The organism is Arachnia propionica (genome assembly GCF_003859805.1).
Taxonomy (GTDB): domain Bacteria; phylum Actinomycetota; class Actinomycetes; order Propionibacteriales; family Propionibacteriaceae; genus Arachnia; species Arachnia propionica_C.
The window spans coordinates 1-56,796 of sequence record NZ_RQZG01000009.1; the positions used below are offsets into that span (position 1 = coordinate 1).

Below are 56,796 nucleotides of genomic sequence, written 5' to 3' on the forward strand. Positions count from 1 at the left end.
CCCGCATCGCAACCGCAAGATCCACCACCAACATCTCCGCACCACCGGTGCCCAACCCGTTGATCAGATGCAGAACACGCATCACAGCCCCTTCGCCGAAGTTCCTGACCGCCCAACGCTACCGCATCGGCCCTCGTGAGGGCCCACCTCATCCTGCGGGGGCACCGGGCCTCGTATCATGGCCGCATGATCCGTCGACGCATCGTCCTGCTGACCGCGAAGTACCCGTGGGGTCCCGGTGAGGAGTTCATCACCCCTGAGCTGCCGCACTGGGTCCGTGACGACGTGGACCTGACGATCATGCCGTGGGAGAGCACCGACTGGCAGCGTGAGGTGCCCGACGGCATCCGTGTCGACGGCCGACTGGACCGGCTGCGTCGCACCCAGTGGCGCAAGGCACTCGCCGTGCAGGCCTTCCGGGGCGGCACCTGGCGTGAGCTGCTCGCCACCGTCGGCACCGGTCACCTCCACCCGAAGGCCTGGTGGCGCACCCTGGTGCCCGCCGCCGCCGCCGAGCTGACCCGCGCCGCACTGGAGTCGCTGGCCCGCGACCACGGGACCATCGACGTCGCCTACTCCTACTGGTTCGACCACCAGACCCTCGGTGCCCTCCAGGCCAGGGCGACGGGGAATGTCCGTGCCGTCGTCAGCCGCGCCCACCGCTACGACATCCAGGAACCGATCTCCCCCGACGGCCGGCTGCCGTTCCGTCGCTGGATGGCCCCCCGCATCGACCTGCTGGCCCCCATCAGCGACGGCGGACTCACCCTGGCCCGCGACCTGTTCGGTGCGCTTCCCGGCAATTCCCGCACCTTCCGGCTGGGCGTCCCGATCGGGGAGCACACCGCCCCTACCCCCGAGGACCCGAACGTGATCCACCTGCTGTCGGTGTCCACCTTCACCCCGGTGAAACGGGTGCCCCAGCTGGTGCACACCGTCAAGGAACTGGCCGCGCGCTGCCCCGGCAGCCGCATCGTGTGGTGCCATGCGGGCAGTGGTCCACTGGAGGCCGAGACCCACCGGCTGGCGCTCGACCTGGGGGTGGAGGTCGAGTGGCTCGGACAGCTGGACCGCGAAGCCCTGGCCGAGGTCTACCGATCCCGACCCTGGAACTTCATCGTCAACGTCTCCAGCTCCGAGGGGGTGCCGGTGTCGCTGATGGAGGCGATGGAGCGGGCCATCCCCGTCGCCGCCACCGCCGTCGGCTCCACCGACGAGCTGGTCGCCCCACCCGGTGGGATCCTCCTGGAGCCCGACGGCACCCCCAGCCAGTGGGCCGAGGCGATCCAGGGTGGGCTGGGACGCAGCGCCGACCCGGCCTGGCGGCAGGGGTTCCGCGACGAGGTGACGGCCCACTGGAATGAGGAACGCAACCAGCGCGCCTTCGTCGACGCCCTGGTGGAGCTGGCTCAGCGGTGACGCAGCCCTGACAGGTCGCGGATCACCTGCGCCGCCCGGGCCTGCCAGGTGTGCTCCCCCCGTGAGGCGAACACCCGCCGTCGGGCCTCGTCCACGGCTGCCCGGTCCCCCACCAGACGGGTGAACAACTCCCGCATCGCCGAGGTGGTGTGGTCCACCCGCCACCCGAGATCGAACTCCTCGACGAGGTTCGCCGCGTGGGTGCCGTTGGAGGCGACCACCGGGATGCCCATGCCCACGCCGTCGAACAGCTTCACCGGGGCGGCGAAGGAGCGGTACAGGTTGGGCTGCACGCACACCGTCGAGATGTGGGTGCGGCGCATGCGCTCGGTCAGGGCCTCACCGGACAGGTGCACGACATCGGTGTTGGCGCCGATCAGGGGCTCGTACTCGTCGCGGACGGCCTCCCACTCCTCGGCACGCGTGCACACCGTCAGGTGCAGACCGTCCACCTGGGCGAGGGCCTCGACGAAGCGACGGATGTCGTACATCTCGCTGACCCCACCGACGTAGAGCACCTCCAGCGGACCATCGGCGGCCGGGGTGGCCTCCTCACGCAGCACCGTGCCGGGTGGCAGCGCCTTGGCCGTCACGCTGCGGCTGATCGGCACGTGCTCCAGCATCGGCAGGCTGGGCAGGTACAGCACGTCGACGACGCCCCGGTACCAGGCGAGGTCGTAGTGGAAGGCGGCCTTCGCGGCCAGACGACGCAGCCTCGACTGCTTCTCCGCGAATCCGGGGAACCGCCAGTAGACGTCCCGGTAGAACAATCCGACCGGCACACCGTGACGACGGCAGGCACGCAGGAACACCGGGTCGAGGAACGGGGCGCGGGGGATGCGGTCGTCGTCGGTGAGCGGGGTGGGAAGGGTGGCGGCCTCCGCGTAGACCAGGTCGAACCGGACCCCGTCCTTCATCGCCTCGGTGATCCTGCGGATGTCCCGGGCGCGCTGCCGGGAGTCCCCCGTGACGGTCCACACCTCGGCCTGCTCCTCCAGCGCCTCCAGCATCCTGATGGGGCGAAGGCCACTGCCGGATGCGGCATCGCGGTCCAGGGGCAACGGATGATGGAAAACGGCGCGAGTCATGGCATCAAACTCTACGCTGCGACACACACCGGTTAGCATGTCACCGTGACGGCACACGAAGAAACCCCCATCCTGGACCTCACCACCTACGTCAAGCGGCTGTTCCAGCAGTTCCTGTCGGCCCTGATCCCGGCCGTGCTGGTGCTGGTGGCCGGAGCCGTGTGGACGCTGACCGCCCCCTCCAGCTGGGAGGCACGTTCCGCCGTGGTCGCGAAGATCCCGACGGCCAGCACCGAGGCGGACGCGACGCAGCAGGGCGCGATGCTGGCCCCGATGGTCGCCTCCGACCTGCTGGTGGCCGAGAACAGTTTCGACGTGGCCTCGCGGGTCATCGCGAAACACCCCGAGATCCAGCCCACACAGCTGAAGTCGATGGTGAAGGTGCGTTCCGCCGGGCTGGGGCTGCAGTTCAACGCGACGGCGGGTGATGCGGCCTCCGCCGCCGCACTGGCCAACGACTACGCCGTCGCCTTCACCGAGGTGCTGAACGAGCAGCACGCCACCAGCCAGGAGGCGTTGCGCTTCACCTACCGGCAGTCCGTGGTCGCGGACCCGAAGCTGGCCGCGGTGCAGTCCGGCAAGCTGCCGCGTGTGGTGATCACCGTCGGGCTGGCCGGGCTGACGTGGGTGGCGGCCGCCGTGCTGCTGGACCTCAGGGCGCAGCGGAGGAGCCGTCGCCAGTCGTCCTGAGCAGGACCAGTGAGGCGATGAGCAGGTACTGCGGGTACAGGTAGTGCAGGATGACGCTGGGGGTCACCCCCAGCACCGGCATCACCAGGGTCACGGTGACGGCGGCGAGCGCCGACCAGTTGGTCGGGATCCGGTTCCGCAGCGCCGCCACGAGGACCACACCCCACACCAGCAGGTAGCCGACGAGCGCCGGGACCCCACCCCAGAGCAGGTTCTCCGCGAGCAGGTTGTGCGGGTTGATCAGTGCCCCGTCGGTGAGGTGGTCGGAGAGGTTCTGCAGGTGATCGGGGGAACCGAACCCGATCAGCGCCCGCACCGGCTCCCGGCTGATGAACGCCCAGATCCGCAGCAGGATCTCGCCCCGCGCGGAGGTGTCCTCGTCCTGCACGTAGCTGCTCATGGCGACCACCAGCACCCCGGCCAGCACGACGCAACCGGCGAGGGTGAGCAGCCACGGCGGGATGGAGGTGCGGTCCCGCATCCGCTGGCTGAACAGCACCAGCAGGCCCACCCCGGCGACCATGCCGAGCAGCGCACCACGTGACCCCATCGCCAGCACCCACACCGCGAGGACGAACACCGTCCCCAGGCACAGCACCTTCGTCGCGGCCCCGGTGCGCCCCAGGAAGGCCCGCGCGGTGAGGAAGAGCCCGAGGATCACCAGGGCGACGGAGAAGTCGTTGTAGTTGGGGTACATCGCCGTGGTGAACCACTCGTAGTCCTGCACCCAGGACGTCACGGCCGCGTCGGGGTAGCGGATGTAGAGCAGCTTGAACCCGGTGAGGACCTCGAGCACCCCGATCACCGCCATCGCCACCAGTGCCCAGAACACCCCCTTGATCAGTGCGTACGCCCCCTTCACCGGGTCCTGGCCACGAAACACCGCGAGGGCGGTCAGTGTGGCGGCCAGCGTCACGATGAAGTAGCTGCGGGAGCCGAACTGGTCGTAGGCCACGCCCGCGATGAAGGCGGGCAGCAGTGAGAGCGCCAACCACGCGGACACGCTCCAGCCACCGGGGGAGGAACGACCGACCCGGATGCCACCCCACAGCAGGGCCAGCGGTGGCAGCAGCAGCGACAGCAGGGTGTTGCCAGGCACCTGGAACACCACTGCGAAGGCGGCCAGAGCGATGAAGAACTCCCCGCCACGCCTGACTGGCCGGGTTGTCGGTAGCACCTCGGTCATGGGTACATCCTTGCACCTGCTGCGATAGGCTGACCGCATCCCACCCCTTTGAGAGGTCACCTTGCGCGTCGTCAGCATCGTCGGAGCCCGTCCCCAGTTCGTCAAGCTCGCCCCTGTGGCCAAGGCGTTCCAGGCCGCCGGCGTGGATCACCGGATCATCCACACCGGGCAGCACTACGACGTCAACATGTCGGAGTCGTTCTTCGTGGAGCTCGGCATCCCGGACCCGGATCTCCACCTCGGCGTCGGCGGCGGCACCCACGGTGTGATGACGGGGCGGATGCTGGAGGCCCTCGACCCGGTGCTGATGGACCTGGAGCCGGACTGGGTGCTGGTCTACGGCGACACCAACTCCACCATCGCGGGCACCCTGTCGGCGGTGAAGCTGCACCTGCGGGTCGCGCACCTGGAGGCCGGGCTCAGGTCGTTCAACCGTCGGATGCCGGAGGAGCACAACCGGGTGATGACCGACCACGCGGCGGATCTGTGCCTGGCCCCGACGAAGGTGGCGATGCAGCACCTGGCCGACGAGGGGCTTGCCGAGCGCTCGGTGCTGGTCGGTGACGTCATGACCGACGTGTGCCTGCTGGTGCGGGACTCGGTGCGGGCCAGTGGACGAACCGCCCCGGGAATCCCGGCGGACGAGCGCTACGTGCTGGCCACCGTCCACCGGGCGGAGAACACCGACGACCCAGCGCGGCTGAGCGCCATCCTCGACGCCCTGGGGGCGCTGGAGGTACCGGTGCACCTGCCGGTCCACCCTCGTCTCAAGGCCCGCTGCGAGGCCGACGGGGTGCGGATCGAGCGCGGGAACCTGAGGGTCATCGACCCGCTGGCCTACCCGGACATGGTGGCCGCCGTCATGGGGGCCGACGGGGTGGTCACCGACTCCGGCGGGCTGCAGAAGGAGGCCTTCCTGCTCGGGACCGTCTGCACCACCATCCGGACCGAGACCGAGTGGGTGGAGACCGTCGCGAATGGCTGGAACGTGCTGGACCCGGACCTGACCGGGCTGGCCACCGCCGCGACCCGTCCGGCCCCACCGGTCGACCCGACCTTCCCCTACGGTGAGGGCCGCGCGGCCGAGGAGGTCGCACGGGTGCTGAGCTCGTCCTGACGGGCTTCCTGCCGGTGGGCGACGATATCGTGTCCTTCATGACCGAACGCATCTTCCTCTCCTCGCCCGACATGACCGCCGCTGAGCAGGAGGCACTGTCGCGTGCCTTCGCGGGTGGTTGGATCGCGCCGCTGGGGCCGGAGGTGGATGCCTTCGAGGCGGAGCTGGCCACCTACTGCGGCCGCGAGCACGCCGTCGTGCTGAGCTCCGGGACGGCGGCCCTCCACCTGGCCGGTCTGGTGCTCGGATGGGGACCGGGCGACGTGGTGGTGACCGCGTCGATGACCTTCGCCGCCACCACGAATGCCATCTGCTACACGGGGGCGACCCCGGTGCTGGTGGACAGCACCCCGGAGGGTGACATCGACGTGGAGTTGACCCGCCGGGCCGTCAGGGAGCAGCTGGACCGGGGGCGTCGCGTGGTGGGTCTGGTGCCGGTGGACCTGCTGGGACACATCGTCGACCACGACGGGCTGCGTCAGATCGCCGACGAGTTCGGTCTGGCGGTGCTGAGCGACGCCGCGGAGTCGCTGGGTGCGGTGCGGGGCGGGCGCCCGGCGGCGGCCTTCGGGGACATCGCGGCAGTGAGCTTCAACGGCAACAAGGTGATGACCACCTCGGGTGGTGGGGCCCTGCTCACCGACGACGGCGACCAGGCGGCCCGGGTGCGTTACCTGGCCACCCAGGCCCGGCAGCCGGTGCTGCACTACGAGCACACCGACATCGGCTACAACTACCGCATGTCCAACCTGCTGGCCGCGCTGGGGCGGGCCCAGCTGGCGCGGCTGCCGGAGATGCTGGAGCGTCGTCGTCAGCACCGGCTGGGGTATCGGGAGCTGTTCGACGGTGTCGCGGGGGTGACGTTCTTCGGGCAGCCCGACGGGTCCGAGCACCCGATCGGGTCCGGCGCCGACCACGACAACTTCTGGCTCACCTCCGTGGTCATCGATCCCGAACGGGCCGGGTTCTCCCGCGACGACCTGATCCAGGCCCTGGCCGCCGACGACATCGAGGCCAGGCCGTTGTGGAAGCCGATGCATGCCCAGCCGGTGTTCCAGCACCTCGACGCCTACGTCAACGGCAACTCGGACCGGCTGTTCGCCCAGGGCCTCTCCCTGCCGAGCGGATCGGCCCTGCGCGATGACCAGGTCGCCAGGGTCCACGCCTCGATCCGGAAGGTGATCGGGCGATGAGGGGCCGCCCCTACGACCTGCTGAAACGCCTCATCGACATCGTCCTGGCGGGACTCGCGCTGGTGCTGCTGTTCCCGGTGCTGCTGGTGGTGGCCCTCCTGGTGCGGCTGAACCTGGGATCGCCGGTGCTGTTCACCCAGGAACGTCCAGGGCGTGGCGGACGGATCTTCCGGATGTACAAGTTCCGCACCATGAAGGACCCGACGCCGGACCTGGTGAGCGACGCCGACCGCATCACCCCGTTCGGTGCGAAACTGCGTTCCACCAGCCTGGACGAGCTGCCGGAGCTGTTCAACGTGCTGAGGGGTGACATGTCGGTGGTCGGGCCGCGACCGCTGTTGCCGGAGTACCTGCCGCTGTACACGAACCGGCAGGCCCGCCGCCACGAGGTGCGGCCGGGGATCACGGGCCTGGCCCAGGTCAAGGGGCGCAACGCGATGCCGTGGGGCGAGCGGCTGGCCTGGGACGTCCACTACGTGGATCACCGTTCGTTGGCCCTGGACGCCCGGATCATCCGGGACACCGTCGCCGTGGTGCTGAAACGGGAGGGCATCACCGAGGAGGGCGAGGTCGCGATGACCGATTTCGAGGGTGCCCCCGACGTCGAGGTCTGACGGCCGGACCGGACATCCGGACCCGACCGGCGTTCTCACCACGCGGGACGTCACCCGCGGGGTCGTCCCGGAGCGGCTAGCCTGCCCCAAGAAATTCTGAGGGGAGCACCATGGGCAGACCGAAGCAGGAGATCTTCAACTCCCGCAACTTCTTCATCCTGGCCGCCATCGGCTCGGCGGTGGGGCTCGGCAACATCTGGCGGTTCCCCTACGTCGCGTTCGAGAACGGGGGCGGGGCGTTCATCCTGCCGTACCTGGTGGCGCTGCTGGCGATCGGCATCCCACTGCTGTTCTTCGACTACGCCATCGGACACCGGTACCGTGGCTCGGCCCCGCTGGCGCTGCGTCGCCTGGGTCGATGGACCGAGACGCTCGGCTGGTGGCAGGTGATGGTCTGCTTCATGATCGCGATCTACTACGCCGCGATCGTCGCCTGGGCCGGCATGTACACCCTGTTCAGCGTCACCAAGGCCTGGGGCGACGACCCGGGCACCTTCCTGGTCAACGACTTCCTGCACCGGGCGGATGCGCCAGGGGTCGGTTTCGACCTCGTGCCGTCGTTGCTGGTCCCGATGCTGCTGGTGTGGGCGGTCACGCTCGGCACCATCGCCCTCGGCGTCAACAAGGGACTCGCCCTGGCCAACCTGGTGTTCATGCCGCTGCTGGTGGTGATGTTCCTCTTCCTGGTGGGGCAGGCCCTGTTCCTGCCGGGTGCCGGTGCGGGGCTGGATGCCCTGTTCACCCCGAACTGGGCCGCGCTCGGGGACCCCGGGGTGTGGGCGGCCGCTGCCAGCCAGGTGTTCTTCTCCCTGTCGGTGGGCTTCGGGATCATGGTCACCTACGCCTCGTACCTGAAGCGCCGCACCGATCTCACCGGCTCCGGTCTGGTGGTCGGTTTCGCCAACTCCGGCTTCGAGCTGCTGGCCGGCATCGGGGTGTTCGCCGCGCTCGGTTTCATGGCCGCTCAGGCGGGCAAGGGGGTCGGTGAGGTCGCGGAGGACGGTCTCACCCTCGCCTTCGTCGCCTTCCCGACGATCATCTCCCAGGCCCCGCTGGGGGCCCTCATGGGGGTGTTGTTCTTCGGGTCGTTGACGGTGGCGGGGATCACGTCGCTGCTCAGCATCGTCGAGGTGATCGTCGCGGCGGTGCGCGACAAGATGGGCATCTCCAAGGTGCAGGCGACGATGGCGGTGGGCATCCCGATGGCCCTCATCTCCATCTGCCTGCTGGCCACCACCACCGGGGTGTACTTCCTGGACATCACCGACCAGTTCGTCAGCAAGTTCGGCATCCTGGCCGGGGCCTTCGCCTGCGTGGTCACGGTGGCGTGGGTCGTGGGCAAGCTGCCGACCCTGCGTCGTCACCTGGACCGGTTCTCCAGCTTCCCGACGGGGCGGATCTGGCTGATCGCGGTGGGGGGTCTCGCCCCGGTGGCACTGGGGTACATCCTCATCGCCGATGTCATCTCCAAGATCCAGGAACCCTACGGGGGTTATCCGTTGGGGCTGCTGGGTGTCCACGGCTGGGGCATGGCCGTTTCACTGGTGGTGATCGCCGTCGTGCTGGCCCGGCTCCCGTGGCGACGCGGCGCCACCATTGAGTTCGACGAGACCGACAACGAGCACGAGGTGTCCGCATGACCATGTCCGCCGTCGTCATGATGATCATCGCCATCGCGACCCTGTGGGGTGGGCTGGTGGCGGCTGCCGTCAACCTGTTTCGACGCCCCGACCTGTCGGCGGCCGACGACGGGGAGCCCCCGACCGTTCCCTGAACCGTCCGGCAGGAGTGCTCAGGAGGTCAGTTCCCAGCGGGCGCTTCTGAAGAGAAGTGGGTCCTCGTCACCAGGCTGAGTCCTGTCAGCAGGGGAGGAGGCGATGGCGTGGCTGGTTCGGGTGAACCCGTCAAGGCGTTGGTGCGCAGTCATGCCAGTGGGGATGATGACGCCTTCTACTCGGTGGCGCTGCAGGTTGCGGCACAGGCTGCCAGGCAGGGGCATCGTCGGCTCGCTGATGGCCTGAGGAAGACCGTCGAGGCCTCACGGACGGATCGTTCCGCGCGGGTGGTGTCCATCGCACAGCCACGGGGTGGGCTCGCTTCGAACCCGGATTCGCAGACCGACCCCTACCCCCCGATCCAGACCCTTCAGGCAACTCCGGTTGCCGTACCGGTGCAGGGGGCAGGAGGGCAGGCGCTGCTCACCCCATGAAGTCGTCGTGGACCCAGTGGTGGAGCACCGCCGGAGATGCATCAGTGGGGAGGCCGTCTCGTGGAGCTCCAAGAAGGAGTTGATGACATCGACCAGCGTCGGGGCCTCCAGCCAGGGACGGTGCCACGTGCTCGACTCCAGGAACAGTTCTTCCTCCTCGGATTCCCACATCAGGAACGTGGCGGTTTCCAAGCCGTCGAGGGAGTCGACGTCATCGCTGGCCACGGTGTGGAGGAAACCGAGGTCCGGCAGCTCGTCGTGGGCATCCAGCAGCGCCGTGAGACCGTGGAACGTCCGCACCGGTCGCCTTTCATCGTCCGGCGGCGAGAGTGGGATTCGAACCCACGGAGGTTTCCCTCGGCCGCTTTCAAGGCGGCTGCACTAGTCCACTATGCGATCTCGCCGTGCGGGAACACCCGCCTGGCTCATCTTACAATGCATCGGATGCCTCCTCGTTCCCCACTCCCACCCCGCCACGGCCTCCAGGCCGCGTGGGTGCGTACCCGGGATCGTGGGGCCCCGGCCCCGTGGGCGACGATGCGCGACTTCCTGCTGGACAGGCTCGGCCCCGGCCGCGACAGCGTCGACCCGATGCTGGCCCGGGGCGAGTTCGTCGACGAGCACGGTCGTCCCATTGCAGGCGACGAACCGTACCGGCCCAACTTCTTCATCTTCTTCCACCGGGAGCTGCGACCCGAGGCCGAGGTGCCTGGCACCCTGGAGGTGCTGCACCGCGACGACCGAATCGTCGTGTTCGACAAACCCCACTTCCTGTCCACCATCCCACGCGGTCGGCACGTGCTGCAGAGCGCCGTCGTCAAGGGCCGCGAGGCGACGGGCCTGTCGGAGCTCTCCGCCGCCCACCGGCTGGACCGGGGCACCGCCGGGGTGTTGCTCATGACCACTGGGCGTGAGTGGCGCCGCGTCTACCAGGACGTCTTCGCCCGTCGTGAGGTGACGAAGGTCTACGAGGCCATCGCGCCGTACCGCCCGGGGCTGGAGTTCCCCCGGGTGGTGCGCTCGCACCTCACGAAACGGGTCGGGGTGCTGCAGGCCGAGACCTTGGACCTGCCACCGAACGCGACGACCCACATCGACCTGGTGGAGGTACGGGGGGACTGGGCCCGCTACGTCGTGCGCCCGGTCACGGGCCGCACCCACCAGATCCGGGTGCACTTCACCCAGCTGGGGCTGCCGTTGCTGGGGGATCCGCTGTACCCGGAGGTCCGCGACGTCGACATCGACGACTTCAGCACCCCGCTGCGGCTCCTGGCACGCGAGCTGTCCTTCACCGACCCCGTCGACGGCACACCACGCACCTTCACCTCTCGTCGAGATCTGGACTGGCCGATCAGCTGACCTCGGTGTCGGCGGGTTTCGGGGTGTGCATAGACTTCCACCATGCGAGCTGTCATCGTCGAAGAGCCCGGGGACATCGAAGCCCTCGAGATCAAGGAGGTCGCCACGCCGACCCCACAACCCGGTGAGGTGCTGGTGCGTACCGTCGCCGCCGGGGTCAACCGCGCGGACATCCTCCAGCGTCGCGGTTTCTACCCGCCGCCGAAGGGGATCACCGACATCATCGGCCTGGAGGCCTCGGGTGTCGTCGAGGCCGTCGGCGACGGTGTGACGCGTTGGGGACCGGGCGACGAGGTGGTCGCGCTCCTGGCCGGGGGCGGCTACGCGGAGTACTTCGTGGTGCCCGAGGGTCAGCTGTGCCCGCCACCCCCCGGGGTGGACCTGGTCACCGCGGCCGGGCTGCTGGAGGTGGCGGCCACCGTCGTGTCCAACATGGACGTCGCGGGCCTGAAGGCCGGGGAGACCCTGCTGGTCCACGGTGGCGCGGGCGGGGTGGGGACCTTCGCCATCCAGTACGCGAAGGCGATCGGGGCCCGGGTCGTCGCGACGGCGGGCAGCGAGTCGAAGGTGAAGCACTGCCTGGACCACGGGGCCGACGCCGCACTGGACTACCACGGCGACTGGGTGGAGGGGGTCAGACAGGCGACGGGAGGTCGCGGTGCGGATGTGATCCTCGACATCATGGGTGCGAAGTACCTGGAGATGAACGTCAAGGCGATGGCCCGGCGGGGCCGCATGGTGGTGATCGGGCTGCAGGGAGGCACGAAGGGCACCTTGAACCTGGGGCTGCTGCTGCAGAAGAACGGCGCCATCACCGCCACGTCGCTGAGGTTCCGTCCGGTGACGGAGAAGGCGGAGATCTGTGCCCGCGTGTCGGAGACGGTGTGGCCGAGGATCGCCGACGGCTCCATCCGTCCGGCCCCGGAGACCCGGGTCCCGTTCGAGGAGGTTCGCCGGGCCCACGAGATCCTCGACTCGGGCGACAACGTCGGCAAGCTGGTCCTGGAGGTCCATCAGGGCTGAGTTCCGCTGCAGATGTGCGGAGCGTTGGGTGTGGCAGCGCTGCCAACAGCAACGCTCCGCACATTTGCAGCGCTCGTTCACCAAGAGGGCGGGCGATCACGTGCGCTCAACGCACACCCCCACCCCATCCCCATGGGCACGAATCGCCGTTCTACTTGCTCGAGACCCCCGGTGAAACGTTCCAAAATCAAGCAGAACGGCGATTCGTGCTGACGTGAATGGGACCCTGCTCGGGGACCACCAGAGCGATGAGTGTGCTCGCGTCAAGGAGGTGGGTCATTCCTCCGCCGCCAGTTCCGCAGCCTCTGCCATGGTGATGACGCGCCGACGCTGACGACGGGCAGTCCTGTGCGCGGACTGGTGGGACAGCCGCCGAGAGCAGTGTCGGCCAGGCCACGCGCGGTCAGCTCAGCGATCACCGACGACACCGATCCGCCCTCGTCACAGGCGATCTCCTTGACCCGTTGGTAGGTTCGCTCAGGAAGCGTCACTGTCACCCTCATGCCTGCATCAGCGGTGATGCCACTGCCAGAACTCGATCATCGACGCGACGTTCGGCCCCTCGACCACCGGGTTGCCGGGGATCGCCCCTGCCGAGAGCAGCCCGATCAGCAGCAACCGATCCACCCCCGCGACCTCGGCGACGGCCCGGCTGGCCTCCTCCTCGGTGAGTCCGAGGAGGTCGCGCACCGCCTCGGGCACCACACCATCGACCCGGCCCGCCAGGATCAGGGCTGCGACCTCACGCGACAGCCCCGTCGCCGTGGCCAGCTCCTCGACCGGTGAAGGCTGCCACGACGGCGGACCCTCGGCGAGCAGTCGCCGGAACCCGGCCACCACCTGGTGCGGATCGTCGACACGCGTCCGGCGCCACTCGGCGACGGGGCGCCCGGCCACCCGGTCAGGGCGTTCCCCGTCCCGGGCGAGCACGAGGGCCTGCTCCTCACCGTCGACCTGCCAGGTGCCGACGCAGAGCCCACCGGCGACACGGTCCCCCTTCCAGGCCACGGGCGGCTCGTTGGGGAAGGTCCAGGCGCAGGCCCGCGATGTCAGCAGCCCCGCGTCGAGACAGGCCTCGACGAGGGCGGCCGCGCCCTGGATCTCGGCGACGTCCCGGCCCGGCCCCGCCGCGACGGCCAGCAGCACCTCAGGGCAGACCGAGGCGAGGGTGAGCGAGGGCTCCCACCAGTCGAGTTCAGGGAGCCGCCCGCTGGCCAAGGCCTCCCCCGCCGCCAGCACCCGCTCCCGGGTGTTGGGGCGGGCCGTCGGGTGACGGGGCGGAAACGCCCAGACCGCGAGGTCGCTGCGGACCGCCACCCCGAGGCCCGGCGACCCCGTCAGTCCGTCGAGCTGGGCGCGACCATCGACCACCAGCCGGTTGATCCGGGCCGCCATCTCGACGGCATCGGCAGCCCGCTCCCGTCCGACGACGGCCGCGGCGACGTCGAGGGCCTCGGGTGAGGCGTCGATCCGCTGGTCCTCCTCCAGGAACCAGGACGTGGTGGGGCTGAGCTCCAGCAGCCGCGCCGCATCCTCGAGGCCGACCTGCCCGACGCACCTGACCCCCGGCATGCCCTGGGCCAGGGCCCTCACGAGCAGCGCCGGGCCGTCGAGGTGGTCCGCGAGCCGCCCCACCTCCTCGCCGACGACGACGCCACCGGCCCGGGTGCTGAGCGGCTGCAACCGGGACAGCTCCCAGTACAGCTCGCGCGGATGCGGCTTCTCCCGGAGCTGCGGCTCGGCCCAGCGTCTGAGCAGCCGCCTGGCACCGTCGTGGGCGACGATGACCGGCCAGCAGTCCTCGATCTCCTCATCGCTGAAGTCCTGCTGCCAGTTCGAGGCCGCCAGGTGGTCCAGCGGGCGCCGGGGTTCGCGGGCGGCCCAGTCGGCGACGGCGTGCCGCCCGGTCAGCCCCATGGAACTGAACGGTGCCCGGGCGGCCGCGAGCGCGTCGAGGACGTCGAGGTCGAGGTGCCAGGCGTCCGCCACGAGACGGAGGTGGCCCGGGAACTCGAGCCCGGAGAGGAACTCGGCGAAGCGGTGCTGACTGCCGTGGGGACGGGAGAACAGCCGCTCCAGGAGCGGGGTCACCCATGTCGTGGCATCAATGCGGCCGGAACGCAGGTCGTCGGCGACCCCGCTGGCCTCGAGGACCTCCAGCCACTCCTCGGGGGTGAACTGCGTCGGCACGATCCCTGCGATCATCTCCCGCACCACCTCGTCGCGGCCGAGAATGCGCAGGTCGTCGAGGTGTCGGCGCCAGAAGTTGATCGAGGCCTCCCCGATCCCGGGCAGCCCCAGGACCTCCCGCAGCAGGACCTGGACCGCTGCCTCCCCGTCACGCCCGGCCGATGCCGCGAGTCGTCGCAGCACATCGCCCAGCTCGGCCTGCGGGGCGAGCCCCGCCGCCACCCGTGCCCTCGTGGCCTCGACGAACACCTCGACCACCTCGTCGGGCGGCAGTTCCCGGGAGAGCTGCGCGATGTGTCGTCGTAGCCCGCTGGTCGTCATCAGGTGTGTCACACGCCTGGAGCGTATCCGATGCACCACGGAGCGATGGCAACGTTCACATCGTCGGGCTGCGACGCCCATGTCAGACCGGGGGTCGCCGAAAGTGAACCCGATGTCAGCATTTCGGCCAATCCATGGCAGTCTAGGGAGAGTTGAAGCGGAGACTTGGCACGGGAGACCCGAATGCAGCAGAAGACACACCGATGGTTCACCAGATCACTGGTCGGCCTCGCGTCGGTGGCCCTGTCGATGACCATGGTGGTCGCGGACAGCTCCATCGCACGCGCCGACGAACCGTCCCCCACCGACCCGACGACCCGGCCCGTGGTCGAGGAGTCGCCGACCCCCGATTCCTCGGAGACCCCGGGCACGGCGACCCCGACGCAGTCCCCGTCCGGGTCCCCCACCGCCGAGCCGACCTCGGCCCAGCCGAGCCCCGACGAGGCCTCCGCCGAGGCGGAGCCCGCCGGCGTGCTGGAGAACTCGCTCAAGGACACCAGCCCCTCCCCGCTGTTCGCGGGCGAGAACGGCGAGTTGACGGCCCGTTTCGGTGAGAACCAGCCCGGCGTCGAGGTCTGGGGTGAGGTCTGGCTGCCGTGGGCGAACCGGTGGTCGAGGACCGCCTCCGTGCGCACCGACCGGACCGGCCAGGCGAAGGTCGCCCTCACCTGGAACCCGATCGCCGGCACGCAGCGTTGGCGGGCGACCGCACGTCTGATCGACGGCAGCCTCCGCAGCACCCCCGAGGTCACCATCAGGCGGGCCGCCGCCATCGCGCAGCAGCCGAAGGGGGCCGAACCCGGCCAGGACGTCACCCTGAGCGGCACCTTCGACGTGGCGCAGCGGCTGAGCATCACCCCCGAGGTGTGGATCCCCAGCCTCAACCGCTGGTCACGCGCCGCCACCACCACGACCGCCGCCAACGGCTCCTTCTCCGTGCAGCTCACCTGGTCGAAGGAACACCACGGCACGCAGACCTGGCGGGTGGCCGCACAGCTGCCCGACGGCCGTGTGGTCCACACCAACGAGACCTCGGTGCTGCGTCGCCGCAAGCCGTCGGTGAGCCGGCTGCGCACCCTCACCGTCGGTCAGGGTGCCTGGACGTGGGGCAACTTCCAGACCAGCGAGCCCATCACCGTGTGGGGCGAGGTGTGGCGCACCGACGTGCAGGACTGGTCGCGCAGCGCCTCGGTGCGCTCTGCCAGCGACGGCGACTACAGCATCAACATCAACTTCGACATCCACCGGCAGGGCACCCAGAGGTGGCGGATCGCGGGTCGTCACGCCGACGGCACCATCCAGTACACCGACGAGTTCTCCGTGGTCCGCCGTCCCCGCCCCACGGTCAGCAAGCCGCGCGTGCTGCCCGCCCGTTACCCCATGCACACCTTCGGCAACTTCCCCACCGATCAGCCGATCACCTACTGGGGTGAGGTGTGGCGCACCGACGGTCAGGGCTGGTCCCGCACCGCGCAGTACAGCACCAGCCGCGACGGTGACTACACCCTGGACCTCAGCTACGGCAACGAGCACGCCGGGACGCTGCGTTGGCGCATCGCCGGGCGCTACCCCGACGGCTCGGTGGTCTACACCGACGAGTTCACGGTGCACCGCACCAGCCCGATGCACCCGAGCTGCATGACCGGCCGCGTGATGTGCGCCACCAAGGACGACAACCGGCTGTGGTGGGTGGTCAACGGCCAGATCCTCGAGTCGTTGGAGGCCCGCTTCGGCAAGCCCGGGATGGACACCCGCGAGGGCATGCACACCGTGAAGTGGAAGTCCCGCTACCACACCTCGAGCATCTACAACGTGTACATGCCGTACGCGATGTTCTTCAACGGCGGCCAGGCCGTCCACTACTCGCCGGGCTTCGCCGCCACCGGTCACATCGGCGCCGGGTCCGCCGGGTGCATCAACGTCCGCGACGAACCCGCCATCGCCAGGATCTACGACCAGGTCCGGGTGGGGGATCGGGTCTTCGTGTACCGGTGAACCGCGGCTGACGCACCGACACCGACCACGGGCGGGTCCGACCGGACCCGCCCGTCGCCGTCCCAGCAGGCACGAACCGCCGTCCCACCTGCCCTTGGAACGACTCAACCCGCGGTCGGCACACGCAACCCGGCGGTTCGTGGCCGCTCAAGGAGCAACCGGGACAGGAACCATCGGACGACTTCCAGTAGGGTGGCCCCGTGGCCAAGGTACTGACTTCCCTCCCCGTCGGCGAACGCGTCGGCATCGCCTTCTCCGGTGGACTCGACACCTCCGTCGCCGTCGCCTGGATGCGTGAGACCGGGGCGATCCCCTGCACCTACACCGCCGACATCGGCCAGTACGACGAACCGGACATCGCCTCGGTGCCGGGCCGCGCCGAGGTCTACGGGGCGGAGGTCTCCCGGCTGGTGGACTGCAAGGACGCGCTCGTCGCCGAGGGTCTGTCCGCGCTGGCGTGCGGCGCCTTCCACATCCGCTCCGCCGGGAAGGCCTACTTCAACACCACCCCCATCGGACGCGCCGTCACCGGCACCCTGCTGGTGCGCGCCATGGCCGCCGACGACGTGTTCATCTGGGGCGACGGCTCCACCTACAAGGGCAACGACATCGAGCGGTTCTACCGGTACGGGCTGCTGGCGAACCCTGCCCTGCGCATCTACAAGCCGTGGCTCGACGAGGACTTCGTCTCCCTCCTGGGGGGCCGCGCGGAGATGAGCACCTGGCTCACCGAACGCGGCCTGCCCTACCGCGACTCCAAGGAGAAGGCCTACTCCACCGACGCCAACATCTGGGGGGCCACCCACGAGGCGAAGACCCTGGAGGAGCTGAACGTCTCCCTCGAGACCGTCGAGCCCATCATGGGGGTCAAGTACTGGGACCCCGGCGTCGACATCGACACCGAGGACGTCTCCATCCGTTTCGAGCAGGGTGTGCCGGTGGCCGTCAACGGCCGCACCTTCGACTCCGCCGTCGACCTGGTGCTCGAGGTCAACGCCATCGGTGGCAGGCACGGTCTGGGGATGAGCGACCAGATCGAGAACCGGATCATCGAGGCCAAGTCGCGCGGCATCTACGAGGCCCCGGGCATGGCGCTGCTGTGGATCGCCTACGAGCGCCTGCTGTCGGCCATCCACAACGAGGACACCCTGGCCAACTACCGCTCCGAGGGGCTCCGGCTCGGCAGGCTGCTCTACGAGGGCCGCTGGCTGGACCCGCAGTCCCTCATGCTGCGCGAGTCGATCCAACGCTGGGTGGCCTCCGCCGTCACCGGCGAGGTGGACCTGAGGCTGCGTCGCGGCGACGACTACACCATCCTCGACACGCGCGGCCCGAACCTCAGCTACCAGCCGGAGAAGCTCTCCATGGAACGCGTCGCGGACGCCGCCTTCGGCCCGACGGACCGCATCGGTCAGCTCACCATGCGCAACCTGGACATCGCGGACTCCCGCGAGCGGCTGGAGCTGTACGCGGCCCAGGGGACCCTGCTCGCCGACCATGTTGACCTCATCGGTAAGCTCGAGCGCGGTGGCGCAGCGACGATTGCGGCGCTGGGCTCGGGGGACACCACCGATGAAGTTGAGGAAGCGGCCCTGCGCTCCGCGATGGACTTCGGAACCGACTGATCGGATGCCCTGACCAGCGAGGAGGCCCCACACGATGACCAGATGGCGACTACCTGCGGCGCTGCTGCTCGGGCCTGCCCTGCTGCTGACCACCATGACGGCGCGGGCGGACGAGACCCCGCCCCAGCCGCCGGTGGTCGCCACGCCGCAGACCCCGACGGCCAGCCCCACCCCGTCGGACCCGGAGCCCTCCGGGAGCCCCTCGGTGGAGCCGGGCACCGGGACCCCGTCACCCACGGGGTCGACGACACCTCCCGTCGAGCCCACGTCCCCCTCCCCCACCGTGGCCGGGGGAACCGACACCACCCCCCAGGAGGCCACCCCCGACGCGATGACCAGCCTGGAGGTCGGCTCCACGGGTCCCGTCGACGGTGATCTCATCCTGGCCGGGAACCACCGGTACCGCTGGACCGGGCGGCTGAGGTCCGCGGGCGAGGTCGTCATCTGGTGGAACAACCCGTCGTACGACACCACGTGGCGTCGAAGTGCCCAGGGCCACACCGACGAGGCGGGGAACTTCTCCCTGAGCGGCCCCGTCGGTCCGTGGAGCAACACCTACCGTTTCACCGTCACCTCCGGTGCCGAACCGGCCGGGTCCGCATCCCCCGTGGTGACGGTCCGGGTCCGCAGCACCGACGACTCCCTGGCCGTCGACACCGATGGCGAACGCCTCGGCAGTCGACTCGTCGGTTCCTCCGGCAACTACGTCGCCACCGGGCTGGCCCCCGCCGGAAGCGCCGTCGTCGTGTGGTGGAACAACCCCGCGGTCAACCAGGAGTGGCTGCCCCTGACCCGGGGGACGGCCGATGCCCGGGGACGCTTCACCCTGATCCACCCGATCGGTCCGTGGGCCAACACCTTCCGCATGGCCGCCACCACGGGGGACCGGCCGACGGCGGCCACCTCCCACGTCACCGTCGAGGTGGTGGGACCCTACGTGTCGCTGGCGGTGAGGACCTCCGGTCACCACCACGGCACCACCTTCGCGGTCAACTCCGGCTGGTACATCTTCGAGGGCGGCACCGCCGCGAACGCCCCGGTGCAGCTGTGGTGGGACGCCGTCGGCGACGGTGGCGGCTGGCGCGAAGGGGCCAGCGGCAGGGCCGACGCGACGGGCCACTTCCGGATCGTCTCCAAGGTGGGTCCGTGGGCCAAGAAGTACCGCTGGACCGCCACCACCGGTCCCGCTCCCGACGGCAGGGCCGACGTCACCACCGTGGATGTCGTGCAGGCCCCGTCGCAGTTCCGGGTCGGCACCACCGGCGAGATGGCGGGCGGGAACTTCCGTGCGGGCAGCGGCAGCTACGTCTTCGAGGGTCGCACCATCCCCGGTGTGCCCGTCCAGGTCTGGTGGAACAACCCCGACTACGATCCCTGGTTCCGCACCCAGGTGAGGACCACCGCCGACGGGCAGGGCAACTTCCGGGTCACCGCGCCGATCGGCCCCTGGGCCGCGACCTTCCGGTTCGCCGCCACCGTCGGCGAGTACCCGGAGGCCTGGGACGCGGCCCCGGTGGCGGTGAAGGTGGTCACGGCGGCGCTGGACCCCGTCGTGGTGCAGACCCCGGCCTCGGAGCTCGGGTCGTCGTGGCGTCCGGGGTGTCCCGTCGGCCCGGGCTCCCTGTCGAGCGTGTACATGAACCACTGGCGACCTGACGGCACCATCGCTCGCGGCGAGATCGTGGTGCGTTCCGATCTGGCGCAACGCACCATCGCCATCTTCGACGCGGCCTTCCAGGAGGAGTTCCCGATCACGAAGATGCAGCCCGCCGCCAACTATCACGGAGCGAATGACGAGTTGATGATGGCCGACGACAACACCTCCGGCTTCAACTGCCGCACCGTGGTGGGCAACCCCTACCGGATGTCCCCGCACAGCTACGGCTACGCCATCGACATCAACACGGTGAAGAACCCGTACTACGCGGCGGGACGCTGGTACCCGTCGTCGAGGTACTCGACGGGGCGCTCCGCCTCCATCCCCGGCATGCACATGCCCGGCACCGTCTTCCCGAGCCAGTTCCGGGCGCACGGCGGGCACTGGGGCAACTGCTACCGGGACTACCATCACTTCGAGCTGACGACGAAGCGATGCTGAGGCGAGGTCTGGCAGGGGTCGTCCTGCTGCTGGTGACGGCGTGCACGGGCTCGCCGTCGCAGTCCCCCGCGCCCACGGATGCCACCACCACCTCGGTGCCGGAGCAGGTGGCCGTGTCGTCGGAGCCGGATCCCACGACGGCGGGGTCGCTGACCGAGGAGTCGTTGCCGCGCACCTGGCTGGGTTTCGAGGGCACCGTCGTGGAGCCGGCGGAGGGCGAGTTCAACCCCAACGGTTCCTGGGTCCACGGGCAGGACCCGGTGCTCATCTCCACCGAGGCGGTGCCGCGGTGCACCCTCGAGGAGCCGACGCCGTTGCCCGTGCCGACCGCCGCCCTGACCGGCACCTACCGCAACCCGGAGGGGAAGGCGGGGGTGGCGATCGCCCTGGAGTTCAGCAGCCCCGCCGAGGCCGTGACCTGGTTCGACGGTTACGGCGCGGCGCTGGCGACCTGCCGGGCGAGCGAGGACGGGCTGTTCCGGATCACGGAGATCGACGCGAGCGACACGCTGATCGTCGATGTCCGGGACTACCACGGGACGATCTGGTCCGAGCGGGTGGACGTCGCAGGCCCGGTGGTCCGGCTGCTGTCCATCGAGTCCGCAGAGACCTTGGACAACCTACGACTGACCCTATGACCGACAGGACTGAAGATTCCCCGGAAGCTTGTTATCCTATGCAAATGATCAATTGACTTTTGTCCATTGACCCGACACGCTTTGAACCGTGAAGGGGCTGACCGAGTGAGATGACTGTGCCACTTTTGACTGTTCGCGACCTGCGCAAGGCCTACGGAGGACGTCCCGTCCTCGAAGGCATCGACCTCGACGTGGCCCGTGGGGAGGTGCTGGGCGTCGTCGGGCCGAACGGCGTCGGCAAGTCCACCGCTGCGTCGATCATCGCCGGCCAGACACCGGCCGACTGGGGGACCATCTCACTCAACGGCGGCCCGATGGACACCTCCCGCGTGATGCTCATCGACCCGGAGCACACCACCGACCCCAACATGACGGTGGCGGAGGTGATGTTCCGTCACGACGACGGCGCCCACTCCTTCGTCGAGCAGATGTACCGGGTGCGTGAGGTGCTCTCGGAGACCGGGATCTCGCTGCGCCCGACGGTCCGCCTGGCCGAGCTCACACCGTCGGAACGCCGCATGACCGAGGTGGTGCGGATGCTGGCGGATCCCAGGGAGCTCATCGTCATCGACGAGTTGAGCACCGGCCTCAACGCCCGTGAGATCGAGGAGCTGCGCTACGCCCTCAACCTGACGGTCAAGGCCAACCGGGGCGTGATCTACATCACCCACCAGCTGGAGGAGGCGCTGAAGGTCTGCGACCGCATCGCCGTGATCCGCAACGGCAAGGTGAGCCGTCTGTTCACGGCCGCCGAGACGACGGTGGAGCAGCTCACCCAGGCGATGTTCGGCTCCGCGGTACGCCTGACCGAGGCGGAGTCCCACACCACCGGGGACCAGATCCTGGACGTGAGGGGCCTGGCCAGCGCCGGGTCGTCGCTGTCCTTCCAGCTGAACCGCGGTGAGATCCTGGGCTTCATCGGCCCCAGGGACTCGGGCGTCGACGACATCAAGCACACCCTGCTGGGGCGGCGTCCCGGTTCGACGCAGCAGCTGACGGTGGCCGGTCGGCCGGGGCGGCTGGATGCGCCACGGGACCTGCCGGGGCTGGGGATCGCGGTGCTGACGAGCATGAGCGACCCGGAGGGCGACACCCACGCGGCCCGCAACATGGCGATGGTCGACGACGAGGTGGACGAGGGCATGGTGGAGGACACCGCCTCGATCCTCCTGCTGCTCCGCAAGGCGGAGTCACGCATCAGCACCCTGCTCAACCGTCCCCTGTCGACGGGGCAGCGACGCTGGCAGCAGATGCAGGAGTTCGCGAAGAAGAACGCGAACGTGATGGTGATGGTGCAGCCGAGCGACGGGTTGGACGTCTCCGCGCAGAAACGCTTCACCTCGATGATGGAGGACATCACGGACCGGGGCGTGGGCGTGGTGCTGTTCACCAGCCGCGAGGACGAGCTGCACCGGTTCTGCGACCGCATCATCCACATCGAGGGTGGTCGGATCCAGGCCGAGTGGAAGAAGGGCCAGGTCAGCGTGGAGCAGCTGCAGCAGATCAGCCATCCGCAGCCGCAGCCGCTGGAGCAGGTCGCCTGGTGACCATTCACTGATCCACCCGGTCAGTGGATCAACTGGTGTAGGCGGTGAGGAGCTGATCGAGGGCGGCGTGTGCCTCGGTCCGCGCGGTCTCGGGGTCGTCATGCTGGGCAATCCACAGCGCCGCCTCGTTCATGGCACCCGACAGCTGTGCGGCTGTGGCCTCCACCAGATTTTCGGCAACCCGGACACTGCGCAGGGCTTCGCGCAGATGGGCAACGGAGTTCTCGTCGTCGAGTCGTCGCCATTCCTGCCAGCCGATGACCGACGGCGCATCGACCAGGAGGATGCGCGCGAAGTCGCGTGAGGTGATCGCATCCAGGAACGCATGAGAGCCTGCGCGGAGCTGATCGGAGGGTGAGGTGTTTGCATCCTCCGCTGCGGCCAGGACTGCCCCGGCCACTTCGGTCTGCAGTCTGGCCACCACTGCGCTGAACAACCCTTTCTTGCTCTGGTAGTGATGGTAGATGGCTCCCCGCGTGACGCCGGCGTCGTGTGCGATGTCGTCGAGGGAGACGTGGGCATGGCCGTGAGTGGCGAACAGTCGGGATGCCGACTGCAGAATCCGTGTGGCCGTACGGGCGGCGTCAGCGGCTGAGGCGCGAGGCATGGAACTCCTTACGTACGCTGTGTATGTATACTGGGATCAGTTACGTGCTCAGTGTATGTAAGGAGAGTCATGTCAGTCACCAGCTTCTACCCCGTTCTCATGTCAGAGGATGTTTCGGCCGCAGCGTCGTTCTACCGTCAGGTCCTCGGCTTCGAGACGACCTTCGAGTCCGACTGGTACGTCAGCCTACGCCTGGGGGGCTTCGAACTTGCCCTCCTGGCCCACGACCACGAGACCATCCCGGAGGGGTACAGCGCTCGCCCACATGGTGTGATCGTGAACCTGGAGGTCGACAACGTTGATGAGCTGCACCAGCGGCTCTCGCAACAAGGCGTCGAGGTCGTTCAGCCGCTCCGGGACGAAGCCTACGGGCAGCGGCACTTCAGCGTCGCCGCCCCCGATGGTGTCCTTCTTGACGTCATCCAGCCGATACCGCCCAGCGGTGAGTACGCGGAAGGTTACGTTGGGGCATGAGGGACAGGTGAGACAGGAGGGTCGTTTTTCCCGCTGGTCGAGCCGGACCGCGAGCGCCAGCGAGCAGTCCGCGTCGAGACCCCGCGACCATGAGCAGCGACCCGACCCCCAGACCCACCCCGCTCGATTCAAGAATCAGCACCGGGCGCCAGAGGTCTCGACTGTCGGGCGCTGGATGCCCTCGGCTCGACCAGCGGGGCCCCTTTCTCCGCTGGTCGAGCCGGGATTCCTGATGCGAAGCGAGGGAATCCCGAGTCGAGACCCCGCGACCATGAGCAGCGACCCGACCCCCAGACTCACCCCGCTCGATTCAAGAATCAGCACCGGGCGCCAGAGGTCTCGACTGTCGGGCGCTGGGTGCCCTCGGCTCGACCAGCGGAAAGAGGAACTGCGCTGGAGTGGCGGAGGTCACCCGTCAGTAGTCGTCCTCGTCCTCATCCTCCTCCTCGATGAGGATCTGCAGGTCGATGTGGAGGCCGACGGGGTTGCCCTCGGCATCCCGGGTCAGGGCCACCGGGTAGGCACCGTCGCCCCAGCCGGAGTGGGCCAGCACGAGGTTCTCGCCATGCTCAGCCTTGGGCAGCACGATGTTCGCCAGTCCTGCACGGTGGTGGTCGTGGCTGTCCATGAGGTTGAACCACGAGTCCTCGCCGTCGTGGTCGAACAGCTCGTCGTTCCAGACACGCCAGTCCTTCGGTGGCATGCAGGTCTTGACCGCCTCGGCATCGACGAAGGCGACGGTGCCCGCGTCGACGCCGACACACCACCAGCCGTCCTCCACGTCGCGAGGGTTCACCTCGCCGTGTGGCACGGCGGGCTCGACCGAGACGGCCTCGCCCGGCCCCAGCACCAAGGAGAGGTACGCCTCCCGCAGGTGGCCGCCATCCTGGGCGAGGGACACATCGGCGATGGTCACCTTCACGGGGTACTCGCCCGGCGGCACGGGGAAGGACTGCGACTCGGAGAGGGTGACGAACGGGTCCGAGACCTCGACGAGACCAGACGGCACCTTGAGGGTGCCGAGGTCCACGACGGTGAGGTTCACCGTCGTCTGTGACAGATCGGGTTCGTCCCCGACGAAGGGGCTGGGTACGGGGCCATCGTGCAGGGCCCAGAAATCCGTGATGTCCATGCTGGCATCATAGGAGGCGGCACCGACAATTCTTCCGCGCTCACCGCGCACTCCCTCACCTGAGCCAGGACGCCAGGCGTTCGGCCGAGACCCGGCCGTCGTGCCAGGTGCGCACGAAGGCCAGGTTCCGCGCGGCCTGGGCCCGCAGTTCGTCGCGGCGGTCCCGGATGGAGAGCATCACGTCCCGCAAGGTCTCCGGGTTGGCCTCCAGGAACTCGGGGGCCGCCGTCATGCGAGACCGCACCGCATCGTTCATTCTGCCGACGGTGACGCGCCCGGCCGCCATCGCCTCGACGGCGGCCACCCCGTAGGAGCCGAACAGCAGCTGGTCCACCACCACGTCACACTCCCGCACGATCCGGCGGAGTTCCTGGTGGGGCACCCCGGAGGGGGCGACGTACTCGATCACCCCCTCGTCGTGGAGGTCACGCAGCACCGGGTCGATGAACTGGGTGCCCTTGATGGGTGGGGTGCGCTGGGAAGGGATGTGCACCACGACGGGGCGCTCGCGCTCCAGCAGCGGGGTCGTCGAGCTCCAGGCGTCGATGTCGACGACGACGGGCAGCCAGGTGCCTCCCGGCAGGTCGAAACCCATGTCCGGGGTGGAGTGGAACACCGGCCAGCCGCACTCGGCCGCGAAGGCGCGGTTGCGTTCGGTCTGGCGGCTCATGGTGGAGCGCCACTTCTCGTCCCCGACGCTGAAGTAGGACCACTCGTCGCGGGCGAGATGCGCCAGGGGGTCGCGCACGTCGGAGCCGTGGGCGATGAGGGCCATCGAGTACCCCATCTCGGCCAGGCGACGGGCATCGGCGGGGAACTCGGCGTGGCGGTCCCAGCGGGCGAAGGTCTTGAAGCCGTCGAGGGCGATGTGACTCACCCCGTCGAAGAATCGACGTGCCCGTGCCCGCCACGCGAGGGGGAGCCGGAACCCGATCCGGGAGAACATCTTGTCGATGTCGAACTGGAAACCGCCGCCACGCAGCGGGACCCCGGAGAAGGACCACGCCGTGACCCCGAGATGTTGCGCTGCTGCCCGCGCCCACGCGGTGGCCTGGCCTGCGTAGTTGGAGGGCCCGATGGCCACCACTGGAGTCATGGCTTCAGGGTAGCGCGACCGTTCGGCCGACAACCTGCGTCCGTGGAGTTCTCTGCCATTCTTCGCACCCGGACCGGCCTCCCGTGGCCAAGAGCGGCAGAGAACCCGGATGTTCAACGCCACACGGCGTCGTCCCAAGCGACGGGTCTGGCTGATCCCCGTCCTCCCTTCAGCGGACTCCGGGCTTTCCGAAATCCATGACGTCACCATCCAGCACGCCGTTCGCAGGCCGCGCTCACTAGGAGGGACTCCAACGGTGTCCGCCAAACAGATGACCATTTCTGGGCTTGCACTCCCGCTATTTCCGATTTCCGGTGTCTCGAAACCTGCTCCCGCCTCGACCCCTGATGTGCATAGGGTGAGGATCAGGTACCCACGACAGCATCGGTGCGAAACCATCCGAAACGAAAGTCAGGAAGGCAGACACAATGCAGAACCAGACACTCGGCATGACCCGCCGCAGCCTGCTCACCAAGGCCGCCATCGGACTGCCAGCCATGGGAGTCGTCGGTGCCCTCACCTGGGCCAACCCCACATCCACCCCCGAGGCCTCGGCCTCGTTCGTCGACGGCATCTGGGGCTCCCGGACCACCGCAGCGCTCCAGGAGTACTTCGGGACCCCGAGGGATGGCATCGTTTCAGGTCAGAATCCGGCGATCATCAGCAACAACACTCGACTGGGAAGCGGCTGGGATTTCAGCGACGACGGGGGCTCAGCCCTCATCGCCGCGATCCAGCGACTCGTGGGAGCAACTCCTGACGGTTACTTCGGCCCACGGACCTCCATGGCATGGCATGCAGCCTTGGGCTACTCCCCCCGTCCGTACTTCGACCAGAACACCACCATCGTCCACACGATCCAGCAGAGACTCGCACGAGGGCAGGGGCTGGTCGGCCACTGACACGACACTCATCACCACACGGTGATGGAACCATGGCGGGGGTGGGACGCGCTGCGCGTCCCACCCCCGTCGCTTGTCATCCGATCCACCAACTCGTTCTGAATTGCGTCGTCCCTTCAGCGGACATCCTTCCCTGCCCCTTGCTTCCGCCGCCGTCCCGGTCTCCGGCCCCTCTCACCCACCTCACTAGGAGAATCTCCGAGCCTGTCCTTCTGATGGAGGACAGGCTTTGCGCTTTCGGTCGGTGTCGCATCGCGCTCGACCCGGCGGAACGGATACTTTGTCTGAACCTCGTATAAACCTACAGTGGGTACCGGTACCACAACAGCAACGACGCGTCACCATCCGAAACGAACAGTCAGGAAGGCAGACACATGCAGAACTCGATCAACCTGAGCCGTCGCAGCCTGCTCACCAAGGCCGCCATCGGACTGCCCGCCATGGGAGTCATCGGGGCGCTGAGCTGGGCCAACCCCGCCGCGACGCCCGAGGCCTCGGCCCTGACCGTCGACGGCGTCTGGGGCCCGGAGACCACCAGGGCACTCCAGGGCTACCTCAAGACCCCGGTCGACGGCATCGTCTCCGGCCAGGACCCGACCTGGCGGCGCGGCAACACCCACCTGGGGTGGGGCTGGGACTGGAGCAACAGCGGTGGCTCCGCCCTCATCCGCGCCATCCAGCGCCGCCTCGGCGTGACCGCCGATGGCTACTTCGGCCCGCAGACCTCCCGCGCCTGGCACAGCCGCATGGGACGTGTCGTCTCGAACTACTTCAACCATCCGGGCATCGTGCGGGACATCCAGACCAGGCTCAATCAGGGCCGGGACCCGTTCCGGGCCCACTCCTCCGGTCCGGTCTGATGATCTGACCTGGATCCGGGGAACTCGTCACCAGCTCCACGCCGATGCGGCCGGACATCGCGCGACGAGTTCCCCGGGTCATCCCGCAACCCTGAACGAACTGAAAGCAGACACATGCAGAACTCGATCAACCTGAACCGTCGCAGCCTGCTCACCAAGGCCGCCATCGGACTGCCCGCCATGGGAGTCATCGGGGCGCTCAGTTGGGCCAACCCCGCCACCACCCCCGAGGCCTCGGCCATCGCCGTCGACGGCATCTGGGGCCCGGAGACCACCAGGGCACTCCAGGGCTACCTCAAGACCCCGGTCGACGGCATCGTCTCCGGACAGGACCCGACCTGGCGGGCAGGAAACACCCACCTAGGTTCTGGCTGGGACTGGAGCGGCGGTGGCGGCTCCGCCCTCATCCGCGCCATCCAGGGCCGCCTCGGCGTGAGAGTCGACGGCCTCTTCGGTCCTGAGACCTCCCGCGCCTGGCACAGCCGCATGGGACGTGCCCCTTTGAACTACTTCAACCATTCGAGCATCGTGTGGGACTTACAGCTCAGGCTCAGCAAGGGACGGGACCCATTCGAGGCTCAGGTCATCCGGCCCTGATGATGTGAATCCGGGGAACTCATCACCAACCCTCCGCCGGATCGGTCCCTTGGATGTTGCATGACGAGTTCCCCAGTTTTCCCAAGGGCGGGTCGCGCTGGCGGCCCGCCCCGCCTGCTTGAATGGGAGCCGTGTTCGACCGTCTGGGCCTGGAGCGCCATGTCGCCGTGATGGCCATCGTCAACCGCACCCGCGACTCGTTCTTCGACGCCGGGCGCACCTTCGAGCTCGCCCCTGCCGTCGAGGCGGCCCTGGCGGCCATCGCAGCCGGGGCGGAGATCATCGACATCGGCGGGGTGCCGTTCTCCCCCGACGCCCGGGAGGTCTCGACGGCCGAGGAGATCGACCGGGTCGTGCCCGTCGTCGAGGCGGTGACGGCGCGGAGCGACGTGCTCGTCAGCGTGGACACGTTCCGCTCCGAGGTCGCGGCGGCGGCCATCGACGCGGGTGCCGCCATCATCAACGACACCTCCGGTCTGGCCGATCCGGCGTTGGCCCCGCTGGCCGCCCGCACCGGGGCCGGTCTGGTGATCACCCACTCGTTGGCCGCACCCCGCACCCACCTGCCGCGCCCGCACTACGACGACGTGGTGGCCGAGGTCCGCGATCACCTCGCCGAACGGGTGGCCCGGGCCGAGGCCGCCGGGGTGCAGCGGAGCCAGCTCGTCGTCGACCCCGGACCGGACCTCAACAAGAACACCCGCCACACCCTGGACCTGATCGGGCACCTCGACGAGTTCGCCACACTCGGGCTGCCGGTGCTGGCCGCCTGCTCCAACAAGGACTTCATCGGCGAGACCCTGGACCGCCCGAAGCCGCAGCGCCTGGCGGGTTCCCTGGCCGCGGCCGCGTGGTGCATCACGCGTGGGGCCCGCATCCTGCGCGTCCACGACGTCGCGGCCCATGTCGACCTGGCCCGCATGACGGAGGCCCTCCTCGGCTGGCGTGATCCCGCCCACCTGCGTCACAACACGTGACCCATCGCTGTGCTGACCTCGGCGAGGCTGCGACGTGCGGCATGGGCGACGAACTCCCGCGGGTTCTCGAATCCGCCCTTGAAGTGGCCGAACAGCTCCAGCCCGATCGTCCCGATGAGGGTGCTCAGGCCCTGGGCCACGGCCAGGATCGCCGGGTCCGGCACGTGCGTCGTCGTGATCCCCTGGGTGGCCAGCCAGTTGCGGATGCGCTGCACGTCGTCGGCGAGTCCCCCGGTCAGCGGCGCGACCTGAGGGGGCGGCTCGGCCACGGGCAGGTCGACGGCGATCCGTGCCAGCAGGATGTTCAGCCGGGTTCCCGGCCCGACGGTCTCCTGGGGCGCGCGGTACCCGGCGACGGGGGTGCCGTGGATGAGGGCGTACTCGTGGGGGTGGGCCCCGGCCCAGGCGTGGACCGCCAGCCAGACCGCAACCCAGCGACCCTCGACATCGCTGCGGGGAACCGCGCTCTCCGCCTCGGCCGCGGCGTCACCGAGTGAGGTGTAGGAGTCGATCACCAGGAGGGTCAGCAGGTCGTCGCGGCTGCGCACGTAGCGGTAGAGCGCCCCGGGGGTCACCCCCAGGTCGCGGGCCAGCACCCGCATCCCGAGCCCGGCCGCCCCGTCGGCAGCCATCCTGCGACGTGCGGCGTCCAGCAGACGACGGTGGAAGTCCGCGCGGGCTTCGACTCGGCTGGCCATGGGGTTCAGTCTCTCACGCCCGGCGGGCCCCGACGTTGGTCCGGCGCCCGCCGCTGGAACTCTCCTGACGAACGGAGCACCCCCTCACCCCGGAGGGCACCCAACTGAGCCGCCCACCCCGAGCACGAACCCCGCCCACCCCGAGCACGAACCGCCGTTCTGCTTGTTTGGCAGCGTTGACATCCGCGTCTCGCGCAAGCAGAACGGCGGTTCGCGCTCGGGGTGGCGAGGCAGAAAGTGCGCCCGAGGTGGCAGGCCAGGAAGTGTGCGCCCGCCCATCCGAGCCCCCGACCCGGGGACGGACCAGCCTGGTGCACCACGTTTCGTGAACACCGTATACACTTCTGGTGAACACCGTTCACGAATTGTCGGAGGAGCCCCCATGTCCCACGTCATCGTCGTCGGGGCCGGCCCACTCGGTCGCGCCGCCACCCATGCCCTCCTGGGCCTGGGCCACGAGGTCACCGTCGCCACCCGTTCCGGCACGAACCTCCCCGGTGCGCGGCACGTCCGGGTCGACGTCGTGACGGGGAACGGCCTGGATGATCTGCCCCCGGCCGAGGCCGTCGTGGCCTGCTGCAACTTCCCCTACACCGCGAAGGCGTGGCGCGCCTGCTGGCCGCCCGCCATCGAGCACCTCATCCAGGCCGCCGCGACTCGCGAGGCGACACTGGTGGTCGCAGGGAACCTCTACGCCAACGCCCTGCGGATGCCGATGCGCGCCACCGACCCGCTGGAACCCGCGACGGTACTGGGCGAGGTCCGCGCCCGGGTCTCCGGGCGCCTGTTCGCCGCCCATGACGCCGGCCAGGTGCGCGGCGTCGAGGTCCGGGGCTCCGACTACTTCGGCCCCGACTCCGGCGACAACGCCCATCTGGGCAGGCGGTTCTTCGCGCCGCTGCTCGCCGGTCGCCCGGCGCGGATCGTGGGCGATCCGGACGCACCCCACACCTGGACCGCCGTCCAGGACTTCGGACGCCTGCTGGCACGCGCCGCCACGGACCCGACGATGAGCGGTCGCGCCTGGCACGTCCCGAGTGCGGCCGCGATGAGCCGTCGGGAGGTCGCCACCCGTTTCCTGGCGCTCGCCGGGCTCGACCACACCCCACGACTGCGTCCCCTGCCGGGCGCGCTGCTCACGGCCCTGGGCTGGTTCTCCCCGACGATGCGTGCCGTCGCCTCCCTGCTGCCGCAGTTCACGACCCCCTACCTGATGGACGACCAGATGACCCGAGACCTGCTGGGCGAGACCCACACCCCGGTGGATGAGACGCTGGGCGCGATCCTGGGCGAGCTGCGGCAGCCCGACTGAGGCGCAGACCCCCGCGTCACGTCGAGAGCAGCGCTCAGGCGCAGTGTTCAGCCGACGACCTCTCCCCACTGGCCGCACCGAGGGCGATCGGGACCGAGCACGAATCGCAGGGGAACCCGGTCGACGTCACCCAGCGACGTCGGAGCTGCTCCCACCTGCTGCTCCCGCTTCTCGGAGAGACCCACGTCCACGACCGGGACGACCGGCGACGGTGAGTGCCCTCACCTGCTACCCTTGGAGAAAACTTCGAGCAGCGAAGTATCTGAGGGGAGGTAGGGGTCATGAACCTCGAGGCGATGTTCCTCGACCAGGTGGACCGCTTCCGCTCCCTGGTGCCGTCCAGGGCCTGGCTGGGCCTGGCCGAGGACCTCAGCAGGAACGAGATCCTCGCCCTGCTGCACCTCCACCGGGTCCGACGCTCCCGCATGAGCGATCTGGCGGCCTGGCTGAACGCCCCCCTCAACACGACGACCGGCGTGGTGGCACGGCTGCAGCAGCGCGACCTCGTGGAGCGCCAGCACAGCCCGGACGACAAGCGGATCGTGCTGATCTCACTCACCGGGACGGGCCGCGCCCTCGTCCTCCAGGGCATCAAGGACACCGTCGCGCTGATCGGCCGACTGTTCGAGGAACTGACGCCGGAGGAGATCGAGGTGGTGCTGAAGGTGGTGGACCGCATCCCCGACCTGCTGGCCGAGTCACGACCCGACCCCGCACCCCGCACCATCCGCCGCATCCCCACCGACTGAGCAGCCACACCGGTTCACCCGGCTGCGCCAAGAACTTCGAAACTCGAACCATTCAGGAAAGGAAGGAAAGCCATGGAACGCATGATCCTGCTGACCGGCAAGGGCGGGGTCGGCAAGACCTCCCTGGCCGCCGCCCACGCCGTCGCCTCGGCACGGGAGGGAAGACGCACCCTGCTGGCCAGCATGGATGCGGCCCACAACCTCTTCGACCTCTTCGACCACCCACCCGCCCCCGGCCTGGTCGAGGTGGCCCCGAACCTGGAGATCACCGAGGTGGATGCCGGACGCGTCGCCGAGGAGGAGTTCCCCGACATCACCCGGGCCATCGGCTCCCTCATCACCGAGATCGACGACGACCAGGTGCTGGACCTGCCCGGCCTCGACCCCCTGTTCTTCCTCCTGCGGGTCCACCAGCTGGCCCTCGATGGACGCCACGACCGCATCATCCTGGACCTCGCCCCCACCGGGGAGACCCTGTCGCTGCTGCAGTTCCCCGAGCTGCTCACGTGGTGGATGGAGCGTGTCTTCCCGCTGGAGCGGATCGCGGTGCGTGCCCTCCGCCCCCTGGTCAAGGGGGTGTGGCGGATCGAGCTGCCGGACGCCCGCGCCATGAACGACGTCGAACGCCTCCACCAGCGCCTCCACGACGTGCAGGGCCTCCTCAAGGACCCCACCGTCACCTCGGTACGGCTGGTCACCCTCGCCGAGCGGATGGTCATCGAGGAGACCCGACGCAGCCACCTGTACCTCAACCTGTTCGGGTACACCGTCGACCACGTCTTCGTCAACGGCCTCTACCCACCGGACGAGATCGACGCCTTCTTCCACACCTGGGTGGAGCACCAGCAGCAGCACCTGGCGGAGATCGAGGCGTCGTTCAGCCACCTGCCCATCACCCGGGTCCCCCGCTTCGGCCATGACCTGCGGGGCCTGGCCGATCTCACCCACCTCGCCGCGACGGCACTGGGCCCCGACGCCTTCGACACCCCGGACGGGCTGGCCCATGAACGCTACGTCACCGCCGACGACGGCTACGACCTCGAGCTGCCCCTGCCGGGGGCCACCTCGGACCGGATCGAGCTGACACGGAGCGCATCCGACCTGACGCTGCGCATCGGTGGCGTCCAACGCACCATCTCGTTGCCCGTCACCCTGCGCCACCACGACGTCGTCGGTGCCGGGCTCCACGACGACGTCCTGACCATCCGTTTCCGCCCCACCGAGGAGAACCAGTCATGAACCACACCAGCGCCACCCACCTCGCCCAGGCCCGCCGCCACCTCCGTGAGGCCGTCCTCGCCCTGCTCCCACCCGTCCCCGGGCAGCACCTGCGCCACCTCGACGAGCGGTGGCGGGCCTGGGTCATCACCTGTCTCGACGACGACAGCGCGCCAACGGCCCCGCGATCCGGGACCCGGAAGATCGACATCGAGGAGTGACCGTGCGGATCATCCTGTTCACCGGCAAGGGCGGGGTCGGCAAGACCACCGTCGCCGTCGCCACGGCCCTGCACCTGGCGGACCTGGGGCACCGGGTGCTCACGATGAGCACCGACCCGGCGCACTCGCTCGGGGATGCGCTCAGCACACCGCTGACCGGCACCCCGAGCGTCGTCGCGCCCGGCCTGGAGGCCATGGAGATCGACGCGCTGGCGGAGAACGACAAGGCCTGGGCCGGGTTGCGCACCTACCTGGGACGGCTCCTGACCCGCGGCGGTGAGGTGTCGTTGGCGACCGAGGAGGCGCTGCTGCTGCCCGGGCTGGGCGAACTGTTCGCCCTGCTGCGGATCCTCGACCACGCCTCGTCCGACCAGCACGACGTGCTGGTGGTGGACTGCGCCCCGACCGGTGAGACGATGTCGCTGCTGAAGTACCCGGAGCGCCTCGACCAGCTGATCAAGACCGCCCTGCCGACGAAGCGGGCACTGGTGCGGCTCCTCGGCAGGCCGTTCGAGCGGCTGACCCGGATCCCGATGCCCGAGGACCGGCTCTTCGACGACCTGCTGAACCTCACCGGTCGTCTGAAGCAACTCGGCGAGCTGCTCCACGACGGCCGCAGCACCACCCTGCGGCTGGTCACCACCCCGGAGCACGTGGTCGTCGAGGAGACCCGTCGCGCCCACACCTGGTTGACGATGTACGGCTTCCTCGTCGACGGGGTGGTGCTCAACCGCATCCATCCGGAGGCCGCGCTGAGCGGCTACTTCGCACGCTGGGCGGAGCACCAGGCGGCCGGCGTCCAGCGGGTGGCGGAGAGCTTCGGGCACCTGCCGATCCACCGGCTGCCGCTGCAGGAGCGGGAGGTCGTCGGGATGGCGGCGTTGCGGTCCCTGGCGCGGCAGCTCTACGGCGACGACGACCCGTCGGTCGTTCAGCACCGGGGCGAGCACATGCGGGTGACCCGCAGCGACGGTGTGCTGCGGCTGCACCTCAGCCTGCCGCACGCCGTGCGGGACGAGCTGGAGCTGCAGCAGGACGGCGGTGACCTGCTGCTCAGCCACCGGGGCCAGCACCGTCGGATCGCACTGCCGGACTCCCTGACGGGCCGCGAGGTGGTGGCGGCGAGGTTCGACGGCGGCGAACTGGTCCTCACCATGGGCTGAGCAGTCATTCCAACACCGGAGGGTTGTCCTGTGGTCCGTGTGGTCACCGCTCACACCGGACCGCGAGGCGAGCAGCCCGGTCGGGACCAGGGACGAGTCCCGGGGAACCGTCGCGAGGTCTCGACGTCTCGGGCACCCCGTGCCCGCGCCCTGAGGTCATCCCGTCATGTCCGCTGGAGCGGTCTCCGCGTCCCGACGCGGGTTCTCCACGGGCTCAGGACCCGACAGCACGGCAGAACCCACCGGGGGAAGGAGCCCACGGCGGGAGCCGGGACTGACGCAGTAGCATTCTCCAGTGATGTCAGGACGGTTGCGCAGGATGTTCGCGGACACCCGTCCCCTCAGCAACCCGGACTTCCGACGGCTGTGGATCGCGAGCATCATCACCGTCATCGGGGCCCAGATCACCGCCGTCACCGTGCCCGCCCAGATCTACGCCATCACCAGGTCCTCGGGGATGGTGGGGCTGACCGGGCTGTTCGGCCTGGTGCCGCTGGTGGTCTTCGGCCTGTGGGGCGGGGCCCTGGCCGACCACATGGACCGTCGTCGGCTGATGCAGATCACGACGACGGGGCTGATCGTCACCTCCGTGCTGTTCTGGGTGCAGGCGGTGTTGCAGCTGAACCAGGTGTGGCTGCTGCTCGCGCTGTTCTCCGTGCAGCAGGCCTTCTTCGCCGTCAACTCCCCCGTGCGCAACGCGATCACGGCACGGCTCCTCCCGAAGGACCAGCTCGCCGCCGCGAGCGCCCTGGGCATGACCGTCTTCAGCGGCGGTGCCATCGCCGGACCACTGCTGGGTGGGGCACTCATCCCGGTGCTGGGTTACGCGTGGCTGTACCTCCTCGACGCCGTCACGATGTGCGCCACCTGGTACGCCGTGCTACGCCTGCCGCGGCTCCCCGTCGAGGGGGCGACGGGGACACCCGGCCTGCGCTCGGTGATCGACGGTCTGGCACACCTCGCCCGGCACGGTGTGCTGTTGATGAGTTTCGTCGTGGACCTCATCGCGATGATCCTCGGGCTGCCCCGGGCCCTGTTCCCGGAGATCGCCCACGTCACCTTCGGCGGTCCCGGGGACGGCGGCATGGAGCTGGCCCTGCTGTACACCGCGATCCCGGCCGGGATGCTGCTCGGTGGCGTCTTCGGCGGCTGGGTGTCACGGATCCGTCGCCAGGGCCTGGCCGTGCTGTGGTCGATCACCGCGTGGGGTACGGCCATCACGCTGCTGGGACTCGCCGTCGCCCTGGCCCCCGTCGCACTGCACCCGATGTTCGTCATCGCGCTGGCGATGCTCGCCGTCGGCGGGGTGGCCGACATGGTCTCGGCCGCCTTCCGGCAGGCCATCCTGCTGGGCGCCGCCACCGACGACGTGCGCGGTCGGCTGCAGGGCGTGTTCACCGTCGTCGTGGCCGGAGGCCCGAGGATCGCGGACATCCTCCACGGCGGCGCGGCCGAACTGTTCGGGCTCGGCTGGGCCATCGGTGGCGGCGGCCTGCTGGTGCTGCTCGGGGTCGCGGTCTGCGCACTGCTGTCCCCCGGCTTCCGCCGCTACACGACCTGACCCCTCACGACTCCGTGATCTGGACCTGCTCCTCCTCGATCTCCTGCAACGGCTGGACGTAGGAGTAGCCCGTGGCGTCGTTCTTCGTCACCGCCAGGATCAGGTCGCAGTGCGGCTCCAGGGCCGTCACCTTGTCCAGCGGCGCCCCGATGATGAGCTGGAACCCCAGGCCCCGCCACGCCCTCACCGCCCGGAACGCGAACTCCCCGTCGGCCTTGATGAACCCCTCGTCCAGCAGCACCGGGGCGAACCTCGGCTTCGTGCGGGTCTCGTCCCCCAGCTGGTAGCGCAACGCGGCACCCACGATGAACGAGACCAGCTCCTGGCTCTCACCCCCGCTCTTGCCACCCAGCGACGCGTAGGTGCTGAGCACCCGGCCCTCGGCGTCCACCTTGCTCGCCGTCACCTCGATGTGACGACGCACGTCCAGCAGGTCGTCACGCGCCGACGAACCGTCGACCTCCGCCAGCGACGTCACGAAGGACCGCAACCGCGCGAAACGCTCATCGGTCTGCTCGTCGTCCCAGTCACCACCCACGGTTGACGACAGCTGACGCAGCTCACGCCGGAACACCGTCAACGCCTGCGGGTGCAGCTGCCGCACCGTGATCCGCAACCGGTCGCCACCGGCCCCGAAGGGCAGGTCCTGCAGGATGTCGTTGACCGGGTCCAGCCGGTCCTGGATGTCCTCCAACGCCTCCTCGAAGGCATCACCCAGCAACTTCAGGTCGTTGCCGCTCCACTGCTGGAAGTACTGCCTGAACACCTCACGGCGCTCCGACAGGCCGTGATGGATGATCCCCTCCAGGATCTCCGCGTACTCCGGGTGGGCCGCCACACCCGTGCCACGGTTCGGATCGGGCCAGCGATCGTTGAACCGCTCGAAGATCCCCTCCAGCTGCGCCCGGAGCGCCTCCGCCCGGTCCTGCTCCGTCGCGGCCTCCGTCCGCAACCGCCTCGCCAGCTCCCGCGTCGCGTCACGGAACCCCTGCCACGTCACCTCGGGACGCACCTCGGCCAGCGTCGCATCCAGCTGCGCCTCGTCGTCGGCGGGCAGCTCCACCACCCCGGCCGCCTCGAGCGCGTCACGTTCATCCACGACGGCGTCCTGCCGCTCCACGATCTCCCCGTGCTCGGCCCGGAACCCCTCCGCCAGGAGCCTCGCCTGGTGGTACTCGGCACGCAGTTCCTCCCGCCTGGCCTCCAGCGCGTCCAGGCTGGCCTTCAGCTCCGTCAGGACGTCCGAGTTCTCCACCAACGCGTCACGGCGGGCCTCCAGCCCCGACAGGGCATCCTGCACCGCCACCACGTCGATGCTTGCCCAGGTGGTGGTCACCACGCCTCGATGGGCGACCTCCTGGCGACGCAGCATCGTCTCACGCTCCTGCAGCTGCGTCAGCTCCTCCGCCAGCCGGGTGCGCCTCAGCACCAGCACCCGCAGCTCCTCCTGCAGCTCCGCCACCCGGGCGGCACTGCTGAACCCCAGCACCGGCCGCTGGTTCCGGTTCACGCCGTGCGCACCCCGTCGTCCCGCCGAGGTCTGCCCCTGGATCGTGACCTTCGGCTCGTCCCCGCCCAGCTGCTCGGGGGAGTCGACGCACAGGTGGTCGAACCCCGGGCGCGAGACCCTGGCCTGCACCCACCCGGCGAACGGCGACCCGGTGCGGAACCGCAGCCGCCCCGACAGGTACCGCTCGTCGACCTCGTCGCTGAGCGGCAGCCCCGGCTCCACCCCCTCGAAGCTGATGCGACGCCCGAGCTCCAGCGAGTCGATCCGCTGCCGCACCTCGGCCTGCCGACGCTGATCCATCAGCATCGTGAGCCCCACCCCGCGCAGCGTCGCCTCGGCGGCACCCCGCCACTGCTCGAACTCCGGCTTCAGGTCCATCAGCTCCGCGACGAAGGGCAGCTCCTCCGGACCCATCCCGCACGCCTCGGCGATCAGGGTGCGGGCCCGGTCGTGCTCCATCGGCACCAGGCCGTCGCGCCGCCCCAGGGACTCGACCTCCTGGCCCAGCCGCTCGATCTCCGCGTCCAGCGCCGGCCGGCTCTCCACCAGCCGGTCCCGGTCCGCCGTCACCTCCCCGCGCAGCTCCTCCACCTCGCCCAGGAAGGTGTGGGCCTGCTGCTGCAGCCGCCCGAAGCCCTGCTCGTCGAGGTCGTCGACGGCGAGCACCTCGATGCGGGCCAGGAACTCCTCGCGCTCCCGGGTCACCCGCGACAACTCGGCCCTGCGACGTTCGATGTCGGCCGCCAGCACCTCCAGCGCCCCGCCACCGTTGTCCCGCAGCTGCCGCTCGACCTCCCGGACCTCCTTGTCGGCCTCGGCCAGGGCCTCCCGGGCGGCGTCGACGGTGGCGGCGGCGTCACGCCGCTGCTGCCGGTTGTGGTCCTCGGCGGTGCGCAGCAACCGCTCCTCGGCCCGCAGCTGCCACAGCTGGAACGGGGTCGAGCCGGATCGGGTGACCCCGTAGCGGTCGAGCCGCTCCACCCGGCCGCGGGCCCGCAGGTACTCGACGTGGAGGCCGGGGACGGGATCCAGGATGCGACGCTTCTCCGCGTCGGTCTCCAGGTCCCGGTACGACTGGTCGAGGCTCGCGAACTGCTCCAGCACCCGCTCGGCCGCATCGTAGGTGCGGGGACGTTCCAGCACGAGCTCCTTGTACAGCCGGTCCACCGTCTTGACCTGGTGTCCGGCCTGGATGCGGGCCAGCAGCCTCAGTGCCCGCTCCCCCTCACCGCTGGAGCCGATGCCGAGCCGCGAGGTGACGGCGTCGAAGAACCGGGTGAGGGTGTCGTGGTGGATGATGGCGGGGAAGTGGGTGCGCATCACCCGCGGGTCGAAGCGGTGGGGGGCGACGTGCTCCAGCTCCGAGAGGTCGAGGTCCCCGGGGATGGTGAACAGCTTCATCGCGACCTCCGAGGTGTGGGTCGCACCGACGGGGACGTAGTAGGTCCGAAGGGGGGTGAAGCGACGCCCCAGGTCGTCCTGGAAGGTCATCGCGAGCGCCCCCCACACGGCCGTGTCGTCGCCGCGCAGCACCTGGTCGGTGCCGTCGTCGGCGGTGTCGCGTTTGCCCTTGAGGTAGGTCAGCACGTTGCGCTGGCTGGCGTCGCGGGCCCGCCCCACCGTCGCATTGTTGGAGGCCCCGTTGAACGGCACCGACGACGGCATCATCAGTGCGGTGTAGGCGTCCAGCAGCGTGCTCTTCCCGGTGCCGGAACCACCGGAGATCAAGGTGGTGCCCTCGGCGAGGTCGATGCGTTTGTACCCGTGGAAGCCACCCCAGTTGACCACCTGCATGCAGCGGGCCCGCCACTGCTGGGTCTCGTCGGCGAACCCGGGCAGCGAGACCTCACTCATCGTCGTCCTCCTCGTCCTCGTCACCGGCCTGCTCGGCGGCACGGGCCGCGGCCAACCGGGCCTCCTGCTCGGGGGTGAGCTCGATCAGCGACGGTTCGGGCTCCACCTCCGGTTCCGGCTGGTTCTCCTGCTGCAGCCAGGCCAGCAGCTCCTTGAGCCTGCCGAGCGGCAGCAGCGTCTCGATGACGGGGGAGATGACGAGCCGGTCCTCCTCGTCGGTGCGTTCCAGGATGCCGACGGCACGCAGGTTCTCGACGGCGTTGCGGGCCCGTGACTCGTCGCCGTAGACATCCGTGGCGGTGGCGGGACGGTAGCGGGCGACGGCGTCGAGGCACTCCTGCCGATCCACCACCACCGCCTCGGTGCCGTGCTCGTTCAGGTGACGCTGCCTCAGGTGGACCATGAGCACGGTCTCCTCGCGGCTGTAGGAGGTGTCACGCAGCAGCGCCGGGAAGCGTCGCGGCACGGTGGAGCGCACCTGCACCTTGTGGGCCACGCCGCGTTCCGCGTCCATCACCAGGTCCAGGAAGAGGTCGTTGAGGCGGCTGCGGATGACGCGACGGTGCCGCAGCAGGGTCTCCCAGGCGCGGGGGTGCTTGTGTCGGGTGAGCAGTGGGTTGCGGATCAGCCCGACCAGGCACTGCCGCACCTCCAGCGGCAGCTCCCCGTCGTCGCCCTCGAAGAGGGACAGACCGGGGTCGCGGTCGTCGTCCTCGATGGCCTCCGGGTCGATGAACCCGTCGTCGACGGGGACCTCGTGGCGGTCGTCGGGTTCAGCCATGGGTGCCTCCCTTCACGGTGGTCAGCTCGTCGGGGCTGGGTCTCAGGTGCGGCAGACGCAGGTCGCGGGCGGTGCCGTCGGGGCGGATCGCGGTGACGGGATCCGTCTCGTCGCTCTCCCCCTGCCACAGGTCGAGGCGGGTGAGGACCTGGAGCAGGCCGAGGAGTTCGACGGGGCGGCGCAGCTCCTCGGGGAGCCTGTTGAAGGCCTCACCGAGGCTGGTGACGTCGGCATCGGCGAGGACCTGGCGCAGGGCGGCCTGCACCTCACCGAGCAGGGGACCACCGAATCTGCGGACCTCGTCCAGCGACGGTGGTGGCGGGGCGGTGCCGGTGACGTCCTCGAGGGCGGCCGGGGGCTGGTCGTCGGCGGGGTCGTGGAAGCGCGTGCGCAGGTGCTCGGTCTCGATCCGGCTGGGCAGCCACGGCATCGGCACGTGGTCGCGGGGGCGGGCGTCGCCCATCCAGGTGGCGAGCTCCTGGTCGAGCTGGCGCAGCACCCGGCCGAGTTCGCGGTTGTGGCGGGAGTCGAGGGTGGTCAGGTGGTCGGCGAGGGCCCGTGAGGCCTTGTGCTGGCGTTCCTGGACGGTGCGCAACCCGGTGCGCAGGATCGAGGTGGCGGCGAGGAACTCCTTGCGTTCCCGCCGGGTCAGGCCGATGCGTTCGGCGAAGGGGTGGTCGACGATGGCGCGGAGGTTGGCGCGGAAGGTGGCCAGCAGGTCCTCGTCGCTGAGGATCGCCAACGCCCCCTCGAAGGCCCGGCCCTGCTCGGTGCCGGCGGTCAGCTCACGGCTGGCGGCGAGGTACTCGTCGAGGATCTCACCGCGGGGGCGTTCGTCGTCCCGGAAGGCCTGGATCATGTCGCGGTGGATGCGCTCGATCTCCTCCTCCAGGCGACGGAAGTCGCCGGGCAGCTGGGAGAGCAGGTTGCGGACGTTGAGGTAGCCGCTCAGCACCTCGTCGTCGGTGGCGGTGCGCAGCTCCCCACCGGCGGCCAGGCGGGCGTGCTCGGCGCTCAGCCGGGCGATCTCGTCCTCCAGGGCCGCGATGCGGGCCTCACGGTCGGGGTTGGCGTCCAAGGCGGTGCGGTTCACGGCCTCGACGATGGTGGTGAGGCGGGACTCGCTGATCAACGCCCGTTCACGGGACATCTCGTCGAGGACCCGCTGGGCGGCGAGGGTGGCGGAGGTCAGCTCGTAGACCTCCCCGCCGTCGTCGTCCGGGAGTCGGCGCAGCCAGCCCTCCCGCATCCAGGAGCGGCACAGGCCCTGGCCCTGGGCGCCGGGCGGGAGTTCGTGGCCGAGGCTGGCGAGCTCCTGCAGGTGGGCGTCGACCTGCGAGTGGAGCCGGTCCGCGCGCACCGAGGTGGTGTGCTGCGGGAAGCACTGCGCGAACACGGCCATGGCGAGCCAGGACCACTTGTGGGTCACGAGTCTCAGCGTCGGGCCCTCGCCCACCTCCTTGAGCCTGGCCACCTCCGTCGCGATGCTCACTCCACCCCTCCTCTGCTCAGCACCCACAGATGGTACAGAGGATCACCGAGGATCGAGCCTCCGCCATGGTCGAGGCCCTCATCGGGCGCGACGCGGACCATGACCTGGTGGAGGACCTGGCCGAAGCCCTTGCGGCACCACTGTGGACCTGCGACTCGACACTGGCGGCCGAGGGACATCGGGCCACGGTGCGGCTCGCCCCGATCAGTCGATGACGTCGATGGACCCGTCGCGGCGGCCCGACCGGGCCGTCACCCCTTGAGGGCCCCTGCCTGTCCGGCCCCGTGCAGGAACTGCTTCTGGAAGACGACGAACAGCACCACCGGGATGACGACGGCGATGAACATGCCCGCCATCAGCAGACTCGTCTCCGCGATCTCCTCCAGCCGGGGCAGGGCGACCGAGAGGGGCTGCTTCTCCGCCCTGGGGAGCACCAGCAACGGCCACAGGAAGTCCTTCCAGGCGAAGATCACCGTCAGCAGGGACACCACCCCGATGATCGGTCTCGACATCGGCAGCACGATCATGAGGAACACCCGGAACGGACCGGCCCCGTCGATCTCCGCCGCCTCCATCACCTCACGCGGCAACGAGTCGAAGAACCGTTTCAGCACCAGCACGTTGAAGGCGTTCGCCGAGTGCGGCAACCACACCGCCCAGAACGTGTTGAGCAGGTTCACGTGCAGCAGCGGCACGTCGAGGACGGTGAGGTAGAGCGCCACCAGCGAGACCGCCCCGGGGATGAACAGGGTCGCCAGCACGGCCCCGCTGAGGATGCCGGCGTACCACGGCCTCAGCACGGAGATCACGTAGGCGCCGGTGAGTGCCACCAGCAGGCTGAGGAACCAGCTGCCGAGCATCACCCACACGGTGTTCATCAGGTACAGGTCGATGTGGATCGTGGTCCACGCCCGTGAGAGGTTCTCCCAGGCGATCCCGCTCGGCCACCACCCGAAGGGGTCACGCAGGATGTCCTGGGTCGTGGACACCGCCGACTTCGCGAGCCACAGCAGCGGTCCTCCGGAGACGAGCACCAGGACGGTGAGCACGACGGCGGAGGAGATCCGCATCGTCCACCGCACCGCGGGGCGTCTGCGGTCGAGCCGGGAGACGATGCCCCGCTCCTCGATCCGGGTCCTGGGTCGTCTCATGAGTCCGTGCTCCATCGTCGGGTCGCCACCAGGTAGACCCCGGACAGCAGGCACAGCGCGCCCGCGAGCATCAGGCTCAGGGCGGCGGCCTTACCGAAGTCCCCGCTGACGAAGGCGTACTGGTAGATGAGCATCATGATGGTGGTCGTGCTGCGGTTGGGGCCGCCACTGGTCATGATGAACGGTTCGGTGAACACCTGGAAGGCCCCGATGACCTGGAGCAGCAGCAGGATCAGCACGACGCCCCGCAGCTGCGGCAGGGTGAAGTGCCACACCCGACGCAGCACCCCCGCCCCGTCGACCTCCGCGGCCTCGTAGACCTCGACGTTGACCCCCCTGAGGGCCGCCAGGTAGATCACCGTCGCCGTGCCGAAGCCCGCCCACACGCTCTGCACCACGATGCTCGGCATCGCCGTCGTGGTCGTCTGCAGCCACGGCACCGGGCTGAGACCGAGCCACCCCAGCACGGTGTTGAACAGGCCGGTCGTGCCCGGGTCGTAGAACTCCTTCCACAGCAGGACCGTGACCACGGGCGGCAGGATCACCGGCAGGTAGGCCAGGGCGGAGGCCAGCCCCCGGGAGCGACGCAGCTCCGAGATGAAGGTGGCCAGGATCAGGGGCAGCGGTCCCCCGATGACCAGGCTGAGCACCATGAACCAGACCGTCTTCGCCACCGCCGTCGACAGGTGCGGATCCGCGAGCACCCGCTCGAAGTTCCGGCCACCCACCCAGCGGGCGACGTTGACGAAGTTCGTGGTCTGGAAGGCCATCACCCCGGTGCGCAGGATCGGCCACCAGGCGAACAGCCCGAAGACCAGGATCGTCGGCAGCGCGAGCACCAGTGTGCTGACGCGCTCCCCGTGACTGCGACGTCGCAGCCGTGATGACGGTGTGGGAATCATCGTGCCCCCTCCCTTGGCTGGAATTCGATGGCCTGCCCGGTGCCCTCGGGGTGATGCCGAGGGCACCGGGAGGTGTGGGTCACTCCTGCGAGGCCAGCAGCGCGTCGAGATTCGTCGCGGCCTGCTCGAGCGCGGCGGGGGCGTCGAAGTCCCGGTCGGTGAACACGCCCTGCACGATCGTGTCGAGCTCGACGTAGACGTCCCCGGCCCCCCGGGCCGGTTCCGCGACCACCGGGAGGGTCTCGAAGCTCGCCAGGTAGTCCTTGAACCGTTCCCGGTCGACGGTGATGTACTCGGCCACCCACTCCAGGTACTTCGCGTGGCGCTGCTCATCCACGGGCGGCACCGTCGGGGCCCCGACCGACAGCCCGTCCTCGGTGCGTGCCCTCGCCGCCGCGACGGCCCGTTCCTGCGAGATGTAGGGGCTCAGCCGGTTGAACTCCACCCATTTGATCCCGGCCGCGATCTCGTTGGGGGTGGCCTTCGGGCTGATCACCGCGATCGCCCCGCCACCGAGGGTGCCGAGACCGCCCGGCGCCTGGGGCAGGGGCGCGATCCCGAAGTCGTCGCCGTTGAACCCGCGTTCGTCGACCGTCTGGTTGTAGGCGTCCCCCGCGCCGAGGAACATCCCGACGCGTCCGGCGGCGAACTCGTTGCGCACGTCAGGACCCTCCAGCAGGAAGTTGCTGCCCGCCGCGTCGGCCTCCCACCGGATCCTGCGCAGCAGGTCCAGGGACTTCGTCATCGCCTCGGTGTCGAGGGTCATGGTGGCCCTGGTGCCGTCGAAGTCCTGGATGGTGCCGCCGAAGGAGTAGTTGAGTGCGGTGAGCATCCACCCGCCGTTGCGTCCGGCGGTGGGCATCACGAACCCGGGGACCCCGGTCTTCTCGGTGATGGTGCGGGCGGTCTCGACGACCTCGTCCCAGGTCGTCGGCGGGGAGTCCGGGTCGAGCCCGGCCTGCTCGAACACCGCGCGGTTGTAGACCAGTCCGATCGTGTACATGTTCCAGGGGATCGCCCAGGTGCGACCCTCGGCGTCGACGCCCTGCTTCCTCAGCACGGGGTTGAGCTCGGAGATCACCTCGCTGTCCGCGACGTGGTCGGTGATGTCGGCGACCTGTTTCTGCTCGACGATGCGCTGCACCTCGGTGAAGGGGACCTCCAGCACCGTCGGCATCGTGCCCCCGGCGAGCATCGCGTTGAAGGTGGCGGGTTTGTAGGTGGTCTCCTCTGGTGTGACGGTGATGTTGGGGTTCGCCTCCTGGAAGGCCTCGATGGTCCTCATGAACTCGGCGCGTTGGGCGGCCTGGGCCTCCGGCGGCATGTTGCCGACGGTGATGGTCACCGCTGCGCTCGGGTCGGGTGCCCCGCCGTCCTGGGGGTCGGTGTCCGGGGATCCGGAGCAGCTCGCGGTGAGCACCATGGCGAGGGCCGCCAGGGTTGCGCACCTGGTTCTCAGATGTGTCCTCATCGTCATCACTCCTTGTCGATGTGGTCGTGGTGGTTGGTCGGTGGTCGGTCAGTGGTGTGCGGAGCGTGCCTGCTGGGCGGCCTCGAAGGGATTCTCCGGGCCGCCCGGTCGGCGGTGTCGGTCGGGTTTGCGGTGGGCGCCGGTGCCGCCCTGCTGCCAGGGGTGGGGCCCGTGGAGGGGGCGGTACTCGACCCCCATGGCGTCGAGGCGTTCGAGGTGGTGTGGGAGTCCGGCCCGGAATCGCGCCCAGTCCTTGACCTCCGGTGCGGACCACGCCACCTCGGCGAGGGCGCACAGCCGGGGCAGCAGCATGTACTCGAGCCGCCTGGTCGTGGTGACGCACTCGGTCCACAGCTGGGCCTGGGTGCCCAGCACCCGGTGCGTGGCACCGTCGGGGATCCCCTCGAGCGGGTCGAAGCGGTGGACCTGCTCCACCGTCGTGAGTCCGCCGATGGCTGCGGCCTCGGTGTCCAGGGTGCTCGGGTAGTAGTCGAGGTAGGTGTGCTCCTGGGGGCTCAGCACCACCTCCATGCCCTGGGCGACGATCCGGGCCGCGGTGCCCGCGCGTCGCCACACCTGGACCAGGGCACCGTCGACGGGGCCCTGGTCGGCGATCTCGTCCCAGCCGACCAGTCGTCGTCCCCGGGAGCGGAGCCACTCGGCCATGTGGCGGGTGAACCAGGGCTGGAGGGCCGTGGCATCGGTGATCCCCCGTCGTGCCGCCTGCGCCATGACCCGTGGGTCGTCGGCCCACGGCGCCGTGGGGCACTCGTCGCCGCCGAGGTGGATCTCGGGCGAGTCGAAGATCTCCAGCATCTCCTCCAGCACCGCCTCGACGGCTCGGAGGCAGTCCTTCGAGAGGTCGATGACGTTGCGGGTGGGCTCGAAGGTGGTCGCGGGGAGTTCCTGACCGGTCCCGGAGGCCGCGAAGCGTGGGAAGGCGGCGAGGAAGGCACCGGCGTGGGCGGGGAACGCGATCTCCGGCACCACCACGACGCCTCGGTCGCGGGCGTGGCGGACGAGGGCCCGCAGCTGTGAGCGGCGGTAGTGGCCGCCGTGCGGGGTGCCGTCCCCGGTGGTGGCGAACAGCCCCCTGGTCTGGCTCCGGCAGCCGCCGATGCGGTGCAGCCGGGGGAACAGCTCGCTCTCGACCCGCCACCCCTGGTCGTCGCTGAGGTGCAGGTGGAGTCGGTTGAGCTTGTGCGCGGCGAGCACCTCGACGAGGGTGAACAGTTCCCGGATCGGGACGAAGTGCCGCACCACGTCGACCATGAGGCCGCGCCAGACGAACCGGGGGGAGTCCTCGACGAGGACTCCCGGCAGGGTGAGGGGGTCCCCGACGGGGGCCGGGCCGCTGGCGCTTGCGGGCAGGAGCTGCCGCAGGGTCTGTCCGGCCCAGTTGAGTCCCGCCGGATCGGCTGCGGTGACGAGGATCCCGGTCCCGTCGATCCGGAGCCGATATCCCTCGGCCGGTGTCGTGTCGTCGGTGACGACCCGGATGGCCCCTCCCTCCTGCCGCGGCAGGGGGAGCCCGGTCCCCGGGGTCAGGATGCGTCGCAGGATCGCCGTCTGCTCGGGGGTGGCGTCGACGGCGGTGTCGGGGGTGGGCGTGAAGGTGCCCGGGAGCGTGACGCACCGTCGGGGGGCCGGGATGACCGGGTTCACCCGCACCTCGCCTCTGATCGCTGGATTCACGATGTGACTCCTTCATCCATGTCTGGGGCCTGCCGGGGCGGCCGGTCAGTTCCCGACGCGGGTCATCGCCAGGGCGAGACGGCGACGGGCCAGGACCGGGCCGCCTCCCGGCCACCGAAGGGTGATCTCGAGTGTTCCCTCCTGGGGCACCGGGAGCAGGACCCGGTCCGGCTCGGGGGCGTGGACCAGACTGCGGGTCTGCACGAGGAACCGGTACCGGGTGTCGTCGATCCGGGTGGCGACGGCCTGCTGGAAGTCGCCTGAGCGGTTGGCGGTGTACCCGCCGCGCGCCTCGAGCGGTGGCACCACCGGACGGCCCAGCCCCCGGTCGTGCCGGGCCCCGACATCGGGCAGGACCGGCCCCGTGCGCAGGTAGTCCGTGGTGTACAGCCGCACCACCTCGCCGTTGACCAGGAGTTTCGAGTCGCGGGTCACGGTGCCGTTCCAGGCACCCAGCTCCTCGACGGAGGCCCTGGAACCGGTGCATCCCGGTCCGGGCGGCGCACCGGTGGGCCAGGGTTCGACGGCGAACAGCTGGAACCCGTCGGGCACGGCCCAGCCGGTTCTCCCCGGCGGGAGGGCGCGGGAGGTGCCCGAGACGGTGGCGTGGACCTCGAGCGCCGGCGACGACTGCCGGGGGAGGTCCACGGTGAGGGCGTACCCGGCGCCGCAGGCCCCGCCGGGGCGGAAGACGGACTCGTTGACCACCGAGTCGCCGTGGGCCCCGCGGTGCCGTCCCCCCTCCCAGCCGGTGATGGTCCCGGCGTCGGTCACGACGAGCTCCGGGCAGCTCACCTCGATGTCGTGCTCCGCGACGGCCGGGGCCCAGGCCTGCGCCGCCGGGGTCCCGAGCCAGGTGGCGGCGATCACCACCGGGGTGGCTGCCGCACCGTGCAGCACCGCCCTCCGGGTGACGGCGGTGTCGTGTCTCCGGGATCGTGATGTTGGCTTCGTTGCATCCATCGCAGTACCTCCGCATGCGTGACGCACATCATGTAGGTCTGTCATCCATAATACAGATGATTGACCTATCCGCAAGCGGCTCCGGGGAATCGTCGCGACCAGCGGTCACAGGGCCGCCGCCCGGGGTCAGGCGTGCGTCAGGTACCCCATCCGCACACAGATGCGATCGGCGCGTTCGATCAACAGGCTGCTCAGCTCCTGCTCCCGTTCCCCGAGTCGCATCGCCGAGACCGGACCCGAGATCGAGATCGCCCCCGCGACGGTGCCGCTGCGGTCCCGGACCGGCACCGCGATGCAGGCCCTGCGCAACGCGAGTTCCTCCCGCTCCGTGGCGTAGCCCTGCTCCGCGATCCGTCCCAGCTCCACGACGAGGTCGTCGAGCGTGGTGATCGTGGCCGCGGTGAAACGCTCGAGCCGCGTCCCGAGCAGGTCGGCCAGCTCCTCCCGGTCCTTCTCGTGGAGCAGCACCTTGCCGAGCGCCGTCGCGTGCAGCGGGCCACCGCGCCCGATCAGGGTGGAGTCGCGGGGCTGGTCCCTGCCCTCGAAGTTGCACAGGTAGAACAACCGCGAACCGTGCGCCTGGGCGACGTTGACCCCCAGCCCGGTCTCCGCGGCGAGTTCCTGCGCGATCTGGCGCGCGTGGAGGTGGAGCGGGTTCTGGTTCAACGCGACGGCGGCCAGCGTGACCACCTGGGGTCCGAGACCGTAGGCCCCGCTGCGGGCGTCGTGCGCCAGGTAGCCCAGCTGCACCAGGGCGTTGGCCATGCGGGAGACCGTGGACTGACCGAGGCCCGTCTCGGCGACCAGGTCGGCGATGCGTCGCTGCGGGTCCTTCGCGGTGAAGGCGGACAGCAACGTCAGGGCACGATCGATGCTCTGGGCGCCCTGCATCCGTTCACGCTCTGCTGGCTTGGGCATGTGGGATCTCACTCCTTCAACGAGGCGACCCTCCCCCCGAGGTCGGGTCGCGACCGTGTGCTCAGTCTGCCTGATCTGACCTCCCGAGGGACATCCCGGACGCCCCGGCCTGCCAGGCGCGGTACATCGACTCCCGGGCGAAGGCCACCGGGGAGGTGGCGCTCAGCCCCGCGTCGACGGGGATCACGGCCCCCGTCACCCCGGACGAGGCGGGCGAGGCCAGGAAGGCGACGACCTCGGCCACCTCCCGTGTCGTCACGACCCGCCCCATGGGATACCCCGCCGTCAGCGGCGACGCCGAGCGGTCGTCGATCAGTCCCGGTGCCACGACGTTGAGCCTGATCCCCCGGGGCGCGTACTCCACCGCCGCCTGTCTGAGCAGCGCGTTGACCGCCCCCTTGGCGGCGGCGTAGGCCGCGTTGCCCGGGTGGGCCAGGGAGGCGTTGACGGAGCTGATCGCGACCACCGAGCTCCCCGACCCCATCACCGCGACGAGCCGTCGCAGGGTGTGGGCGGTGGCGTCCAGGGTGCCGCCCATGACCTGCTCCCAGGTCTCCTGCGTGGTCTCGTCCAGCCGCCCGCCACGCTGCACGGCCAGCCCCAGCACCGCGGCGTCCACCCCGCCCAGGGCGGCCACGGCCTCGTCGACGGCCCGTCCGGCGGTCACGGCGTCACGCAGGTCGGCCACGACGGCCCGCTCGACCTGCCCCTGCCCGGGGTGCAGGTCGATGCCCGCGACCCGCGCGCCCCGCGCGACGAGCAGCGCCGTGACGGCCTGACCGACGGCGGAGGCCGCCCCCGCCAGGACCACCCGCATCAGGTGGCCCCCGCCCCGACCGGCAGCCCCCGCAGCTCCAGCGCCGTGAGGACCTGATGGAGCAGCTCCCGCATCCTGGACGTGGCCCTCCTGGCCGGGGCCCGCACCGTCGCATCGGCGATGATGCCGCGGTGGACGAGCACCTCCTTGTGGACCGCCCAGGCGTATCCCGGCTGGAGCCCCCACACGATGAGCGGCAGCACCCGCTCGAACCCGCGTCTGGCCGCCGTGGTCTCGCCTGCGCGGTGGGCCTGCACGATGGGCACCAGGAGGTCGGTCAGTTCGCAGCCGGGCATGGTGGCCACCGCCCCGCAGTCCAGCTCGTCGATGAGGAACTGCGCGTTCAACCCGCCGAGCAGCCGCATCCGGGTGCCCGCCAGCGCACCGGTGAGCTCACACATCTTCGGCACCGTGGGGGGTGCCTCCACCTTCACCGAGGTCACCCCGGGCAGTGCTGCCAGCTCCGCGATGAGCTGGGGGGTCATGGTCACCCCGCTGGCGCCGGGAGCGTCCTGGACCATCACCTCCACCCCGAGACCGACGGCGTGTGTCCCCAGCGCCCCGAAGAACTCGACGAGCTGGCCCGGAGCCGGTTTGACCAGGAAGGGTGGCAGGACCATCATCACCCGCGCCCCCAGCTCCGCGTACCGGGTGAGCTGGACCCGGGCCGGGGCCAGACCGGTGGCGCTGATCCCGGCGACCACCGGGAGCGGGGCGACATCGACGACGTCCTGCAGGATCGCGATCCGCTCCTCGTCGGTGAGCACGAAGGTCTCGCTCGCCATGCCGAACACGGCGAGACCGGAGGCCCCGGCGGCCACCTCGAACTCGACCAGGCGTCGCAGCGACGCCCGGTCCAGGTCCCCTCCCGTGGAGAACGGCGTGGCCAGCACCGGGACCACACCGTCAAGCCCAGCTGATTCCATCATCACCAACTCCAACACCCTGATTGCTTCATCTGCAAAGTAGGAGTCAAACCTATATAGTGAATATACACCAGTCCGGGAGAGGGCTGGCAACCCGACTGCAGGAGCGATGAGGCACCATGGCGGCACCGACATGAGCAGGATCCACAGCGTCGAGGCATTCCCGCTCCGCCTCCCGGCGAGGACCTCGACCCCACCCGGACGCTACGTCCCGGCCCCCGACGCCCGGAGCATCCACCCCACCCGCGACGAGCTGGTCCTGGTCCGCATCGCGGCCGACGACCACGTCGGCTGGGGTGAGGCCCTGAGCCCGGTCGCCCCCGAGGCCGTCGCCACCATCGTGACGACCACGCTCGCACCGATCCTCATCGGGGCCGAGCTCGACGCCCCCCGCCCGTTGACCCTCCGGCTGCAGGAGGCGATGCGGGAACGTGGCCACCTCGAGGGACACCACGCGGACGCCGTCGCCGCGGTCGACATGGCGCTGTGGGATCTCGCAGGACGCCTGGCCGGGCTCCCGGTCGCCACCCTGCTCGGCGGCGCCGGACGGCGCGAGGTCCCGCTCTACCTGACCAGCATCACCGGGATCGACGACGACACCCGCGCCGCCTGCGCACAGCAGGCCTGCTCATCCGGGTTCCACCGGATGAAGCTGCACCTGACCTCCACCGACCCACGATCGGTGCTGCGCAGCGTGGCCGCCGTGCTCGACGCCGTCTCGACCGTGGCCCGGCACGACGCCTCGCCCCTGGTCGCCGTCGACACCCACTGGGTGCACGACATCTGTGCCGCGCGCCTGCTCGCCGACGCCCTCGCCGACCAGGGGGTGTGGTTCCTGGAGGCCCCGATCGCCCCGGAGGACCTGCGGGGCCACGCGGAGCTGCAACGAACGAGCCGCATCGGCATCGCGGTCGGTGAGCAGCTCCGCAGCCGGTTCACCTTCGCGCAGTGGGCGGCCCGGCGAGCGATGACCATCGCCCAACCCGACATCTGTCGCACCGGGATCAGCGACGGCTCCACCATCGCCACCCTCACGGCGGCCCATCACATCTGGTTCGCGCCGCACAACTCGATGGCCACCCCGCTGGGTCTCGCGGCGAGCCTCCACGTCGCCGCGACCGCGGAGTCGTTGGCCGCCGTCGAGTTCTCCCCGGCGATCCTCGCCCGGGGCGAACACGTGATGACCGGCCCCGGACCCGCCGTCGACGCCGGTCGGGCGCACCTGCCGAGCGGACCGGGGCTGGGGGTCGAGGTCGACGAGGCCGCGGTCCGTTCCCTCGCCGCGATCTTCCCCGACTGACATGGCCACGCTCCACGCGGACCGGGTACCCGGCAGCCCCAGGCTCCGGCAGGGCGAGTCCCCACGCTTCGACACCCGCACCCAAGAGCTGTACTGGGTGGACGCGGCCACGGGCCGCCTCCTCACCGGACGACTCGGGCCCACCGGCCTGCAGCCGGGGCTCACGGTCGACCTCCCCCGCATCGGGTGTGCCGCAGCGCTGGCCGACCACCGGCTCGGCTGGGTCGTCGCCGGGGCCGACTGCCTGTGGTGGGTCCGCCGCGACGGCTCCACCCGGCTGCTGATCGACGGCATCACCCCTGACCAAACCCGGTTCCTGGCCGACGGCACCGTCGCCGCGGACGGGTCGCTGTGGGTCGGCTCCCAGACCTCACCCCGCCGCCCGGCAGGGGCCCTCCACCGGATCACCCCGCAGCTTCGGGTCGAGACGGTGCTGGAGGGGGTCACCGTCTCCAACGGCATCGCCTTCCACGGCGAGACCATGTACTACGTCGACACCCTGCCGCACCGTCGGCTGGAGCGGTTCCGGGTCCACGGTGGGAGGCTCCACGACCGCACCACCGTCTGCGGGATCACGGACGGCAGCCCGGACGGGATCGCCGTCGACGACGAGGGTGCGGTCTGGGTGGCGGTGTGGGGTGCCGGTCAGGTGCGTCGTCACGACCCCGACGGGCGACTGCTCGACACGGTGCTGGTCCCGGCCCGGCTCCCCTCAGCCGTGGCCCTGTGCGGCCACGAGCTCGTCATCACGACCGCCCGCCACGACTCCGCCGAGGACGACGCGGGCGGGTACCTCCACGCGGTGACGGTGCCCGTCCCCGGGCCGGGAGCGCTGCCCTTCGCCGCCGATCCCCGGGGGCTCACCACCCGGTGAGCCCCGCCTCACCTCAACCCTTGTGGCGGAACCACACCGCATTCGCGCGGTGGTAGCCCTCCTCGCGGCACTCCAACCGCACCCGACCCGTGGTTCCCGCCTCGAACCGGAAGGTGCCGAGCACCACCCAGCTGCTCGGGTTCTCCTGCTGGTTGACGACGAACTCCTGCCTGCCGTCGGCGTGGTCGACGACGTAGACCGCCCGCGTCGCGGTCTCCGGGTTCGACGGGTACCAGATCGCCACCTCGTAGTCCCCCGCGACCTCGAGGTCCGGGGTCCAGATCGCGGCACCACCCGTGCGGTCGATCCGGCCGTAGCGGGTGCGGTCCCCGTCCCAGCCCGGCAGGCCGCTCGGCAGCCAGTAGTAGGCGGGGGTCTCGAGGTAGGCCGGGGCGCTGTCCCGGTTGGTGACGAGGCGGTCGTGGCCCGTCACGAGTCGTCGCGGTGGGACCCTGAGCTGCGCGAACACGTCGGGGGAGTCCGCCGTCGCCCGGGCCCGCATGAGGTAGGTCTTCCCCGGGATGGCGTCCGCGGCGACCTCGATCCTGAGCGGGAGCCGGGTCCAGGCCCCCGGGGCCAGGTCGTAGGTGAGGTCCGAGTCGACGACGGACCACCCGAGCGGGATCCACAGTCTCACCTCGGAGGCCTGCTGTCTGGAACTGAGGTTGACGATCCCGACCTCGGCCCCGATGACGGCACCGGGGGTCGTGATCGGTTCGGGTCGCAGCACGAAGGTCTTGACCGGGGCGAGCACCTCGACGGCGACGGGCTCACCCACCACCTCCCCCGTCGAGTGGGTGAGCACGGCCGTCAGCTCCCCCCGGTCCCCGGGGGTCGCGTCCTCGGGAACCGTCACCTCGAACAGGGCCTCGGCCCGTGACCCGGGGGACAGCCCCGGCAGGGCCCGGGTCTCGACGACCTGCCAGCCGTCGGGGGCCCGGACCGTGACCCCCACCTCCTCCGGCACGGTGTGCGAGGCGAGGACCCGCACCTGGAGCCGGGCACGCTCCCCGGCCACCACGTCGTACGGGGCGACGAGATCGACGTGCGCCACGTCGCCCTCGGGGAGTGTCCCGGTCATGACGGGGCTGAGCCGCAGCGTCACCGGGGTCGTCGCACCCCCGTCGGTCTGCACGCGGTAGGTGAAGGGGGCGTCCACGTCGTCGACGGGGACGGTCCACTCGTTGGGGTGGTGGGCCGACTCCAGGGAGACCTCCTCGCCCCCGCTCGAGTGGACCAGCGTCGCCGGGCCGGTGGTGGCGGCCTGCACGAAGGCGTCGTGGCCGGAGCCGTCGGGGCGGGTCAGGAGCATGCCGCGCACCACACCGATCGGGCTCTCGTCGTCGAGGTGGAAGCTCGACGACGAGCGCGTGTCGGGCAACGGCTCCCGGTGCCGCTGCGCCAGCACGTCCGGGACGCCCCGGATGATCACCGACGTGTGGCCGCGTCCGGGGATGGTCATCCGGAAGGTGTCGCGGTGGATCCACACCCGCCCCCTGCGGCCCCTGAGGCCGGGGATGGTGCCGCGGAGCCGTCCGGTCGAGGCGGCCCGGACCTGCTCCCCCAGCCGCACCGTGAAGCGTCGACCCGTGGTGCTCTCGTTGGTGAAGCTGAGGTAGAGGGAGTCGTTGCCGAGTCCGGCGAGCCAGTTGACCTGGGGGTCGTCGACGGTGATGAGGTCCTTCGCCAGGCACGGCCACACCCCGTCCTCGCCGTGGAAGGTGCCGGGTTCGTGGCCGTAGGTGTGGAACTTGAAGAACGCGTAGGTGCTCTCGAAGGCCCCGGGGAAGAAGACCTGACCGTCGGAGCGGACGTGGTGCTCGGTGACGAGGTAGTCGATGGTCATGCCGAGCTGGGCCGGGATGTGGTGGTAGTAGGTGGTGCTCACCCCGAGGTCCATCACGAGCGGGTAGTCGGGTTTCATGTGGCGCACCCGGAACTGCCGGTCGTAGTAGCCCGGGTAGTTGGTGTAGCGGCCCACGACGAGGTTGTGGGCGAAGTCCTGCAGCAGGTCGTCGTGGGTGAGGTGGCCGAGTCGCAGCAGGCTGGCGGACCACGCGGGGATGAGGGAGAACCCGTTGAGGCCGACGTTGTTCTCCGTCCAGGTCTTGTAGGTGGTGAGCTGCTCGAAGGACATGCCGTTGGTGGAGACCAGCCAGGCGGGCACCGTCTCCTGCGGGTGGTCGTGTTCGGGGTGGTCGTGGATGACGGGGGTGGACCAGCGTTCGGTCTGTTCCCGGATCGGTGGCTGGTTCGGCACGGTCACCTCGATGTCGGGGACCGGTCGGGTGTGGATCTGGGTGATGAATCGGCGGGCCTCACGGCGGGCGGCCTTGAGCAGGTTCGGGTCGCCGAGGACCTCGTAGGCGGCCAGCAGCTCCACCCAGGCCTTCGAGAACCAGATCTGGAACTCCTCCTCCGGCAGGTTCGTGGTGTAGGCGACGTCGATGAAGGTCTCCGCGTACCAGGCGGCGACGGCGGCCAGTTCATGCGTGTGGGCGGGGTTGCCGGTCACGGCGGCGGCGTGGAGCAGGGCCCTGATCCGGTACCCGTCCTCCCGTTGTCGGGGTTGCTCACGCAGCTGCTGCACGGCGAGGGTGGCCAGTGCCGGGAACTGGCGTCGCGTCGCGACGTGGAGGGATGCGGGGGAGTTCTGGAAGGCCACGCCACCCATCTGGTTGACCTTGGTCCGGGCCGGGTCCGGGCTCCAGGAGCTGGTGCGACGTGACAGGTGGAACTCGATGGTGGGCAGGGCCCGGTCCCGGTAGAGCTCCTCGGGGGCACCGAGCAGGTAGGCCCCGAGGAGCACGGCGGTGGTGGTGGTCTGGACACGCTGGTCCTGCTCCACGTCGACGAAACCCTTCGCCTTCGGCCACCAGCCGCTCGGGGAGGGGCTGAAGGGGGCGTCGGTGTCGGCGACGTCCCCGGCGCCGGTCAGGACGAGGTCCCAGAGGTTGTGGATCGTCGAGGTCATGGAGGTGTCGTAGATGTTCTCCCGGTAGGCGGTGAAGGAGTACTCGTCGCGCAGGAGTTCCTCGTGGGCCTCGACGATGGTGCCGGGCAGGGCGCAGATCCCGGTGCTGAAGCTGCGTTGCTCGCCGACCGTCATCCGGCTGAGCTCGCCGATCTGCGGGCTGAAGACCGTCGGGCGGATGATGCGTGCGGCACCGCGCAGACTCATGCCGTAGGGCTGCCGGGTCGGCCCGAGTTCGCGTTCGTGGGTGAACTCGATCGAGGATGCGGGGATGAAACCACCGAGTGTGCAGGGCGCGCCGTCGCGGTCCACCTGGATCAGCGTCATCGGGGCGAACAGTTCCTGGGCACTCAGGGCCTGCATGTCCCAGATGTACCGGGCGTGCTGGCGGGCACCGCACAGCACCTCCTGCACCTCGTCCGGGTCCACCTCGGGGAAGGGTTGGTGGGCGACGATGAAGTGGCCGTCGGACGGCGCGGTGAGGGTGTGGGTGACCACGGGGTGGTCGCCTGCGAGTGAGATCCGCACCGTGAGTGCGACCGGGGAGTCGGCTGCGGTGCTCAGCTCGGCCGTGGTGTCGTCGATGCGGGTGAACCCGGGGAGCTGGACCGCGGTGACCTCCATCGTGTCCCAGTAGTCGTCGGGGTTGCCGTCGGCCCCGGCCAGGACGAACCACTGGTCGCCGGGTCCGGTGGCGGAGGAGGAGAGGGTGCGCCACTGGCCGTCGACCAGGACGTCCAGGTCGTGGACGACGGTGTGTCCTCCCGTCCAGGTGGCGGTGTGGAACCTCATGCGGTGTCGTGGGCCGGTGAGGGTTCCGAGTTCGGTGTCGAGGGTGTAGTCGTCGAGAGCATGGTTCGTCATGATCATCTCCATTGTTGACCGAAACTATCTGTATCATAGATGCTCCATCCATTTTGCGCGAGCAGAATCGAGGATACGCATGCAGGACATCAAGCAGCCGGGCTGGGCGCGACGGAGGGCCGACCGATGACGGTGCTGACCGTCGGGGAGGCCATGGGGCTGGTCACCCCGACCACCGCGACCCCGCTCAGCGAGGCGACGCAGTTCCGGTTGGAGACCGCCGGCGCCGAGGCCAACCTCGCGGTCCACCTGGCGCGCAGCGGTCACGCCGTGGCCTGGGCCTCACTGCTGGGCTGCGACCCGGTGGCCGAGCGGATCCTGCGCACCCTGGGCAGCAACGGCGTCGACGTCTCACTGGTCAGGCGCGTGCCCGGAGCCCGCACCGGGATCTTCCTCAAGGATCCGGGGCCCGGACGCACGACGGT

At 69.9% G+C, this 56,796-nt stretch carries 50 protein-coding genes and 1 tRNA gene (1 of these 51 only partly in view); 29 read left to right on the plus strand and 22 right to left on the minus strand.

Annotation, left to right across the window (positions count from 1 at the left end):
* The first annotated feature begins 186 nt into the window (after positions 1 to 186).
* The gene (locus EII34_RS08885; protein ID WP_124844805.1) at positions 187 to 1,419 is read left to right on the plus strand and encodes a glycosyltransferase; all 1,233 of its coding nucleotides are present in this window, start codon (positions 187 to 189) and stop codon (positions 1,417 to 1,419) included.
* Here the strand turns inward: EII34_RS08885 and EII34_RS08890 are convergent.
* Positions 1,410 to 2,507: a glycosyltransferase family protein gene (locus EII34_RS08890; RefSeq protein ID WP_124844806.1), complete on the minus strand. Its 1,098-nt coding sequence runs from the start codon at positions 2,505 to 2,507 to the stop codon at positions 1,410 to 1,412. The genes EII34_RS08885 and EII34_RS08890 overlap by 10 nt on opposite strands.
* A 45-nt stretch (positions 2,508 to 2,552) precedes the next feature.
* On the opposite strand from EII34_RS08890, the gene EII34_RS08895 reads away from it, so the two are divergent.
* Entirely contained in the window at positions 2,553 to 3,197 is a 645-nt protein-coding gene (locus tag EII34_RS08895) for a hypothetical protein (protein WP_124844807.1), read from the plus strand.
* On the opposite strand, the gene EII34_RS08900 is transcribed toward EII34_RS08895, so the two are convergent.
* The gene (locus EII34_RS08900) at positions 3,160 to 4,383 is read right to left on the minus strand and encodes an O-antigen ligase family protein (protein WP_185711256.1); all 1,224 of its coding nucleotides are present in this window, start codon (positions 4,381 to 4,383) and stop codon (positions 3,160 to 3,162) included. The genes EII34_RS08895 and EII34_RS08900 overlap by 38 nt on opposite strands.
* A 61-nt stretch (positions 4,384 to 4,444) precedes the next feature.
* Between EII34_RS08900 and wecB the strand changes: the two genes are divergently transcribed.
* The 5 genes from wecB (at position 4,445) to EII34_RS08925 (ending at position 9,081) form a co-directional block, all read left to right on the plus strand.
* The gene (gene wecB, locus EII34_RS08905; RefSeq protein WP_124844809.1) at positions 4,445 to 5,500 is read left to right on the plus strand and encodes a non-hydrolyzing UDP-N-acetylglucosamine 2-epimerase; all 1,056 of its coding nucleotides are present in this window, start codon (positions 4,445 to 4,447) and stop codon (positions 5,498 to 5,500) included.
* A gap of 38 nt (positions 5,501 to 5,538) precedes the next feature.
* A complete protein-coding gene (locus tag EII34_RS08910; protein WP_124844810.1) occupies positions 5,539 to 6,693 on the plus strand; it encodes a DegT/DnrJ/EryC1/StrS family aminotransferase in 1,155 nt (384 codons plus the stop codon).
* On the plus strand, positions 6,690 to 7,307 hold the full coding sequence (locus tag EII34_RS08915; protein ID WP_124844811.1) for a sugar transferase: 618 nt from the start codon (positions 6,690 to 6,692) through the stop codon (positions 7,305 to 7,307). Before EII34_RS08910 ends, EII34_RS08915 begins: the two co-directional genes overlap by 4 nt.
* A gap of 110 nt (positions 7,308 to 7,417) precedes the next feature.
* Positions 7,418 to 8,947 carry a sodium-dependent transporter gene (locus EII34_RS08920; protein WP_124844812.1) on the plus strand — a complete coding sequence of 510 codons (1,530 nt, stop codon included), beginning with the start codon at positions 7,418 to 7,420 and terminating at the stop codon, positions 8,945 to 8,947.
* Positions 8,944 to 9,081: a methionine/alanine import family NSS transporter small subunit gene (locus EII34_RS08925; protein WP_124844813.1), complete on the plus strand. Its 138-nt coding sequence runs from the start codon at positions 8,944 to 8,946 to the stop codon at positions 9,079 to 9,081. The genes EII34_RS08920 and EII34_RS08925 overlap by 4 nt, the downstream gene beginning before the upstream one ends.
* A 264-nt stretch (positions 9,082 to 9,345) precedes the next feature.
* Here the strand turns inward: EII34_RS08925 and EII34_RS15960 are convergent, their stop codons facing one another.
* Together EII34_RS15960 and EII34_RS08935 are read right to left on the minus strand one after the other, a co-directional pair.
* A complete protein-coding gene (locus EII34_RS15960) occupies positions 9,346 to 9,816 on the minus strand; it encodes a hypothetical protein (RefSeq protein ID WP_185711257.1) in 471 nt (156 codons plus the stop codon).
* 21 nt (positions 9,817 to 9,837) lie between these two features.
* Positions 9,838 to 9,920: transfer RNA gene (locus tag EII34_RS08935), tRNA-Ser, on the minus strand.
* A 133-nt stretch (positions 9,921 to 10,053) separates the two neighbouring features.
* Between EII34_RS08935 and EII34_RS08940 the strand changes: the two genes are divergently transcribed.
* Together EII34_RS08940 and EII34_RS08945 are read left to right on the plus strand one after the other, a co-directional pair.
* Positions 10,054 to 10,875, plus strand: a complete 822-nt coding sequence (locus EII34_RS08940; RefSeq protein WP_124844904.1) for a pseudouridine synthase — start codon at positions 10,054 to 10,056, stop codon at positions 10,873 to 10,875.
* A 42-nt stretch (positions 10,876 to 10,917) separates the two neighbouring features.
* Complete coding sequence (locus EII34_RS08945; protein ID WP_124844814.1) at positions 10,918 to 11,898, plus strand: NAD(P)H-quinone oxidoreductase; 981 nt, start codon at positions 10,918 to 10,920, stop codon at positions 11,896 to 11,898.
* Positions 11,899 to 12,161: 263 nt separating this feature from the next.
* Here EII34_RS08945 and EII34_RS08950 read toward each other — a convergent pair whose 3' ends face one another.
* Complete coding sequence (locus tag EII34_RS08950; RefSeq protein WP_124844815.1) at positions 12,162 to 12,401, minus strand: ribbon-helix-helix domain-containing protein; 240 nt, start codon at positions 12,399 to 12,401, stop codon at positions 12,162 to 12,164.
* Positions 12,402 to 12,408: 7 nt separating this feature from the next.
* Positions 12,409 to 14,421 carry a hypothetical protein gene (locus EII34_RS08955; RefSeq protein ID WP_124844816.1) on the minus strand — a complete coding sequence of 671 codons (2,013 nt, stop codon included), beginning with the start codon at positions 14,419 to 14,421 and terminating at the stop codon, positions 12,409 to 12,411.
* Between the two features lie 171 nt (positions 14,422 to 14,592).
* Here EII34_RS08955 and EII34_RS08960 point away from each other — a divergent pair, with 171 nt between their 5' ends.
* The 5 genes from EII34_RS08960 to EII34_RS08980 all read left to right on the plus strand — a co-directional run bounded on the left by EII34_RS08960 (position 14,593) and on the right by EII34_RS08980 (position 22,312).
* A complete protein-coding gene (locus tag EII34_RS08960; RefSeq protein WP_124844817.1) occupies positions 14,593 to 16,404 on the plus strand; it encodes a L,D-transpeptidase in 1,812 nt (603 codons plus the stop codon).
* 200 nt (positions 16,405 to 16,604) lie between these two features.
* Entirely contained in the window at positions 16,605 to 18,029 is a 1,425-nt protein-coding gene (gene argG / locus EII34_RS08965; RefSeq protein ID WP_124844818.1) for an argininosuccinate synthase, read from the plus strand.
* A 34-nt stretch (positions 18,030 to 18,063) separates the two neighbouring features.
* A complete protein-coding gene (locus EII34_RS08970) occupies positions 18,064 to 20,127 on the plus strand; it encodes a M15 family metallopeptidase (protein ID WP_124844819.1) in 2,064 nt (687 codons plus the stop codon).
* The gene (locus tag EII34_RS08975; protein WP_124844820.1) at positions 20,121 to 20,765 is read left to right on the plus strand and encodes a hypothetical protein; all 645 of its coding nucleotides are present in this window, start codon (positions 20,121 to 20,123) and stop codon (positions 20,763 to 20,765) included. The genes EII34_RS08970 and EII34_RS08975 overlap by 7 nt, the downstream gene beginning before the upstream one ends.
* Positions 20,766 to 20,875: 110 nt before the next feature.
* Positions 20,876 to 22,312, plus strand: a complete 1,437-nt coding sequence (locus tag EII34_RS08980; protein ID WP_124844821.1) for an ATP-binding cassette domain-containing protein — start codon at positions 20,876 to 20,878, stop codon at positions 22,310 to 22,312.
* Positions 22,313 to 22,340: 28 nt separating this feature from the next.
* Here EII34_RS08980 and EII34_RS08985 read toward each other — a convergent pair whose 3' ends face one another.
* Positions 22,341 to 22,919, minus strand: a complete 579-nt coding sequence (locus EII34_RS08985; RefSeq protein WP_124844822.1) for a TetR/AcrR family transcriptional regulator — start codon at positions 22,917 to 22,919, stop codon at positions 22,341 to 22,343.
* Positions 22,920 to 22,988: 69 nt separating this feature from the next.
* On the opposite strand from EII34_RS08985, the gene EII34_RS08990 reads away from it, so the two are divergent.
* Positions 22,989 to 23,393, plus strand: a complete 405-nt coding sequence (locus EII34_RS08990; protein ID WP_124844823.1) for a VOC family protein — start codon at positions 22,989 to 22,991, stop codon at positions 23,391 to 23,393.
* Between the two features lie 415 nt (positions 23,394 to 23,808).
* Here the strand turns inward: EII34_RS08990 and EII34_RS08995 are convergent, their stop codons facing one another.
* Entirely contained in the window at positions 23,809 to 24,525 is a 717-nt protein-coding gene (locus EII34_RS08995) for a DUF4241 domain-containing protein (RefSeq protein ID WP_124844824.1), read from the minus strand.
* 55 nt (positions 24,526 to 24,580) lie between these two features.
* A complete protein-coding gene (locus EII34_RS09000; RefSeq protein WP_124844825.1) occupies positions 24,581 to 25,621 on the minus strand; it encodes a glycosyltransferase in 1,041 nt (346 codons plus the stop codon).
* 449 nt (positions 25,622 to 26,070) lie between these two features.
* Here EII34_RS09000 and EII34_RS09005 point away from each other — a divergent pair, with 449 nt between their 5' ends.
* The 4 genes from EII34_RS09005 (at position 26,071) to folP (ending at position 28,957) form a co-directional block, all read left to right on the plus strand.
* Positions 26,071 to 26,523 (plus strand): peptidoglycan-binding protein, encoded by a 453-nt coding sequence (locus tag EII34_RS09005; RefSeq protein ID WP_185711259.1) that lies wholly within the window; start codon positions 26,071 to 26,073, stop codon positions 26,521 to 26,523.
* Between the two features lie 374 nt (positions 26,524 to 26,897).
* A complete protein-coding gene (locus EII34_RS09010) occupies positions 26,898 to 27,383 on the plus strand; it encodes a peptidoglycan-binding protein (protein ID WP_124844827.1) in 486 nt (161 codons plus the stop codon).
* Between the two features lie 114 nt (positions 27,384 to 27,497).
* Positions 27,498 to 27,980 (plus strand): peptidoglycan-binding domain-containing protein, encoded by a 483-nt coding sequence (locus EII34_RS09015; protein WP_124844828.1) that lies wholly within the window; start codon positions 27,498 to 27,500, stop codon positions 27,978 to 27,980.
* Between the two features lie 131 nt (positions 27,981 to 28,111).
* Positions 28,112 to 28,957 (plus strand): dihydropteroate synthase, encoded by an 846-nt coding sequence (folP, locus tag EII34_RS09020; RefSeq protein ID WP_221620255.1) that lies wholly within the window; start codon positions 28,112 to 28,114, stop codon positions 28,955 to 28,957.
* Here folP and EII34_RS09025 read toward each other — a convergent pair.
* Positions 28,945 to 29,655, minus strand: coding sequence for a TetR/AcrR family transcriptional regulator (locus EII34_RS09025; RefSeq protein WP_124844830.1), 711 nt, complete (start codon positions 29,653 to 29,655; stop codon positions 28,945 to 28,947). The two genes, folP and EII34_RS09025, sit on opposite strands and share 13 nt — an antisense overlap.
* Before the next feature lie 382 nt (positions 29,656 to 30,037).
* Here EII34_RS09025 and EII34_RS09030 point away from each other — a divergent pair, with 382 nt between their 5' ends.
* From EII34_RS09030 to EII34_RS09055, 6 genes are all read left to right on the plus strand, one after another.
* Positions 30,038 to 30,967 (plus strand): NAD-dependent epimerase/dehydratase family protein, encoded by a 930-nt coding sequence (locus EII34_RS09030; protein ID WP_124844831.1) that lies wholly within the window; start codon positions 30,038 to 30,040, stop codon positions 30,965 to 30,967.
* Between the two features lie 281 nt (positions 30,968 to 31,248).
* Positions 31,249 to 31,716 (plus strand): MarR family winged helix-turn-helix transcriptional regulator, encoded by a 468-nt coding sequence (locus EII34_RS09035; RefSeq protein ID WP_124844832.1) that lies wholly within the window; start codon positions 31,249 to 31,251, stop codon positions 31,714 to 31,716.
* Positions 31,717 to 31,788: 72 nt separating this feature from the next.
* Complete coding sequence (locus tag EII34_RS09040) at positions 31,789 to 32,955, plus strand: ArsA family ATPase (RefSeq protein ID WP_124844833.1); 1,167 nt, start codon at positions 31,789 to 31,791, stop codon at positions 32,953 to 32,955.
* Positions 32,952 to 33,155, plus strand: coding sequence for a hypothetical protein (locus EII34_RS09045; protein WP_124844834.1), 204 nt, complete (start codon positions 32,952 to 32,954; stop codon positions 33,153 to 33,155). Before EII34_RS09040 ends, EII34_RS09045 begins: the two co-directional genes overlap by 4 nt.
* Before the next feature lie 2 nt (positions 33,156 to 33,157).
* Complete coding sequence (locus EII34_RS09050; protein ID WP_185711260.1) at positions 33,158 to 34,318, plus strand: ArsA family ATPase; 1,161 nt, start codon at positions 33,158 to 33,160, stop codon at positions 34,316 to 34,318.
* A 298-nt stretch (positions 34,319 to 34,616) separates the two neighbouring features.
* The gene (locus EII34_RS09055) at positions 34,617 to 35,879 is read left to right on the plus strand and encodes an MFS transporter (protein ID WP_185711261.1); all 1,263 of its coding nucleotides are present in this window, start codon (positions 34,617 to 34,619) and stop codon (positions 35,877 to 35,879) included.
* Positions 35,880 to 35,883: 4 nt separating this feature from the next.
* On the opposite strand, the gene EII34_RS09060 is transcribed toward EII34_RS09055, so the two are convergent.
* From EII34_RS09060 to EII34_RS09070, 3 genes are read right to left on the minus strand one after another with little or no spacing between them, the layout of a single operon-like run.
* The gene (locus EII34_RS09060; protein ID WP_124844836.1) at positions 35,884 to 39,243 is read right to left on the minus strand and encodes an ATP-binding protein; all 3,360 of its coding nucleotides are present in this window, start codon (positions 39,241 to 39,243) and stop codon (positions 35,884 to 35,886) included.
* A complete protein-coding gene (locus tag EII34_RS09065) occupies positions 39,236 to 40,024 on the minus strand; it encodes a DUF4194 domain-containing protein (protein ID WP_124844837.1) in 789 nt (262 codons plus the stop codon). Before EII34_RS09065 ends, EII34_RS09060 begins: the two co-directional genes overlap by 8 nt.
* Positions 40,017 to 41,516, minus strand: a complete 1,500-nt coding sequence (locus EII34_RS09070) for a DUF3375 domain-containing protein (protein ID WP_185711262.1) — start codon at positions 41,514 to 41,516, stop codon at positions 40,017 to 40,019. The genes EII34_RS09065 and EII34_RS09070 overlap by 8 nt, the downstream gene beginning before the upstream one ends.
* A 29-nt stretch (positions 41,517 to 41,545) precedes the next feature.
* Here EII34_RS09070 and EII34_RS09075 point away from each other — a divergent pair, with 29 nt between their 5' ends.
* Positions 41,546 to 41,731 (plus strand): hypothetical protein, encoded by a 186-nt coding sequence (locus tag EII34_RS09075; protein ID WP_124844839.1) that lies wholly within the window; start codon positions 41,546 to 41,548, stop codon positions 41,729 to 41,731.
* A gap of 36 nt (positions 41,732 to 41,767) precedes the next feature.
* Here the strand turns inward: EII34_RS09075 and EII34_RS09080 are convergent, their stop codons facing one another.
* From EII34_RS09080 to EII34_RS09115, 8 genes are all read right to left on the minus strand, one after another.
* Positions 41,768 to 42,667 carry a carbohydrate ABC transporter permease gene (locus tag EII34_RS09080; protein ID WP_124844840.1) on the minus strand — a complete coding sequence of 300 codons (900 nt, stop codon included), beginning with the start codon at positions 42,665 to 42,667 and terminating at the stop codon, positions 41,768 to 41,770.
* Positions 42,664 to 43,569 carry a carbohydrate ABC transporter permease gene (locus tag EII34_RS09085; protein ID WP_124844841.1) on the minus strand — a complete coding sequence of 302 codons (906 nt, stop codon included), beginning with the start codon at positions 43,567 to 43,569 and terminating at the stop codon, positions 42,664 to 42,666. The genes EII34_RS09080 and EII34_RS09085 overlap by 4 nt, the downstream gene beginning before the upstream one ends.
* 79 nt (positions 43,570 to 43,648) lie before the next feature.
* A complete protein-coding gene (locus tag EII34_RS09090) occupies positions 43,649 to 45,040 on the minus strand; it encodes an ABC transporter substrate-binding protein (RefSeq protein WP_185711263.1) in 1,392 nt (463 codons plus the stop codon).
* 48 nt (positions 45,041 to 45,088) lie between these two features.
* Positions 45,089 to 46,735: a beta-N-acetylhexosaminidase gene (locus tag EII34_RS09095; protein WP_124844843.1), complete on the minus strand. Its 1,647-nt coding sequence runs from the start codon at positions 46,733 to 46,735 to the stop codon at positions 45,089 to 45,091.
* A gap of 45 nt (positions 46,736 to 46,780) precedes the next feature.
* Positions 46,781 to 47,698: a hypothetical protein gene (locus EII34_RS09100; protein ID WP_124844844.1), complete on the minus strand. Its 918-nt coding sequence runs from the start codon at positions 47,696 to 47,698 to the stop codon at positions 46,781 to 46,783.
* A 126-nt stretch (positions 47,699 to 47,824) separates the two neighbouring features.
* Positions 47,825 to 48,616, minus strand: coding sequence for an IclR family transcriptional regulator (locus EII34_RS09105; RefSeq protein ID WP_124844845.1), 792 nt, complete (start codon positions 48,614 to 48,616; stop codon positions 47,825 to 47,827).
* Between the two features lie 61 nt (positions 48,617 to 48,677).
* Complete coding sequence (locus EII34_RS09110; RefSeq protein WP_124844846.1) at positions 48,678 to 49,433, minus strand: SDR family oxidoreductase; 756 nt, start codon at positions 49,431 to 49,433, stop codon at positions 48,678 to 48,680.
* Positions 49,433 to 50,362 carry a dihydrodipicolinate synthase family protein gene (locus EII34_RS09115; protein ID WP_124844847.1) on the minus strand — a complete coding sequence of 310 codons (930 nt, stop codon included), beginning with the start codon at positions 50,360 to 50,362 and terminating at the stop codon, positions 49,433 to 49,435. Before EII34_RS09115 ends, EII34_RS09110 begins: the two co-directional genes overlap by 1 nt.
* A gap of 130 nt (positions 50,363 to 50,492) precedes the next feature.
* Here EII34_RS09115 and EII34_RS09120 point away from each other — a divergent pair, with 130 nt between their 5' ends.
* Positions 50,493 to 51,659 carry a mandelate racemase/muconate lactonizing enzyme family protein gene (locus EII34_RS09120; RefSeq protein ID WP_185711264.1) on the plus strand — a complete coding sequence of 389 codons (1,167 nt, stop codon included), beginning with the start codon at positions 50,493 to 50,495 and terminating at the stop codon, positions 51,657 to 51,659.
* A 1-nt stretch (position 51,660) separates the two neighbouring features.
* On the plus strand, positions 51,661 to 52,533 hold the full coding sequence (locus EII34_RS09125; protein WP_124844849.1) for an SMP-30/gluconolactonase/LRE family protein: 873 nt from the start codon (positions 51,661 to 51,663) through the stop codon (positions 52,531 to 52,533).
* A 13-nt stretch (positions 52,534 to 52,546) separates the two neighbouring features.
* Here the strand turns inward: EII34_RS09125 and EII34_RS09130 are convergent, their stop codons facing one another.
* The gene (locus EII34_RS09130) at positions 52,547 to 56,371 is read right to left on the minus strand and encodes a golvesin C-terminal-like domain-containing protein (RefSeq protein WP_124844850.1); all 3,825 of its coding nucleotides are present in this window, start codon (positions 56,369 to 56,371) and stop codon (positions 52,547 to 52,549) included.
* A gap of 126 nt (positions 56,372 to 56,497) precedes the next feature.
* Here EII34_RS09130 and EII34_RS09135 point away from each other — a divergent pair, with 126 nt between their 5' ends.
* A protein-coding gene (locus EII34_RS09135; RefSeq protein WP_124844851.1) for a sugar kinase crosses the window boundary here: on the plus strand, positions 56,498 to 56,796 show its start. It continues 577 nt past the right edge of the window; only the first 299 of its 876 coding nucleotides appear in the window; the start codon lies at positions 56,498 to 56,500; its stop codon lies off the right edge, out of view.

Excerpts from the sequence above, each read along its gene's own strand:
- EII34_RS09105 (WP_124844845.1), bottom strand. The coding sequence starts at position 48,616 with ATGCCCAAGCCAGCAGAGCGTGAACGGATGCAGGGCGCCCAGAGCATC.
- EII34_RS09000 (WP_124844825.1), bottom strand. The coding sequence starts at position 25,621 with ATGACTCCAGTGGTGGCCATCGGGCCCTCCAACTACGCAGGCCAGGCC.
- EII34_RS08900 (WP_185711256.1), bottom strand. The coding sequence starts at position 4,383 with ATGACCGAGGTGCTACCGACAACCCGGCCAGTCAGGCGTGGCGGGGAG.
- EII34_RS09080 (WP_124844840.1), bottom strand. The coding sequence starts at position 42,667 with ATGAGACGACCCAGGACCCGGATCGAGGAGCGGGGCATCGTCTCCCGG.
- EII34_RS08980 (WP_124844821.1), top strand. The coding sequence starts at position 20,876 with ATGACTGTGCCACTTTTGACTGTTCGCGACCTGCGCAAGGCCTACGGA.
- EII34_RS08975 (WP_124844820.1), top strand. The coding sequence starts at position 20,121 with ATGCTGAGGCGAGGTCTGGCAGGGGTCGTCCTGCTGCTGGTGACGGCG.
- EII34_RS09130 (WP_124844850.1), bottom strand. The coding sequence starts at position 56,371 with ATGACGAACCATGCTCTCGACGACTACACCCTCGACACCGAACTCGGA.
- EII34_RS09005 (WP_185711259.1), top strand. The coding sequence starts at position 26,071 with ATGACCCGCCGCAGCCTGCTCACCAAGGCCGCCATCGGACTGCCAGCC.
- EII34_RS08960 (WP_124844817.1), top strand. The coding sequence starts at position 14,593 with ATGCAGCAGAAGACACACCGATGGTTCACCAGATCACTGGTCGGCCTC.
- EII34_RS08925 (WP_124844813.1), top strand. The coding sequence starts at position 8,944 with ATGACCATGTCCGCCGTCGTCATGATGATCATCGCCATCGCGACCCTG.
- EII34_RS08990 (WP_124844823.1), top strand. The coding sequence starts at position 22,989 with ATGTCAGTCACCAGCTTCTACCCCGTTCTCATGTCAGAGGATGTTTCG.
- EII34_RS08910 (WP_124844810.1), top strand. The coding sequence starts at position 5,539 with ATGACCGAACGCATCTTCCTCTCCTCGCCCGACATGACCGCCGCTGAG.
- EII34_RS09015 (WP_124844828.1), top strand. The coding sequence starts at position 27,498 with ATGCAGAACTCGATCAACCTGAACCGTCGCAGCCTGCTCACCAAGGCC.
- EII34_RS08985 (WP_124844822.1), bottom strand. The coding sequence starts at position 22,919 with ATGCCTCGCGCCTCAGCCGCTGACGCCGCCCGTACGGCCACACGGATT.
- EII34_RS09055 (WP_185711261.1), top strand. The coding sequence starts at position 34,617 with ATGTCAGGACGGTTGCGCAGGATGTTCGCGGACACCCGTCCCCTCAGC.
- EII34_RS08885 (WP_124844805.1), top strand. The coding sequence starts at position 187 with ATGATCCGTCGACGCATCGTCCTGCTGACCGCGAAGTACCCGTGGGGT.
- EII34_RS08970 (WP_124844819.1), top strand. The coding sequence starts at position 18,064 with ATGACCAGATGGCGACTACCTGCGGCGCTGCTGCTCGGGCCTGCCCTG.
- EII34_RS09035 (WP_124844832.1), top strand. The coding sequence starts at position 31,249 with ATGAACCTCGAGGCGATGTTCCTCGACCAGGTGGACCGCTTCCGCTCC.
- EII34_RS09010 (WP_124844827.1), top strand. The coding sequence starts at position 26,898 with ATGCAGAACTCGATCAACCTGAGCCGTCGCAGCCTGCTCACCAAGGCC.
- EII34_RS08940 (WP_124844904.1), top strand. The coding sequence starts at position 10,054 with ATGCGCGACTTCCTGCTGGACAGGCTCGGCCCCGGCCGCGACAGCGTC.
- EII34_RS09065 (WP_124844837.1), bottom strand. The coding sequence starts at position 40,024 with ATGGCTGAACCCGACGACCGCCACGAGGTCCCCGTCGACGACGGGTTC.
- EII34_RS09060 (WP_124844836.1), bottom strand. The coding sequence starts at position 39,243 with ATGAGTGAGGTCTCGCTGCCCGGGTTCGCCGACGAGACCCAGCAGTGG.
- EII34_RS09025 (WP_124844830.1), bottom strand. The coding sequence starts at position 29,655 with ATGGCCAGCCGAGTCGAAGCCCGCGCGGACTTCCACCGTCGTCTGCTG.
- EII34_RS09115 (WP_124844847.1), bottom strand. The coding sequence starts at position 50,362 with ATGATGGAATCAGCTGGGCTTGACGGTGTGGTCCCGGTGCTGGCCACG.
- EII34_RS09075 (WP_124844839.1), top strand. The coding sequence starts at position 41,546 with ATGGTACAGAGGATCACCGAGGATCGAGCCTCCGCCATGGTCGAGGCC.
- EII34_RS09045 (WP_124844834.1), top strand. The coding sequence starts at position 32,952 with ATGAACCACACCAGCGCCACCCACCTCGCCCAGGCCCGCCGCCACCTC.
- EII34_RS08950 (WP_124844815.1), bottom strand. The coding sequence starts at position 12,401 with ATGAGGGTGACAGTGACGCTTCCTGAGCGAACCTACCAACGGGTCAAG.
- EII34_RS08995 (WP_124844824.1), bottom strand. The coding sequence starts at position 24,525 with ATGGACATCACGGATTTCTGGGCCCTGCACGATGGCCCCGTACCCAGC.
- EII34_RS09030 (WP_124844831.1), top strand. The coding sequence starts at position 30,038 with ATGTCCCACGTCATCGTCGTCGGGGCCGGCCCACTCGGTCGCGCCGCC.
- EII34_RS08920 (WP_124844812.1), top strand. The coding sequence starts at position 7,418 with ATGGGCAGACCGAAGCAGGAGATCTTCAACTCCCGCAACTTCTTCATC.
- EII34_RS08915 (WP_124844811.1), top strand. The coding sequence starts at position 6,690 with ATGAGGGGCCGCCCCTACGACCTGCTGAAACGCCTCATCGACATCGTC.
- EII34_RS09090 (WP_185711263.1), bottom strand. The coding sequence starts at position 45,040 with ATGAGGACACATCTGAGAACCAGGTGCGCAACCCTGGCGGCCCTCGCC.
- EII34_RS09100 (WP_124844844.1), bottom strand. The coding sequence starts at position 47,698 with ATGGATGCAACGAAGCCAACATCACGATCCCGGAGACACGACACCGCC.
- EII34_RS09120 (WP_185711264.1), top strand. The coding sequence starts at position 50,493 with ATGAGCAGGATCCACAGCGTCGAGGCATTCCCGCTCCGCCTCCCGGCG.
- EII34_RS08890 (WP_124844806.1), bottom strand. The coding sequence starts at position 2,507 with ATGACTCGCGCCGTTTTCCATCATCCGTTGCCCCTGGACCGCGATGCC.
- EII34_RS09040 (WP_124844833.1), top strand. The coding sequence starts at position 31,789 with ATGGAACGCATGATCCTGCTGACCGGCAAGGGCGGGGTCGGCAAGACC.
- EII34_RS09125 (WP_124844849.1), top strand. The coding sequence starts at position 51,661 with ATGGCCACGCTCCACGCGGACCGGGTACCCGGCAGCCCCAGGCTCCGG.
- EII34_RS09110 (WP_124844846.1), bottom strand. The coding sequence starts at position 49,433 with ATGCGGGTGGTCCTGGCGGGGGCGGCCTCCGCCGTCGGTCAGGCCGTC.
- EII34_RS09085 (WP_124844841.1), bottom strand. The coding sequence starts at position 43,569 with ATGATTCCCACACCGTCATCACGGCTGCGACGTCGCAGTCACGGGGAG.
- EII34_RS08945 (WP_124844814.1), top strand. The coding sequence starts at position 10,918 with ATGCGAGCTGTCATCGTCGAAGAGCCCGGGGACATCGAAGCCCTCGAG.